General features: G+C 69.5%; 61 protein-coding genes and 1 tRNA gene (2 of these 62 only partly in view). 41 read left to right on the top strand and 21 right to left on the bottom strand.

Annotated elements, in window-relative coordinates; translation table 11 throughout:
• Positions 1-1805, top strand: the 3' portion of a protein-coding gene (locus ACLJQE_RS38655; RefSeq protein ID WP_410644571.1) for a recombinase family protein. The gene continues 28 nt to the left of window position 1, outside the view; only the last 1805 of its 1833 coding nucleotides appear in the window; its start codon lies off the left edge, out of view; its stop codon occupies positions 1803-1805.
• 427 nt (positions 1806-2232) lie between these two features.
• A complete protein-coding gene (locus tag ACLJQE_RS38650) occupies positions 2233-2652 on the top strand; it encodes a helix-turn-helix domain-containing protein (protein ID WP_410644570.1) in 420 nt (139 codons plus the stop codon).
• A gap of 5 nt (positions 2653-2657) precedes the next feature.
• On the opposite strand, the gene ACLJQE_RS38645 is transcribed toward ACLJQE_RS38650, so the two are convergent.
• From ACLJQE_RS38645 to ACLJQE_RS38635, 3 genes are all read right to left on the bottom strand, one after another.
• Positions 2658-3134 carry a hypothetical protein gene (locus ACLJQE_RS38645; RefSeq protein WP_410644569.1) on the bottom strand — a complete coding sequence of 159 codons (477 nt, stop codon included), beginning with the start codon at positions 3132-3134 and terminating at the stop codon, positions 2658-2660.
• Between the two features lie 92 nt (positions 3135-3226).
• Entirely contained in the window at positions 3227-4186 is a 960-nt protein-coding gene (locus ACLJQE_RS38640; protein ID WP_410644568.1) for an NAD(P)-dependent oxidoreductase, read from the bottom strand.
• Positions 4183-5043, bottom strand: coding sequence for a GntR family transcriptional regulator (locus ACLJQE_RS38635; RefSeq protein ID WP_410644567.1), 861 nt, complete (start codon positions 5041-5043; stop codon positions 4183-4185). Before ACLJQE_RS38635 ends, ACLJQE_RS38640 begins: the two co-directional genes overlap by 4 nt.
• A 157-nt stretch (positions 5044-5200) precedes the next feature.
• Here ACLJQE_RS38635 and ACLJQE_RS38630 point away from each other — a divergent pair, with 157 nt between their 5' ends.
• The 10 genes from ACLJQE_RS38630 to ACLJQE_RS38585 all read left to right on the top strand — a co-directional run bounded on the left by ACLJQE_RS38630 (position 5201) and on the right by ACLJQE_RS38585 (position 13230).
• Positions 5201-5530 (top strand): hypothetical protein, encoded by a 330-nt coding sequence (locus ACLJQE_RS38630; protein WP_410644566.1) that lies wholly within the window; start codon positions 5201-5203, stop codon positions 5528-5530.
• Positions 5531-5664: 134 nt separating this feature from the next.
• Complete coding sequence (locus ACLJQE_RS38625; RefSeq protein WP_410644565.1) at positions 5665-5895, top strand: hypothetical protein; 231 nt, start codon at positions 5665-5667, stop codon at positions 5893-5895.
• A 1-nt stretch (position 5896) separates the two neighbouring features.
• Positions 5897-6214, top strand: a complete 318-nt coding sequence (locus ACLJQE_RS38620; RefSeq protein WP_410644564.1) for a hypothetical protein — start codon at positions 5897-5899, stop codon at positions 6212-6214.
• Positions 6214-6417, top strand: coding sequence for a hypothetical protein (locus tag ACLJQE_RS38615; RefSeq protein WP_410644563.1), 204 nt, complete (start codon positions 6214-6216; stop codon positions 6415-6417). Before ACLJQE_RS38620 ends, ACLJQE_RS38615 begins: the two co-directional genes overlap by 1 nt.
• Positions 6417-7310, top strand: a complete 894-nt coding sequence (locus tag ACLJQE_RS38610; RefSeq protein WP_410644562.1) for a hypothetical protein — start codon at positions 6417-6419, stop codon at positions 7308-7310. The genes ACLJQE_RS38615 and ACLJQE_RS38610 overlap by 1 nt, the downstream gene beginning before the upstream one ends.
• Positions 7310-9592, top strand: a complete 2283-nt coding sequence (locus ACLJQE_RS38605) for an FtsK/SpoIIIE domain-containing protein (RefSeq protein WP_410644561.1) — start codon at positions 7310-7312, stop codon at positions 9590-9592. Before ACLJQE_RS38610 ends, ACLJQE_RS38605 begins: the two co-directional genes overlap by 1 nt.
• Positions 9593-9826: 234 nt before the next feature.
• Positions 9827-10186 (top strand): hypothetical protein, encoded by a 360-nt coding sequence (locus ACLJQE_RS38600; protein ID WP_410644560.1) that lies wholly within the window; start codon positions 9827-9829, stop codon positions 10184-10186.
• A 35-nt stretch (positions 10187-10221) separates the two neighbouring features.
• Complete coding sequence (locus tag ACLJQE_RS38595) at positions 10222-11370, top strand: DUF3631 domain-containing protein (RefSeq protein WP_410644559.1); 1149 nt, start codon at positions 10222-10224, stop codon at positions 11368-11370.
• Positions 11371-11656: 286 nt separating this feature from the next.
• Entirely contained in the window at positions 11657-11845 is a 189-nt protein-coding gene (locus tag ACLJQE_RS38590) for a helix-turn-helix transcriptional regulator (protein ID WP_410644558.1), read from the top strand.
• A complete protein-coding gene (locus ACLJQE_RS38585) occupies positions 11845-13230 on the top strand; it encodes a tyrosine-type recombinase/integrase (RefSeq protein WP_410644557.1) in 1386 nt (461 codons plus the stop codon). Before ACLJQE_RS38590 ends, ACLJQE_RS38585 begins: the two co-directional genes overlap by 1 nt.
• A 138-nt stretch (positions 13231-13368) precedes the next feature.
• On the opposite strand, the gene ACLJQE_RS38580 is transcribed toward ACLJQE_RS38585, so the two are convergent.
• Positions 13369-13442 (bottom strand) — tRNA-Leu (locus ACLJQE_RS38580).
• A gap of 187 nt (positions 13443-13629) precedes the next feature.
• Here ACLJQE_RS38580 and ACLJQE_RS38575 point away from each other — a divergent pair.
• Positions 13630-14244, top strand: a complete 615-nt coding sequence (locus ACLJQE_RS38575; protein WP_247021332.1) for an ANTAR domain-containing response regulator — start codon at positions 13630-13632, stop codon at positions 14242-14244.
• Between the two features lie 34 nt (positions 14245-14278).
• Positions 14279-14800 (top strand): hypothetical protein, encoded by a 522-nt coding sequence (locus ACLJQE_RS38570; protein ID WP_410644555.1) that lies wholly within the window; start codon positions 14279-14281, stop codon positions 14798-14800.
• A 44-nt stretch (positions 14801-14844) separates the two neighbouring features.
• Here ACLJQE_RS38570 and ACLJQE_RS38565 read toward each other — a convergent pair whose 3' ends face one another.
• From ACLJQE_RS38565 to ACLJQE_RS38545, 5 genes are all read right to left on the bottom strand, one after another.
• Positions 14845-15558: an ABC transporter ATP-binding protein gene (locus ACLJQE_RS38565; RefSeq protein ID WP_410644553.1), complete on the bottom strand. Its 714-nt coding sequence runs from the start codon at positions 15556-15558 to the stop codon at positions 14845-14847.
• Positions 15548-16321 (bottom strand): ABC transporter ATP-binding protein, encoded by a 774-nt coding sequence (locus ACLJQE_RS38560; RefSeq protein WP_410644551.1) that lies wholly within the window; start codon positions 16319-16321, stop codon positions 15548-15550. Before ACLJQE_RS38560 ends, ACLJQE_RS38565 begins: the two co-directional genes overlap by 11 nt.
• A complete protein-coding gene (locus ACLJQE_RS38555) occupies positions 16318-17445 on the bottom strand; it encodes a branched-chain amino acid ABC transporter permease (RefSeq protein ID WP_410644550.1) in 1128 nt (375 codons plus the stop codon). Before ACLJQE_RS38555 ends, ACLJQE_RS38560 begins: the two co-directional genes overlap by 4 nt.
• A complete protein-coding gene (locus ACLJQE_RS38550) occupies positions 17442-18413 on the bottom strand; it encodes a branched-chain amino acid ABC transporter permease (RefSeq protein ID WP_410644549.1) in 972 nt (323 codons plus the stop codon). The genes ACLJQE_RS38555 and ACLJQE_RS38550 overlap by 4 nt, the downstream gene beginning before the upstream one ends.
• 110 nt (positions 18414-18523) lie before the next feature.
• The gene (locus ACLJQE_RS38545; RefSeq protein ID WP_410644547.1) at positions 18524-19681 is read right to left on the bottom strand and encodes a branched-chain amino acid ABC transporter substrate-binding protein; all 1158 of its coding nucleotides are present in this window, start codon (positions 19679-19681) and stop codon (positions 18524-18526) included.
• A gap of 549 nt (positions 19682-20230) precedes the next feature.
• Here ACLJQE_RS38545 and ACLJQE_RS38540 point away from each other — a divergent pair.
• Complete coding sequence (locus ACLJQE_RS38540) at positions 20231-21001, top strand: alpha/beta hydrolase family protein (protein WP_410644546.1); 771 nt, start codon at positions 20231-20233, stop codon at positions 20999-21001.
• On the opposite strand, the gene ACLJQE_RS38535 is transcribed toward ACLJQE_RS38540, so the two are convergent.
• Positions 20967-21938 carry a LysR family transcriptional regulator gene (locus tag ACLJQE_RS38535; RefSeq protein WP_410644545.1) on the bottom strand — a complete coding sequence of 324 codons (972 nt, stop codon included), beginning with the start codon at positions 21936-21938 and terminating at the stop codon, positions 20967-20969. The two genes, ACLJQE_RS38540 and ACLJQE_RS38535, sit on opposite strands and share 35 nt — an antisense overlap.
• 5 nt (positions 21939-21943) lie before the next feature.
• Positions 21944-22384, bottom strand: a complete 441-nt coding sequence (locus ACLJQE_RS38530; protein ID WP_410644543.1) for a hotdog fold thioesterase — start codon at positions 22382-22384, stop codon at positions 21944-21946.
• Between the two features lie 62 nt (positions 22385-22446).
• Between ACLJQE_RS38530 and polA the strand changes: the two genes are divergently transcribed.
• The 3 genes from polA (at position 22447) to ACLJQE_RS38515 (ending at position 27558) form a co-directional block, all read left to right on the top strand.
• Positions 22447-25188, top strand: a complete 2742-nt coding sequence (gene polA / locus ACLJQE_RS38525) for a DNA polymerase I (protein ID WP_410644542.1) — start codon at positions 22447-22449, stop codon at positions 25186-25188.
• A gap of 126 nt (positions 25189-25314) precedes the next feature.
• Positions 25315-25854, top strand: a complete 540-nt coding sequence (locus ACLJQE_RS38520) for an EF-hand domain-containing protein (RefSeq protein ID WP_410644627.1) — start codon at positions 25315-25317, stop codon at positions 25852-25854.
• A 102-nt stretch (positions 25855-25956) separates the two neighbouring features.
• Complete coding sequence (locus tag ACLJQE_RS38515) at positions 25957-27558, top strand: trypsin-like peptidase domain-containing protein (protein WP_410644540.1); 1602 nt, start codon at positions 25957-25959, stop codon at positions 27556-27558.
• A gap of 211 nt (positions 27559-27769) precedes the next feature.
• On the opposite strand, the gene ACLJQE_RS38510 is transcribed toward ACLJQE_RS38515, so the two are convergent.
• The 6 genes from ACLJQE_RS38510 to ACLJQE_RS38485 form a co-directional block, all read right to left on the bottom strand.
• Positions 27770-28342, bottom strand: coding sequence for a TetR/AcrR family transcriptional regulator (locus ACLJQE_RS38510; protein ID WP_410644539.1), 573 nt, complete (start codon positions 28340-28342; stop codon positions 27770-27772).
• Positions 28339-30234: a YhgE/Pip family protein gene (locus ACLJQE_RS38505; protein WP_410644538.1), complete on the bottom strand. Its 1896-nt coding sequence runs from the start codon at positions 30232-30234 to the stop codon at positions 28339-28341. Before ACLJQE_RS38505 ends, ACLJQE_RS38510 begins: the two co-directional genes overlap by 4 nt.
• Positions 30231-30941, bottom strand: a complete 711-nt coding sequence (locus ACLJQE_RS38500; protein ID WP_410644537.1) for an ABC transporter ATP-binding protein — start codon at positions 30939-30941, stop codon at positions 30231-30233. The genes ACLJQE_RS38505 and ACLJQE_RS38500 overlap by 4 nt, the downstream gene beginning before the upstream one ends.
• 260 nt (positions 30942-31201) lie before the next feature.
• On the bottom strand, positions 31202-32122 hold the full coding sequence (locus ACLJQE_RS38495) for a GNAT family N-acetyltransferase (RefSeq protein ID WP_410644536.1): 921 nt from the start codon (positions 32120-32122) through the stop codon (positions 31202-31204).
• 22 nt (positions 32123-32144) lie between these two features.
• Positions 32145-33062 carry a GNAT family N-acetyltransferase gene (locus ACLJQE_RS38490; RefSeq protein WP_410644535.1) on the bottom strand — a complete coding sequence of 306 codons (918 nt, stop codon included), beginning with the start codon at positions 33060-33062 and terminating at the stop codon, positions 32145-32147.
• Positions 33059-33910, bottom strand: coding sequence for a class I SAM-dependent methyltransferase (locus ACLJQE_RS38485; protein ID WP_410644533.1), 852 nt, complete (start codon positions 33908-33910; stop codon positions 33059-33061). Before ACLJQE_RS38485 ends, ACLJQE_RS38490 begins: the two co-directional genes overlap by 4 nt.
• Before the next feature lie 328 nt (positions 33911-34238).
• Here ACLJQE_RS38485 and rpsA point away from each other — a divergent pair, with 328 nt between their 5' ends.
• Positions 34239-35738, top strand: coding sequence for a 30S ribosomal protein S1 (gene rpsA / locus ACLJQE_RS38480; protein ID WP_410644532.1), 1500 nt, complete (start codon positions 34239-34241; stop codon positions 35736-35738).
• 68 nt (positions 35739-35806) lie between these two features.
• Here the strand turns inward: rpsA and ACLJQE_RS38475 are convergent, their stop codons facing one another.
• Complete coding sequence (locus ACLJQE_RS38475; RefSeq protein ID WP_410644626.1) at positions 35807-36421, bottom strand: TetR/AcrR family transcriptional regulator; 615 nt, start codon at positions 36419-36421, stop codon at positions 35807-35809.
• 263 nt (positions 36422-36684) lie between these two features.
• Here ACLJQE_RS38475 and ACLJQE_RS38470 point away from each other — a divergent pair, with 263 nt between their 5' ends.
• The 9 genes from ACLJQE_RS38470 (at position 36685) to ACLJQE_RS38430 (ending at position 43371) form a co-directional block, all read left to right on the top strand.
• Positions 36685-36921 carry an OsmC family protein gene (locus tag ACLJQE_RS38470; RefSeq protein WP_410644530.1) on the top strand — a complete coding sequence of 79 codons (237 nt, stop codon included), beginning with the start codon at positions 36685-36687 and terminating at the stop codon, positions 36919-36921.
• Between the two features lie 13 nt (positions 36922-36934).
• Positions 36935-38425 carry a recombinase family protein gene (locus tag ACLJQE_RS38465; protein ID WP_410644528.1) on the top strand — a complete coding sequence of 497 codons (1491 nt, stop codon included), beginning with the start codon at positions 36935-36937 and terminating at the stop codon, positions 38423-38425.
• A complete protein-coding gene (locus ACLJQE_RS38460; RefSeq protein ID WP_410644527.1) occupies positions 38422-38841 on the top strand; it encodes a hypothetical protein in 420 nt (139 codons plus the stop codon). Before ACLJQE_RS38465 ends, ACLJQE_RS38460 begins: the two co-directional genes overlap by 4 nt.
• 160 nt (positions 38842-39001) lie before the next feature.
• A complete protein-coding gene (locus ACLJQE_RS38455) occupies positions 39002-39259 on the top strand; it encodes a hypothetical protein (protein WP_410644526.1) in 258 nt (85 codons plus the stop codon).
• Positions 39259-39447 (top strand): hypothetical protein, encoded by a 189-nt coding sequence (locus tag ACLJQE_RS38450; protein WP_410644524.1) that lies wholly within the window; start codon positions 39259-39261, stop codon positions 39445-39447. Before ACLJQE_RS38455 ends, ACLJQE_RS38450 begins: the two co-directional genes overlap by 1 nt.
• Positions 39444-39830 carry a hypothetical protein gene (locus ACLJQE_RS38445; RefSeq protein ID WP_410644522.1) on the top strand — a complete coding sequence of 129 codons (387 nt, stop codon included), beginning with the start codon at positions 39444-39446 and terminating at the stop codon, positions 39828-39830. Before ACLJQE_RS38450 ends, ACLJQE_RS38445 begins: the two co-directional genes overlap by 4 nt.
• Positions 39827-41536: a phage/plasmid primase, P4 family gene (locus ACLJQE_RS38440; protein WP_410644521.1), complete on the top strand. Its 1710-nt coding sequence runs from the start codon at positions 39827-39829 to the stop codon at positions 41534-41536. The genes ACLJQE_RS38445 and ACLJQE_RS38440 overlap by 4 nt, the downstream gene beginning before the upstream one ends.
• A 485-nt stretch (positions 41537-42021) precedes the next feature.
• Positions 42022-42546: a hypothetical protein gene (locus ACLJQE_RS38435; RefSeq protein ID WP_410644520.1), complete on the top strand. Its 525-nt coding sequence runs from the start codon at positions 42022-42024 to the stop codon at positions 42544-42546.
• A gap of 261 nt (positions 42547-42807) precedes the next feature.
• Complete coding sequence (locus tag ACLJQE_RS38430) at positions 42808-43371, top strand: hypothetical protein (RefSeq protein ID WP_410644519.1); 564 nt, start codon at positions 42808-42810, stop codon at positions 43369-43371.
• On the opposite strand, the gene ACLJQE_RS38425 is transcribed toward ACLJQE_RS38430, so the two are convergent.
• Positions 43366-43965, bottom strand: a complete 600-nt coding sequence (locus ACLJQE_RS38425) for a hypothetical protein (protein ID WP_410644518.1) — start codon at positions 43963-43965, stop codon at positions 43366-43368. The genes ACLJQE_RS38430 and ACLJQE_RS38425 overlap by 6 nt on opposite strands.
• A gap of 40 nt (positions 43966-44005) precedes the next feature.
• Here ACLJQE_RS38425 and ACLJQE_RS38420 point away from each other — a divergent pair, with 40 nt between their 5' ends.
• A complete protein-coding gene (locus ACLJQE_RS38420; protein ID WP_410644517.1) occupies positions 44006-45019 on the top strand; it encodes a hypothetical protein in 1014 nt (337 codons plus the stop codon).
• Positions 45020-45074: 55 nt separating this feature from the next.
• On the opposite strand, the gene ACLJQE_RS38415 is transcribed toward ACLJQE_RS38420, so the two are convergent.
• A complete protein-coding gene (locus ACLJQE_RS38415) occupies positions 45075-45278 on the bottom strand; it encodes a hypothetical protein (RefSeq protein ID WP_410644516.1) in 204 nt (67 codons plus the stop codon).
• 211 nt (positions 45279-45489) lie between these two features.
• On the opposite strand from ACLJQE_RS38415, the gene ACLJQE_RS38410 reads away from it, so the two are divergent.
• Positions 45490-46083, top strand: coding sequence for a galactosyltransferase-related protein (locus tag ACLJQE_RS38410; RefSeq protein WP_410644514.1), 594 nt, complete (start codon positions 45490-45492; stop codon positions 46081-46083).
• 76 nt (positions 46084-46159) lie between these two features.
• Here the strand turns inward: ACLJQE_RS38410 and ACLJQE_RS38405 are convergent, their stop codons facing one another.
• Positions 46160-46363, bottom strand: a complete 204-nt coding sequence (locus ACLJQE_RS38405; protein ID WP_410644513.1) for a hypothetical protein — start codon at positions 46361-46363, stop codon at positions 46160-46162.
• Positions 46364-46434: 71 nt separating this feature from the next.
• On the opposite strand from ACLJQE_RS38405, the gene ACLJQE_RS38400 reads away from it, so the two are divergent.
• From ACLJQE_RS38400 to ACLJQE_RS38350, 11 genes are all read left to right on the top strand, one after another.
• The gene (locus ACLJQE_RS38400; protein ID WP_410644512.1) at positions 46435-47940 is read left to right on the top strand and encodes a hypothetical protein; all 1506 of its coding nucleotides are present in this window, start codon (positions 46435-46437) and stop codon (positions 47938-47940) included.
• Complete coding sequence (locus ACLJQE_RS38395) at positions 47940-49460, top strand: hypothetical protein (RefSeq protein WP_410644511.1); 1521 nt, start codon at positions 47940-47942, stop codon at positions 49458-49460. Before ACLJQE_RS38400 ends, ACLJQE_RS38395 begins: the two co-directional genes overlap by 1 nt.
• On the top strand, positions 49444-50595 hold the full coding sequence (locus ACLJQE_RS38390) for a hypothetical protein (RefSeq protein ID WP_410644510.1): 1152 nt from the start codon (positions 49444-49446) through the stop codon (positions 50593-50595). The genes ACLJQE_RS38395 and ACLJQE_RS38390 overlap by 17 nt, the downstream gene beginning before the upstream one ends.
• Before the next feature lie 35 nt (positions 50596-50630).
• A complete protein-coding gene (locus ACLJQE_RS38385) occupies positions 50631-51173 on the top strand; it encodes a phage scaffolding protein (RefSeq protein ID WP_410644509.1) in 543 nt (180 codons plus the stop codon).
• A 109-nt stretch (positions 51174-51282) separates the two neighbouring features.
• Complete coding sequence (locus tag ACLJQE_RS38380) at positions 51283-52215, top strand: phage major capsid protein (RefSeq protein ID WP_410644508.1); 933 nt, start codon at positions 51283-51285, stop codon at positions 52213-52215.
• A 65-nt stretch (positions 52216-52280) separates the two neighbouring features.
• Positions 52281-52709: a hypothetical protein gene (locus ACLJQE_RS38375; protein WP_410644507.1), complete on the top strand. Its 429-nt coding sequence runs from the start codon at positions 52281-52283 to the stop codon at positions 52707-52709.
• Entirely contained in the window at positions 52709-53053 is a 345-nt protein-coding gene (locus ACLJQE_RS38370) for a hypothetical protein (protein WP_410644505.1), read from the top strand. The genes ACLJQE_RS38375 and ACLJQE_RS38370 overlap by 1 nt, the downstream gene beginning before the upstream one ends.
• 3 nt (positions 53054-53056) lie before the next feature.
• Entirely contained in the window at positions 53057-53380 is a 324-nt protein-coding gene (locus tag ACLJQE_RS38365; RefSeq protein WP_410644503.1) for an HK97 gp10 family phage protein, read from the top strand.
• On the top strand, positions 53380-53841 hold the full coding sequence (locus tag ACLJQE_RS38360) for a hypothetical protein (protein ID WP_410644501.1): 462 nt from the start codon (positions 53380-53382) through the stop codon (positions 53839-53841). The genes ACLJQE_RS38365 and ACLJQE_RS38360 overlap by 1 nt, the downstream gene beginning before the upstream one ends.
• A gap of 58 nt (positions 53842-53899) precedes the next feature.
• On the top strand, positions 53900-54508 hold the full coding sequence (locus ACLJQE_RS38355) for a hypothetical protein (protein ID WP_410644499.1): 609 nt from the start codon (positions 53900-53902) through the stop codon (positions 54506-54508).
• A 91-nt stretch (positions 54509-54599) separates the two neighbouring features.
• Positions 54600-54933: the 5' portion of a hypothetical protein gene (locus ACLJQE_RS38350; protein ID WP_410644497.1), read on the top strand. The gene runs 74 nt beyond the window's last position; 334 of the gene's 408 nt are visible here — the first part of the coding sequence; the start codon lies at positions 54600-54602; its stop codon lies off the right edge, out of view.

The following is a 54933-nucleotide window of genomic DNA, read 5'->3' as shown; positions in this document are numbered from 1 at the left end:
TTCGCGTCGCTTTCCTGGGACGAACCTCCACAGAGGAGCAACAGGATCCTCGGCAGTCGATCCTGCGCCAACTGGGGAACAGCAAGACGGCCTTGCCCGAATCCTGGGTCATCGTCGCGCACTTCTACGACGTCGAGTCCGGCCGGATGGAACTCGACCGTCGCGGTCGCGGCGATCACTATGAGCGCTTCGACATCCCCATCGCCCGCGACGGCGGCATCGCGGACCTCCTCGCCGAGGCTGCGAGACGGGACCGCCGGTTCGACGTCGTCATCTGCGAGAGCATCGCGCGAGTCGCACGCCGGGCCTACGAGGGGCTCTCGGTCGAGCGAGACCTTGAGAAATACGAGGTCTCGCTGTTCGCGGCGAACGAGACCATCAGCGTCTCGGGCAGCCGGGCCCAGCGGATCCTGCAGCGTCGGATCAACCAGTCCGTCGCTGAGTACGAAGTTCTGAACACCCTTGAGCAGTCCTGGGGCGGTACCTGCACTCATGTCCGCGAAGGCTGGAACATCGGCAAGCCCTGCTACGGCTACAAGGCCAAGATCTTCCGGCATCCTAATCCGGCGAAAGCCGCGAAGGGGATCACCAAAACCCGTCTCGAGCCCGACGGTGCTCGGGGTGAGACTGTGACGCAGATCGCAGCCTGGACGTACTACGACGGCTTGGGTGGCGACGCGGTCGCCAAGCTCCTCAACCAGGACTTGACGAAGCACCCGCCACCCGTCCCGCCGGGACCGGAGCGAGCCCGCGGGGCATGGAGCCGGTCCAGCGTCTACGACATCCTCCGCAATCCCAAGTACACCGGTTACCAGGTCTACAACCGGCGCGCCACGCGGTCGCGCCGAGGCAAGGTCAACGACCCGGTGAAGTGGGTCTGGTCGCTCGAACCGGCCCACGAGCCGCTGATCCCGAAGTGGATGTACGACGAGCTCGTCGCCCGCAGGCAGACTAAGAAGGGATCCAGAGCCGGCGGCGACCGCAACGTCCACCCGCAGACCAAGCGTTCCTACTTGTTCCGCGGGATGGTGTTCTGCTCCTGCGGGCGCCGGATGATCGGCGTTCCCCGGCACGGCAGGTCCTACTACCTGTGCCGACCGAGCAACACGAACCGAGGACGCCCGGACAAGTACCTCGGCCACGAGAAGGCGCTGTATTTCCGCGAGGACGCTGTCCTCGACGCCGTCTCTCGGTTCTTCGCCGACCGCGTCTTCAGTCTGGACCGTCGGGCGGTGCTCGAGAGCGAGCTGGCGGGCGTCGACGACCAGGCGGCGCGCGATCGGGAGGCAGATGCCCAGAGGCTTGACAAGGTGCTAAGCGAGCTCACGAAGAAGCAGAACTCGATCCTGCAGCAGGCGGCCGACGGCGACCCTGACGACCCGTTCACGAAGGCGCTGCGAGGGCGTTACAACGACCTGGAGAAGCAACGGACGGATGTGGCGAGTGCACTTGCGGATCTCGGTCGGTCCGGCGGAGCTGACCCTGGCGTGCCGACTGTCGAGGAGAGGGACCTGATTGACGCGCTCCCGTACCTCGCGCTGAACCTGGCGCAGGCGCCGGAGGATCTGCTGCGGACGCTGTTCGAGGTCACGCAGCTGGCCATCCGGATTGACGCCGACGGTGATCGTGCGACACTGGAGATCACACTTCCCGAAGACCAGCTGCCGGTGATCGCCGGCACAGCGGAAAGGATCACCGAGGAGATGTCCTCACAAGGAGCGCCCGCGGGGCGTGCTTGTGAGGTTGCTGTCTGTGCCCCCGGAGAGATTCGAACTCTCACTGGACGGGTTTTGAACGGATCTTGAAAGTTGGCTCGTGCCTGCGACCGTTCAGGTGTCTAGCGCAGGCCGGGGGGAGCGTGGGGGGTGGCACTGCCTGACGCGTTGCTAATGCGGCACTCGACTGGACGAGAGGCGTCAGTCGGGTTCGGCTTCCGACGTGCCTGTGACGTCCCGACTTTATCGCCCGCCACGGTGGTTGACACCGCTACTCAGCGTGTCGCTCACGCTAGGGACCGCTCTGGCGAGTAGGCTCCGACCATAAGTCTTATCTACGCCGACGGAGCCTACTCGCCAGAGCGGTCCCTACTGTATTTTCCCTGGTCAGGGCCTTGCTGGCAACTAAGCCTTGTGTTCAGATAGCGACGAACGTAGCATCTATGTTACGTTGTACTGAGTGAGTCTGAGCGGGCTCCAGAGCGGCGAGAGTTGGCCGGGAACAGGAGGACAGTCCATGGGTGCTGCACCGACGACTTTCTGGGACGACCTGGCCGAGGACCTGAAGGACCCGGAGTTCCTGCGAACCTACGTGGTTGAGAGTCTTCGAATCGAGACCATCAATCGTCTGGTTAACGAGCTGGACAAGGCGCGCGACGAGCTGGATATGTCAAAGGCTGCCTTGGCGCGGGCGATCAGTGCTGAGCCTGCGGTCGTGCGCCGGTTGCTTTCCGCGGGCCATCGGAACCCTACGATTGGTACCGTGGCTGAGGTGGCTGCAGCTCTTGGAATGCGCGTCACTCTTGAGCCGTTACCTCCCGAGGAAATCGCCCAAGTGACGGAGCCGCTCCACAGGGGTGTAAGTGACAATCCTGCGGAGTTGGCTAAGTCGATGCATGAGAAGCGAAATTCTGCACGGGAGCTGTGCGCTAGCTAGCTCAATCAGGCAAGCGACCGAGGATTGCGGCTCTTGTACTCCTCGCCAAGTGCTCGAATTTCGGCGTAGTCGGCTGGTGAGAGCGTAGTTTGGAAGGGCTTGTCTCGGCCGTCGATCACTACTAAGAGCGGCTTGTCCATGCCTTCGGCCTCGTAGTCGAGCAGGCAGTATAGGCGGTAGTGACGACGGCCGCGACCGTCCTTTCTTGCTTCGTACCATCCTGTCATGTCGCCCTTCATTGCTTCCCAGTAGCCTCCGCCGGAGAAGCGCTTGGGTGGCGATGCGGCGACGTTTGCCAAAACGGCCTTCAAGGTCGCACGAACGGGCGTGGGGCAAGTCGAATTCAAGAAGTCGCGGCCTGGGGCTGACTCGTTCTCGTCGTCGTCGCGATGGCGCTTGAAGTAGACGACGTCGTGAAAGTCATCTGGACTGGGGCCGGTTCGCGGTATCGCCGTCTTCTTGGGCTTCTGCCTTGCGTTCACTCCCTAATGATACTGGCCAGCAGCCCGAACATGTCCGAACGACGCGCTGCGTGGGTGGCGAAGAATTGATCCAGATGAAGTCGCTGTCAGGTTCAAACAACGTCACGTTCGGGTGAGATCAATTTTCTATCGGCTGCGTTCGTCGGAGTCTGACCAGTCATAAAGGTTCTGACCTGCTCGACGGCGACGGCGTAGCAGAGCGCGTTGGTTCCTGGCACTGTGCGGGCGGAATGTGGGCTGATGATGGCACCCTGGCAAGACCAAAGCGGGTGGTCCTCGGGAAGGGGCTCCGGCTCTGTAACGTCGAGCGCAGCGCGCAAACGCCCCGATTGCACTTCAGTCGCTAGCGCCTCTGTGTCTACGATCTTGCCGCGCCCGGCATTGATGAGCAGTGCGCCGTCATCCATGGCCGCAAGGAAGTCTCTGTCGACCAAGTTTCGGGTCTTGTCGTTCAGTGGAGCGGTGATCACCACGATGTGGTGCCCTTTAATAAGGCCCGAGATCTCAGACGCTGCGTGGACTCCGCCTCGGCTCGTGTTGGCAACGAGAGTGGACTCCGTGCCGAAGGCTGCGAACAGCCGTGCGACGGCTGAGCCAATGCTGCCCGCTCCGACAATAAGGGCCCGCTTGCCGTGAAGCGTGTCAGCGTCGAACTTGCGATGTGCCCACGTGTGCTCGTCTTGGAACCGCACCAGCGCCGGCCACTGGCGGTACTGGGTCAGCGCGGCGGACAGCACCCATTCGGAGACCGGTCCGGCGTGTGCTCCCCGTGCGCCGGCGAGGACGACGCCGTCCGGGACATCGTTCGCCCACTCGTCCGTGCCAGCCGCCGTGAGCTGGACCATCCGGAGGTTGGTCATCTGCGCCATCAACGGCATGGGGCGGTTGGTGCCTCGGTAGGGCGGTACGAAGATCTCAGCCTGACGCTGACGCTCGTCCAGGGTCGTGGTCGTGGGGTCGTAGGGGATGACATCAACCGAGTCGAGCTGGCTGAACAGTTCCTGACCAACCAGGTCGTCCGTCTCGTTGCTCACGAGGATGCGCGTTGTCACTGCTGCTCTGCGTCCTTGCTCAGCAGGGAGCTGACGAGGCCCCTTGCCTGGTCCTGGAGGGGCTTGCTGGATGCAGAGTTGTCGATGACGACGTGGGGAGCGGGCGGCCGTAACTCGAGGTCGATGCCAGCGATGTAGTCGTCCCAGTTGGCGAGCTTCGTGGCATCGCGCGCGGCGCCGCGATGGCGGACGTACGTGTGCATCGTGTCCGCGTCGCAGTAGACCCAGGCGAAGGAGACCTTGGCGCCCATCGCCGCGCAGGTCGCCTGGATTCGTTCCGCCCACGCCGGGTCGGAGAACTCCTTGACGAATGGCGCGGTCACGATCGCGCTGTTGCCGCACTGGACGTTCTCCGTCATCGCGCTGATCAGCGCCTCGTACTCGCGCGGCCGGATCTTGTTGACGTACAAGTCGGACTCGCGGTCGTTGGGCGAGAGCCCGAGCAGTTCCAGGGCAGCTTCGACCACGGGTCGGGTCAAGGTGTCCTTGTCGAGCATTGGCCAGCCGGTCTCACGGGCGACGATGCGGCCAAGTTCCGTCTTGCCGCTGCCGGCGTAGCCGCCGACCACCAGGACTTGGGGTGAGCTCGGCTTGGGGCGCGCCTCTGCGGTCACGTGCGGCGCATTCACGACACGGCCGGCGCGCGGCTTGCTGGTGATGAGCCCCTCCTTGATCAGCACGTCCATCGCTTCGTTGATTGTGAACGCGCTGACGTTCCACTCGCCAGCGAGCTCGCGAGTCGACGGCAGCGGCTGACCGTCGCGGAGACGGCCGGACTCGATGTCGTTCCGGATGTTGCGGGCAACTTGCTGGTGCAGCGGTTCGGACCGCTGAACTCCAGAGCGCGGCCGAGACATCAGAGCAGCTCCTTCGGTTCGCCGTGAGACCAACCATCTGGATGGTCAACGGATCAGACCATACCAGATGACTGGCGCTATTCGTGCTGCTCACAGCTTCGGCGCTACTCCATTCGAGTCAATCAGTTGACTGGTAAAAAAACCAACTGTTAGGTTCATGGTGTTCCACAACACACCACCCGAAGGGAACATCATGAAGTCCGCACACATCACCGACCGAGTTGTCCGGACCGCCGCTGACGGCTTTGCCGCCGGTCAGGGCTACTGCCCGGATGGCCTGGACGAGTCGGCGATTGACGCGCTGATCGCTGAGGTCGACCAGGACTTGGCTGCCGCGACAACGGTGGCGCAGACGCGTACTCGCCACACCTTCACCGACGCGCAGCACGCCCACCGGACGCGCCGGCGGACGGACCGCGCCACGTTGCGGGTGCTGCCGGTGCGCCTGGATGCCGCTACGTCGGCACCGGAGGGCGAGGCCGCATGACCGTTCGACTCGGCTTTCCCGCCACTCTCGCCGCATTTGGCCCCGACACGGCGGCTCATCCCGCCAAGAACGCGCACGCCGCGTCGGGTCTCCCGATCAACCACCACGCAGGTAGCTACTCGGAGAGGTCTCCCATGGTAAGCACCCTGACTCCCCGCGCGATCGAGCGTTTGGCGATCCGCCGGTTCACCGACACCGGCCGATCGTGGGCCAAGGCTCCGGCTGCCACGCGCAGTACCTGGCTCGCCGAGGTCGAGCCGGTCATCCGCGCCGAACACGGCATCGCGCTGGACGCGGTGTGGCACGGCGGTGGCTGGCAGGCACCCGGCCAGTCCGACCTCTTCGACGTCTCGGAGGTGGCCTGAGATGTCCACGCAGATGGTGATGATCCTCGGTGGTCTCGCGCTGGTTGGCGTGTTCTCTGTGTGGCGCTCCGGCCGCAAGTCCGCGATCCGGGCCCAGAAAGGCGTTCGCGAGGTCACCCGCATGACGGGCAACACGATCCGCCTGGTCCTGGCCACGGCGATCATCGCGTTCGTCCAGTGGCTGGTGATCGTGAAGATCCAGAACACCACCGCCACCTGGATCGCGCTGGTCGTCCCGGCGCTGCTGGCCGCCGCCACGATCGTGCGGCTGATGGCCATCACCGAAATCGTCCACACCACCCGTGGGGGTCGTCGCTGATGTTCGGCAAGAAGAAGTCCGAAGAGGACGCCATCGACGCCGCCGTGGTCCACGTGCTGCTGTCCGGCATGCGACCCGAGCACCGTCAGGGCGTGCTCTCGCAGCTCAACGACAACGACCGCCGCCAGGTCCTCAACGCGGAACTGGAAGGCCGCAAGGACCAGTGGGAACGCAAGAACGGCACGGAATGGGGGCAGAGCTGATGAGTACGGAAACCCTGGCTCCGCAGGACGCGAAGCACCAGCCGCTCACGGAGGCGGCCAAGCTCGCCCAGGACGCCGCCACCGCCGCGCAGGTCCGGCGGCTGGCCAACCACCCGGACGTGGTGGCGCTGCGGGTGGAGAAGGTCCGCACCCAGATCGACGCGGTGATCTGGCTCGGGATCTTCCTCGGCCTGGCCTTCACCATGGTCAACGTCCAGTCCTTCGCCGCCGCCGGCGCGGCCACCTGGTCACTCGGCTGGCTGGCCGGGTGGCTGCTGGACCCCATGGTGTCGCTCGTGCTCGTGGCGGTGCTGCGGGCGGAGCAGGTGACCGCCCGGTACCAGGTCGACACCGGCCGGTGGGCGCATCGGACGAAGTGGTTCGCGTTCCTGGCCACCTACGTCATGAACACCTGGGAGTCCTGGACGCACTTCGACGTGGCCGGGGTCGTGCTGCACTCGGTGCCGCCGGTGCTGGTGTTCCTCGCGGCGGAGACCGCGCCAGTGCTGCGGGACAAGCTCACCGAAGCCGTCATGGCCGCCGCCGGCACGGCGTTCACGGGAGAGCAGCCGGCCGCCGTGCCCGCCGCACCGGCGGAGGACAGCGCGGGGGAGACACCCGCTCCGGCTACCCGGCCGCGTCGCCGTCCGGCCCGCAAGCCGGCCGCGAAGCCCGCTCGGAAGCTGCGCGGGGACTACCTCACCGACGCCCGCGCCGCGTGGGCACCGGGCATCGAGATCACCCCCGCGTGGGTCCGGTCGGTCTGCCCGGAGATCTCGCGCGGTACCAGCAAGAACGTCGCTGACGACCTGATCGCCGAAACCACCGCCCCGGCTGCCCTGCCGGTGCCCGCCGACCAGTCCGTGACCGTCGACCAGGAGGAGGCCGCCTGATGTCCACCACCGCCGACCACACCCCCGAGTCCGTGAACGGACCCGACCCCGAAGGGCCCCACGTCGTGAACAGCACGCCCGACCCGTCCACGAACACCCCGGCCGACGCTCCCGTGAACGCCACTGGCGACGACGCAGTGAACACCGACCCGGCCGCCACCGACACGGCCACGACGCGAGCCGGGAACGTCGTCCCGATCCGCCCGGACACCGCCCGCACGCCTGAGGAGATCCCGGAGCAGGACCGGCCCGCCGCCGACGACGACGCGGAGCCGGGCACGGTCGTGCGGCTGGTCGACCCGCCCGCGACGAAGGCGACGTGGTGGGAGGCCGCCGGCAACGCCACCGCCCGGCCGCTGGTCGCGCGCTGGCTGACCTCGGCGGAGGAGTTCAAGTCGCGGGCCCGGTTCCTGGTCCGCTACGCCGCCCACACCACCGCGTTCCACGCGCTGCGGGTGCCGGTCTACGTGCCGACCGCGTTCCTGCGCTCGTTCGGCGCGACCGGCCGCCTGGTCGCCCGGCTGCGCGCGTGGGTGTACGACGCGGAGTCCCACCCGGTCCGCATGAACGCCCGCGACCGCGCCGACGCGGAGCTATACATGAAGCTGCGGGAGATCCGCAACGAGACCGTGCGCCGCCGCATGGGCCCGGTGATGGTCGGCGTGGTCGTGCTGCTGGCCATCGTCTACCTGTGCATCACGTTCGTCACGCCGTTCTGGAACTGGACGGCGTTGGTGGTCGCGATGACGCTCGTGGGCTGGTGGGGTGCCCCGGCGGACAAGCCGGTCGCCGGCCGCGCCGTGGATTCGGTCAAGACCCCGAAGCTGACGTCGTCGATGATCGAGGACGCGCTCTGCTCTCTCGGCATCGGTGGCCTGAACCAGGCCTACGCCAAGGGCAAGCGCATCGAGTTCCCGAACCCGATCGCCCGCGACGGCGACGGCTGGCGCGCGGACGTCGACCTCCCGTTGGGTGTCACGGCCGGCGACATCATCGCCAAGCGCGACGAGCTGTCCTCCGCGTTGCGCCGTCAGATCGGGTGCGTGTGGCCGGAAGGGGACGCGAAGGTCCACGAAGGACGGTTGGTGCTGTGGGTCGGAGACATCGACATGTCCAAGGCCAAGCAGAAGCCGTGGCCGCTGGCCAAGCCGGGCGCGACGGTCGACCTGTTCACCGCGCAGCCGTTCGGCACCGACCAGCGCGGCCGGTGGGTGCCCATCACGCTGATGTTCGCGTCCATGGTGATCGGCGCGGTCCCGCGCATGGGCAAGACCGTGACCTTGCGGGAACTGCTGCTGATCGCCGCCCTCGACCCCCGCGCGGTGCTCTACGCCTACGACCTCAAGGGCACCGGCGACCTTTCGCCGCTGGGGCAGTGCGCGCAGGCCTACGGCGTGGGCGATGACCCGGAGGACATCGAACGCATGGTGGTGGAGATGCGGGAGCTGCGCGAGGAGATGCGCCGCCGCACCAAGGTGATCCGCAACCTGCCGGAGTCGGTCTGTCCGGACAACAAGGTCACGCCGGAGCTGGCCGCGCGCAAGGACTTGCGGCTCGCGCCGATCGTGGTCGGGGTGGACGAGTGCCAGGTGTGGTTCGAGCACCCCGAGCACGGCGAGGAGCTGGAGGAGATCTGCACCGACCTGGTCAAGCGCGGCCCTGCCTTGGGGATCACGCTGATCCTGGCCACGCAGCGCCCGGACGCGAAGTCGCTGCCCACGGGCATCTCCGCCAACGCCATCCTCCGGTTCTGCCTCAAGGTGATGGGGCAGCAGGCGAACGACATGGTTCTCGGCACCAGCCAGTACAAGTCCGGGGTGCGCGCCACGATGTTCGCCCGCTCCGACCGGGGCATCGGCTACCTCGCCGGTGAGGGTGACGACGCGCAGATCGTGCGCAGCGTCTACAAGGACGCCACCGACGCCAAGAAGATCGCCGCCGGCGCCCGCGCACGTCGGGAAGCGCTGGGCAACATCACCGGCTACGCCGCCGGTGAGGCCGTCGACGTCGAGGCCGCGCGGCTGGACCCGCTGGCCGACACCATCGCCGTGTTCCAGCGCGGTGAGGACAAGCTCTGGTCCGACGCGATCGTGACTCGCCTGGCCGAGCTGCGGCCCGGCCAGTACCGGGGCTGGACCGCGCAGAACCTCGCCACCGCGCTCAAGCCCTACGGCGTCAAGCCCAAGCAGGTGTGGAGCACCGACCCCGACACCGGCAAGGGCGCCAACCGCAATGGCTACACCCGCGACGCCCTCACCACCGCCAAGAACAACCGAGCGTAACCAGACGTCGAGGCTAGGGGCGGTGCGCGTCCTAGACCGGACCGCCCCTAGACCTAGACCCCTCCTCTAGACACCCACAGCAGTCGTGACCAGCGCACTAGTGCTCTAGACCCACTGTGCTCCGACCTGCGGAAACACCCAGAAAACCAGGCTAGCGCCCTCGCCAACCGGCCCTAGCTCTGGCTGAACACGCCCACATACCGTCACCCCGTGTGACCGACATGAGGACCCGCCTTGACCACGCACACCACCGCCGCCGGCCCGGCCACCCGGGTCACCATCCCCTTCACCGAGTACCGCGCCCTCACCCTCGACGCCGCCGCCTGGCGACTGCTGGCCACCAGCCCGCACGTCGCCGAACTCCTCGCCGAATGGATCGAGTGGGACCGCCGCCGCACGGCCCGCGAGACGTCCAACGCGGTGTCGACCGCCGCCGACTGGCGCACCCTCGCCGCCGCACCGACCTACGCCGAACTCGAACGCCGCCGCGCCGTCGTTACCCGGCCCGCCTTGACGCCGCGCCAGATCCGCGCACAGGCGGCCGCGTCCTGGGCCCGGGTTGACGCCTGGATCGCCACGCGAGAGGTCGCCTGATGACCACCACGACACCGAACGACGGGGGAGCACCGATGGGCACTTACGACCTCGAACCGTCCACTCTGGACGGGGTTGCCCTGCTCGACTCGCTACGGGCCGCCCTCATCCGGTACGTAGCTCTGCCCAACTCGGAGACCGCCGACGCCATCGCCCTCTGGATCGCCGCAACCCACGCACAACCCGCGTGGGCGCACGCGCCCCGGCTGGTGATCCGCGCGCCGGAGAAGCGCTGCGGGAAATCCCGGCTGCTCGACATCGTGGAAGCCACCTGCCACAACCCGTTCATCACCGTCAACAGCAGCCCGGCCGCCGTCTACCGGTCGGTCTCCGAAGACCCGCCCACCCTTCTCGTGGACGAGGCAGACACCATCTTCGGCCCGAAGGCCGACGGGAACGAGGACCTGCGCGGGCTGCTCAACGCCGGACACCAGCGCAACCGGCCGGCCAAGCGCTACGACGCCACCAACCAGCGCGTCGAGTCCATCCCCACGTTCGCCATGGCCGCCCTCGCCGGGATCGGGACCATGCCCGACACCATCGAGGACCGTGCCGTCATCGCCCGGATGCGCCGCCGCGCCCCCGGCGAGACCGTGGCCCCGTACCGGCACCGCCGGGACCGGCCCGCCCTGCGCGTGCTCGCCGACAACCTGCACGCGTGGCTGCGCGCCGACCTGTCCACATTGGAGACCGCCGAACCGGAGATGCCCGTGGAAGACCGCGCCGCCGACACCTGGGAACCCCTGGTCGCCGTCGCCGACCACGCCGGCGGCACCTGGGGCGACCGCTCCCGTACCGCCGTGCTCGCCCTCACCGCCGCCGCCGACGAGGACAACGACAGCAACGACCGTCAGCGCCTGCTCACCGACTGCCGCACCGCGTTCGGCGACGAACTCGCGCTGCCGACCGCCGAACTGCTGCATCGCCTACGCGCGCTGGACGAGTCGCCGTGGCGCGAGTACGGCGCGACCGGGCTCACCGCCATGAAGCTCGGCAGTCTGCTCAAGGAGTACGGCATCCGCTCGGACACCATGCGGTTCCCCGGTGCCGGGCAGGCCAAGGGCTACCGCCGGGCCGACTTCACCGACTCGTGGGAGCGCTACTGCTCCGATTCGCCGGCCAACGGTGACGGCGAAGAGACCGCCGGGGGCGCGATCCCGCTGCGCCGGGCGCGGTCGGCCTGACACCGCCGGGCGGGGTAGCCGTACCAGCCGTACCAGCCTCGTTTTCGCAGGTCAGCCCTGGTACGGCTTCCCCGCCTGGTACGGCTCAAGCCGTACCACCACAACTGCCCTGGTACGGCTCAAGCCGTACCACGAAACCAAGCCGTACCGCACCTGACCAGGCAAAACGAGGCTGGTACGGCTGGTACGGCTTACCCCCTCAGCATCGACAACCGACCACGCCAAAACGAGGAGAGCCCATGCGCATCACCGCCACCGACAGCACGACCCGAAGGGCTCACCACCGATGGCCACGCCACGCCGACACCTCACCATCGCCGAACTCTGCGAAGAACTGGCAGTAGCCCGCTCGACCTTCTACGAGTGGCGCGCCAAGAAGCGCGCGCCACGCTGCATCAAGCTCCCGAACGGGGAGATCCGCATCCGCCGGGCCGACCTTGAAACCTGGCTCGACAACTGTGAGGAGGCCGCCTGATGGACACGACCTACGACGTCAAGATCTGGAAGATCGAGACCCGCGTGAGGAAGACGAAGACGAACTACCGCGTCGTGTGGTTCGTCGCCGGCACGCGGTTCAGCGACCTCTTCGACACGTTCGCGCTCGCGGACAGCTTCCGCTCGGACCTGGTTGCCGCGTCGCGTCGTGGCGAGGCATTCGACCGCACGCAGGGTTTGCCGGTCTCCAAGCTTCGCCAGGAGAACGAAATGCCGTGGTTCGACTTCGCGTGCAAGTACATCGACATGAAGTGGCCACGGGCCGCCGGGAAGTCACGAGCCGGGAACGCTGACGCCCTCGCCAGTGTGACGCCGGCGCTGCTGGCGACGACCAGGGGAGCGCCGGACGGAAAGACGCTCCGTCGCGCGCTCACCGGGTGGGCGTTCAACACCAAACGGCGCGACGACCCGAAACCCCCGGAAGTGGAGCGGGCGTTGAAGTGGCTGGCGTCGAACACCGCGCCAGTGTCCCGACTCAACGACAAGGCCCTTCTCCGGGAAGTGCTGGAAGTGATGTCACTCAAGCTCGACGGAAAACAGGCCGCCGCGAAGACTGTCAACCGCAAGCGCGCCGTTCTGTTCAACGCGCTGGAGTACGCCCACGAACTGAAGCTGTTGGCCGCAAATCGACTTTCCGAGGTGAAGTGGACAGCCCCGAAGTCGGTGCGGGCGATCGATAAGCGCGTGGTCATCAACCCGAGGCAGGCGAGGAGTCTACTGTCCGAAGTGGAGGCACAACGGATCGAGGGGCAGCCGCGCCGGTCGTCTGGTCCGATGCTGGTCGCGTTCTTCGCTGTCATGTACTACGCGGCTCTCCGGCCGGAAGAGGCGGCCATGCTGCGCAAGTCGGACTTGCAGCTCCCCGAGGAGGGGTGGGGCGAGCTGCTGTTGTCGGAGACAGCGCCAATCACCGGCGCGGCCTGGACGGACAGCGGAGAACGTCGCGACCGCCGACAGCTCAAGCAGCGGGGAAAGGGCGAAGTCCGCGCAGTGCCGTCCCCGCCGCCGTTGACAGCGATTCTGCATACGCATTTGAGCACGCTCGGTACGGCGGCTGACGGCCGGCTGTTCCGGAACCTGACCGGGGGAGATCTCGCCGAGTCCACGATCGGCCGGGTATGGGACAAGGCCCGGAAAGGCGCGCTCTCAGAGGACGAGTACGCGTCGCCGTTGGCAAAGCGTCCCTACGATCTCCGGCACGCGTGTGTGTCCACCTGGCTGGCCGCTGGGGTGCCGTCTACACAGTGCGCGGAGTGGGCCGGCCACTCGGTGGCCGTCCTGCACCAGATCTACGCCAAGGTGATCGCCGGCCTTGAGTCGGCCGCCCACGACCGCATCGAGAAGGCCCTCGGCTGGGAGAGCTGACGGCCGGTAGCTGGGGGGCGCATGGGGGGTGGAGGGCCGTAGACGGCCGGACAGACCCGGACACCGCCGGACCAGACGAGAACGGCCCCTGACCTAATAACGCCTGGTCAGGGGCCGTTCTGTGCTGGTGGGCCACTGTGCCCCCGGAGAGATTCGAACTCTCACTGGACGGGTTTTGAATCCGTTGCCTCTGCCAGTTGGGCTACGGGGGCGTGACGTGGTGACTCTACGGGATCACCGGACCCCGCCCGCCTCCGGGGGCGGCCTCGGCGATGCCGGTGTCGCGCCCGCCACTACGTGGTGAACGCCATCTCTTCTTCTGGATCGTTCCCGGTAGGCTTCAGGTTCGCGGAACGCCGCGAGACGTCAACGCCACGCCGAGTCTTCAGGAGGACCCCGGTGACCGATCAGGCTACCGAGGCCAACGGTGCCGCCACCGTGCCGCAGCGTCGGGTGCTCGTCGCGGAGGACGAGGCGCTCATCCGGCTGGACCTTGTCGAAATGCTGCGTGAAGAGGGCTATGAAGTCGTCGGGGAGGCTGGGGATGGCGAGCAGGCCATTGCGCTGGCCACCGATCTCAAGCCCGATCTCGTGATCCTCGACGTCAAGATGCCCAAGCTGGACGGGATCGAGGCCGCGGCCAAGATCACCGGGGACCGGATTGCCCCCGTTGTCATCCTCACGGCCTTCAGCCAGCGGGATCTGGTGGAACGCGCGCGGGACGCCGGGACCATGGCCTACCTCGTCAAGCCCTTCGCCAAGCGGGACCTCGTGCCCGCGATCGAGCTCGCCGTCAGCCGGTTCTCCGAGCTGCAGGCGCTCGAGGCCGAGGTTGCCGGGCTCACCGACCGGCTCGAGACGCGGAAGGTCATCGACCGCGCCAAGGGCCTGCTCATGAGCCGCCAAGGGCTGACCGAGCCCGATGCCTTCCGGTGGATCCAGCGCACCGCCATGGATCGCCGGACCACCATGAAGGCCGTTGCCGAGGCCGTTGTCGAGAGCATCGGGAGCTAGCCGAACCCGACGGCCGGCGGGCAGAATCACCCAGGTGAAACTGCTGCCGGCCGTCGTCGCCCTCGTGTTGCTGGCAGGGTGCGAAGCAGCCCCGAGCACTCCCGCGCCCACGACCTACGAGCTGCCGCCGCGTCAGGTCCGGCCCGACGAGACCGCCCTCAAGCTGCCGCCCGCCAAGAACGGCGACACCGCGTTCACCCTTCTCGGCCTCGCCGCCGGGCTGCCCAGCATCACCGGCAGCCACACCGAGTTCCCCGCCAAGGGCCAGTTCGTCCGGCTGCGGCTCGTCATCACGAACACCGGGACCTCGAGCGTCCTGTTCGACACGAAGAGGCAGCTGCTGGTCGACGACCAGGGCACCGCGCGCCCACCCGAAGAGCAGGCCATGCTGATCAAGCGCCAGCCCGGCCAGTTCGACCTCGGGCACGGCGTGCGCGTCGAGTTCGACCTCTACTGGGACATCCCCCAGGGCCGGAAACCGGTCACCGTCAGGGTCTTCGGCGGTCCCACCATCACGGACATGAAGAACCTCAACGGCACCGACATCAAGCTGTGAGAAGGGGCCCGGCGCCGAAGCGCCGGGCCCTCAAAAAAACGATCTCAGACCCCGAGGTCGCCACCGAGGTAGGCGGCCCGCACCTTCGGGTCGTTGAGCAGTTCGGCCCCGGGAGCGCTCTGGACCACGCGGCCGGTTTCGAGCACGTACGCCCGGTCCGACAGCTTGAGCGCCTGCTGGGCGTTCTGCTCCACCAGCAGCACCGTCGTGCCGCGCTTGTTGATCTCCCGGATGATGTCGAAGATCTGCGCGATCAGCATCGGCGCCAGGCCCATCGACGGCTCGTCGAGCAGCAGCACCTTCGGCTTCGTCATCAGCGCCCGGCCGATGGCGATCATCTGCTGCTCACCACCGGACATGGTGCCGCCGAACTGCGTCTTCCGCTCGGCGAGCCGCGGGAACAGCTCGTAGACCTCGGCGAGGTCGGCCTGGAGGTCGTCCTTGCGGGTGTAGGCACCCATCAGGAGGTTCTCCTGCACCGTCATGCCGGGGAACACGCCCCGGCCCTCCGGTGACTGGCCGATCCCGAGCAGCACGCGCTTGTGCCCCGGGGTCTTCGAGATGTCCTGGCCGTTGAACAGGATCCGGCCGCTGGTGAGCGGCCGCAGCCCGGAGATCGTCTTGAGCGTCGTGGTCTTGCCGGCGCCGTTGGCGCCGATGAGGGAGACGATCTCACCCTCGTCGACCTGGATGCTCATGCCCTTGAGGGCCGCGATCTTGCCGTAGTGGACGTTGATGTCCTCGACCTCAAGAAGCATCTTCGGACACCCCCAGGTACGCCTCGATCACCTTCTGGTTGTTCTGCACCTCGTGCGGCAGCCCTTCTGCGATCTTCTGGCCGAAGTCGAGCACGGCCAGCCGGTCGCTGATGTGCATGACCAGGCCCATGTCGTGCTCGATCAGCAGCACCGTGCGGCCGTCGTCCCGGATCTTGCGGATCAGCGCCTGGAGGGCGTTCTTCTCCGCCGGGTTCATGCCCGCGGCCGGCTCGTCGAGCAGCAGCAGCTTCGGATCGGTGGCCAGTGCCCGCGCGATCTCCAGCCGGCGCTGGTCGCCGTAGGAGAGGTTCTTCGCGACGTTGTTCTCCACCCGGCCGATGCCGACGAAGTCGAGCAGTTCCCGGCCTCGCTCGCGGCCCTGCTTCTCTTCCTTGCGGTGCCACGGCAGGCCGAGCGTCGCGCCGATCGCGCCGGTCTTGTGGTGCGCGTCGACGCCCACCATGACGTTCTCCAGCGCCGTCATGTTGTGGAACAGCCGGATGTTCTGGAACGTCCGGGCGACGCCGCGCTTGGTGACCTTGAAGCGCTTCATCCCGTCGATGCGGTCGCCGTCGAAGCGGACCTGGCCTTCGGTCGGCTGGTAGACGCCGGTGACCACGTTGAACACGGTGGTCTTGCCCGCGCCGTTCGGCCCGATCAGGGCGAAGATCTCGCCCTCGTTGATGGTCAGGTTGACCTCGCGCAACGCCGTGACGCCGCCGAAGCGCATGGTCACGTTGTCGAATTCGAGCAGCGCGCTCACTTCTTCACCTCCGCCGAAGCCTCGGAGTCCGGGCCGGCCACTTCCGCGCCCATGGCGCCCATGCCGCCGGTTCCTTCCCGTAGTTCGGCCTTGCGCTGCCGCGACGGCAGCAGACCCTCCGGCCGCAGCGCCATCATCAGCACCAGCACGGCGCCGAAGATGAGGACGCGGTAGTCGTTGAACTGCCGGAACCGCTCCGGCAGCCAGGCGATCACGAACGCACCGAGGATGACGCCCGGAAGGTTGCCCGAGCCCCCCAGCACCACCGCGGCCAGGATGGTCGCGGACAGGATGAACGGGAAGTTGTTCGGCTCGATGAACACGGCCTTGCTCGCGTAGATCGTGCCGGCGAACCCGCCGATCATGGCGCCGATGGCGAAGGCGAGCAGCTTGAACTTGAACGTCGGCACGCCCATCAGCTCGGCCGCGTCCTCGTCCTCGCGGATCGCCGCCCACGCCCGCCCGACCCGGCTCTTGGTGAGCCGCACCGAGAAGACGACGACGAGCACGATGGCGACCACCATCAGGTAGTAGTACGGCGCCGGGTCGAGGAAGAACTCCATACCGAACAGCGGCTCGGGGTGCGGGACGTTCGTGATGCCGCGCGCGCCACCGATGGCGTCGGTGTTGTTCGCGGTGATCCGGACGATCTCCCCGAAGCCCAGTGTCACGATCGCGAGGTAGTCACCCCGTAGCCGCAGCGTCGGCGCGCCGAGGATGACCCCGGAGACCGAGGCCAGGAAGATGCCGAGCACCACCGTCGGCCAGTACGACCAGCCGTACGAAGTGCCGATCGACGCCCAGGTGTAGGCACCGATCGCGAAGAACGCGACGAAGCCGAGGTCCAGCAAGCCGGCGTGGCCGACCACGATGTTGAGGCCGATGGCCAGCAGGATGTACGTGCCGACCGGGAAGATCAGCACCGTCGTCCAGTCCGAATACGGGGACATGAACGCCCCGATCCAGGGGGCGGGCAGGATCAGGACCATGACGATCAGGGCGAGGTAGACGCCGTAGCGCTGCCAGTGCGGCGCGTCGGCCCACCAGTCGCGCATCCCGTCGATGGGGTGGAAACCCTTGCGCGCCGGGGTTTCGTTGTTGTCAGACACTCCGTCGCCTTTCATGCGCGTGCCCGCTGCAGGGATTCACCGAGGATGCCGGTGGGCCGGAGCATGAGCACGAGGACGAGGACCACGAACGCGGTGACGTCCTTCCACTCGGAGCCGAGGAAGATCGAGCTCCAGTTCTCGACCAGGCCCAGCACGATGCCGCCGAGGAGGGCGCCGCGCAGGTTGCCGATGCCGCCGAGCACCGCCGCGGTGAAGGCCTTGATCCCGAGGAGGAAGCCCACCCGGTAGTCGGTGTTCTCGTACTCCATGACGTAGAGCGCGGCGGCGACGCCGGCCATCGCCCCGCCCAGCAGGAACGTGATCCGCACGATGCGGTCGATGCTGACACCCATGAGCACGGCGGCTTCGGGGTCCTGGGCGGTCGCCCGGATACCGCGGCCGATGCGGGTGCGGCTGACCAGCTGGTCGAGCACGACCATCACGACGACCGCGGCGATGACGACGAAGACGTGGTCGGTGCGCACGACGCCGTTGCCGATCCTGAACAGCTCGTCGTGCGGCACGAACCGGGGGGCGTTCTGCTGGACCTTGCCCGCCTTGTCCGACAGCCACGGGATGATCGCGAGGCCGAACAGTTCCTGCAGGAACAGGGAGGCGCCGATCGCGGAGATCAGCGCGGCGAGCCGGGTGGCGCCCTTCTTGCGCAGCGGCCGGTAGGCCAGCTGCTCCAGCACGATGGCGGAGCCGCCGGACACGGCCGCCGAAGCCACCGCGATGAGCAGGAGGATGCCGATCATCCCGACCACGCCGACCGCGATCGGGGCGGTGCCGCCGGAGATGGCGATGAGGATGAACAGGGACGTCATCGTCCCGATCATGAAGATTTCGGAGTGCGCGAAGTTGATCAGCCTCAGCACGCCGTAGACCATCGTGTAGCCGAGGGCGATGAGGGCGTAGATGGAGCCGGCTACCAGGCCGCCGATGGTGCTGCCCAGAAACTGGCTCTGCAGATCTTGGAACATGACGTAGTTGCCTTACCTGACGGGGCGAGGATGGTCGCCACATTGGCGGGGAGCGGAGGTGCTGTGGTCGTCCACAGCGCCCCCGCTCCCGTTAGGTGTGTCTAGCTCCGTCAGCCGGTGATCTTGGCTTCGGTCGAAGCGCCGAGGTTCTTGATGACCCCGCCGACGACCTGGTACACGTAGATCGCGTTGGTCTGCGGCTCGCCGTTTTCCTTGAACTTGATCTGCTTCGACGCGCCCTTGAAGTCTTCCGTCTTCAGGTAGTCGTTGATCTTCTCACCGGTGGTGTTGCCGGCCTTGACCGCGTTGATGATGGCGGTCGCGGCGTCGTAGCCCTCGGTGGCGTAGATCGCCGGGTCGACGTTGAACTTCGCCTTGTACTTGGTGGCGAACTCGTTGGCGGCGCCGGCGTCCGGGATGTTGCACGGGCAGCCGATGACGGCGCCTTCGGCCGCGGCGGCACCGGCACCGGAGACCAGCTGCGGGTCGAGCGAACCGTCACCGGTGGCGAAGATGGCCTTCACGCCGCCGTCGCGGAGCTGCTTGAGCAGACGGCCACCCTGGGCGTAGTACCCACCGAAGGCGATGACGTCCGGGTTGGCGGCCTTGACCTTCTGGACCGTCGAGGAGTAGTCCGACGCGTCCTTGGCGAACTTGTCGCGCTCGGTCGTGATGCCCTTTTCCTTGAAGGTCTTCTCGAAGGCGTCCGCCAGGCCGACGCTGTACTCCTGGTCGTCCGAGATGACGTACGCGTTCTTCGGCGACTTCGCCGTGATGAGGAAGTTCGCGATGGCCGGGCCCTGGTCGTTGTCGTTCGCGACGACGCGGTGCCAGTACTTCCAGCCGTTCGCGGCGAGGCCCGGGTTGGTCGCCGAGGGCGACACGCTCGGGATCTTGCCCTGCTCGAGGACACCGCCGACGGCCTTCGACTCACCGGAGAACGCGGGGCCGATGAGGGCGGTGATCTTGTCCGTCCCGATCGCGGTCTGGACCAGCGAGGTGGCCTGCTCCGGCTTGCCCTGGCTGTCGTAGTTCTTCAGCTCGAGCTTCACCTTGGGGTTCGTGGCGTTGTACTCGTCGATGGCGAGCTTGGCGCCGTTGTTGGGCGGGATCACGATCCCGGAGTTCTCCCCGGTCAGGTCGCCCATGAACCCGATCTTCAGCGTGCTTCCGTCACCACTGTTGCTGGACGAGCCGCCGCCACCGGCGCAGCCCGCCAGCGCGAGCGACGTCGCCGCTGCGAGGGCGAGAACCCGTCCAAAACGCACTCCTGACACCGACTACCTCCCATGACCAACCAGCCGCCGGTAGGCGTTGCCCCCGACACAGGGGCTAGGTTAGGGCAGGAAGATATCCCTCTCGCCCGTCTTGTGCACAGGCGGCCTCACTACTCTGTGTCCACATCGTGACGATCGCAACCGACGCGAATTGCACGAAAAGCCGAATGATGTTTCCCTGTGGCCCGCCCCTGGTCACGCAGCGCTGCTAAGTATCGGCGCTCGTTATGCGAATGGGTGACAGCCGTGTTTCACCGGTATGTCATCGCCCATTTCGGCCACCGGACCGTGGCCGGTTTCCCATGACTCGCTGTTCACCCTGACGGGACCGCGGGGGTGCTGGGCACCGCCGTAGGGATGCACCTTACGTCCGGTTCGGGCGGCTGGACGGACCACCCCCCGCGGCAGGTCTGCCCGAAAGGCCGCCCGCCGCGGCCCGGTCGTCACAACCATCGGTTGTCGTGGCCGCCGGAACGGCTGTTGGACCCGCACCCCTCCCCGGCGGTTCGCTGGAGGCAGCCGAGAGACAGGGAGAGACGGATGGGCGAGATGATCGAGGGCGTCGCGGCGGGGGTGCCGTTCGTGGCGGTGCCGCCGGTGGACCCCGGCGTGCCGGCGGCGCTGGTGGCGGGCTGGCACCTGATGGACGCGCCGGCCGGTGAACGCGCGATGGCGGAAGCCGTCCCGATGGCGGCCCTCCAGGCGTGGCGCGTGTACTTCGGGCTCCCGCTCTCCGGGGCGCGGCTGCCCGAGGGCGGCCACGACGAGGTCTTCCGGCGCGCGAGCGAGGACGCCGTGCTGAACGTCTTCGAGCCGGTGACCAGGCAGGCGGCGGACGAGTTCCCGGCCGCGCTGGCCGAACTGCGCGACCGGCTGCCGGGCGCGACCGGGCCGCTCGGGGTGTTCGGCGGCTCGGCCGGGGCGATCGTGGCGCTGGAGGTGCTGGCGCGCGGCGACGCCGGGATCGCGGCCGCGGCGGTGGCCAGCCCGGTCGTCCAGCTCGCACCGGTGATCGCCGCCAACGAGCGGCGGTTCGGCGTGACCTACTCGTGGACCGAGCGGTCCCGCGCGGTCGCGGCGCGCCACGACTACCTGGACCGGGCCGCCGAGCTGTCCGCGCCGCTGCTGCTGGTCACCGGGGCGGCCGACGACATCGCCGTGCGTGAGCCGGCGGAGGCACTGCGCGCGAAGCTGGGGACCGAGCTGGTGACGGTCGACGGGATGGCGCACGAGTTCCCGCCGGGGACGGCGGCCGCGGCCGGGGTCGACGCCGCGTTCACCGAGTGGTTCGCGCGGCGGCTGCGAGGCTGACGTCGGCCTCCGGCAGCCAGGCGTGCTCCGGGTCGTAGGCGCACCAGTCCTCTTCGCGGCTGGTGCGCCCGGCGACGGCCAGCAGCCGCCGCAACGCCGGGTGCGCCTTGCCCCGCCGCCAGACCAGCGACCACGGGAACAACGGGGACGGCTCGAACGGCAGCACCTTCAGGTTGAGGTCCGGTGCCAGCTCCATGTCGGCGCCGGCCAGGGTGACGCGCCGCTTGCCGTACCGCGTCTGCTCGAGCGTGTGCCGCAGGTCGTAGCTGACGCCGGAGTCGTCGATCGGCACGCGGAACTCCGCGCACAGTTCCTTCAGGTAGGACAGCCATTCGGCCGGGCCGCCGAGCCCGGGCAGCCAGATCCCGTCGGCGCGCAGCTCGTCGAGGCGCAGCACGTCCTGCCCGGCCAGCGGGTGTTCCGGGGCGAGCAGCGCGACCAGTGGCTCGAGCCGGACCGGCCGGTGTTCCAGCTCTTCCGGCAGCGGCCGCCCGCAGCCGGCCACCCGGCCGAAGGCGGCGTCGAGCTCCCCGGACAGCAGCGGGTCGATCGCGTTGGCGAACCCGCGGCCGGCGACCCGGTCGATGCGCAGCCCCGGTTCGTGGGCGGCCAGCCGGCGCAGCAGGAACATGGGGGAGAGCCGGGGGTCGACGAGGTCGAGGCGCAGCGGCCGGTCCTCGGCGCCCATCGCGGCCACCGCGGCGTCGGCCACCCGCACCAGTTCGCGCGCGTGCGGGAGGAACCGTTCGCCGTCGGCGGTCAGCTCGACCGAGCGGGGGGTGCGCAGGAACAACGGCGTCGCGAGGGTGTCTTCGAGCTTCCGGATCCGCTTCGACAACGCCTGCTGGGTGAGGAACAACGTCTGGGCGGCCCGCCCGAAGTGGCGCTGCTCGGCGGTCACCACGAACGCCCGGACCTGGGCGACGTCGAGGTCCACGGGCCTCAGGCGCCCGGCGGGCGGTCCCGGACCACGCAGGTGAGCCGGGCGGTGCAGGTGCGGTGACCCTCGTCGTCGGTCAGCACGATCTCCGCGGTGATCGTGCCGCGGCCGACGTGCAGCGGCGTCGCCACGCCGGTCACCTTGCCCGTGCGGACGGCCCGGTGGTGGGTGCACGACAGCTCCAGGCCCATCGCCGCCCGGCCCGGGCCCGCGTTGAGCGCGGCGACCGTGGAGCCGAGCGCCTCGGCGAGCACGGCGTTCGCGCCGCCGTGCAGCAGCCCGTACGGCTGGAGGTTGCCCTCGACCGGGATCGTCCCGACGACGCGCTCCGCCGTGGCCTCGATCAGCTGCATGCCGACTTTGTCGTTCAGCTGCTGGTCCGAAGCTGCCGGGTCGATGCCCGCCAGCCGGTCCACGTCGATGTGGGCGGCACCGTCCGTCACGCAACGCTCCTCTTCCTATGCGACACGTAAGAGTGTCGGACCCTCAGCCTAGACTCGGCCTCGTGAGCCCGAGTGAGAAGACGACCGTTGCCAACGCCACAGGAACCACCGCCACCGCCGAGCGGCCGAAGCTGCTGCTGATCGACGGTCATTCCATGGCCTACCGCGCGTTCTTCGCCCTGCCCGCGGAGAACTTCAAGACGAAGACCGGCCAGGTCACGAACGCGGTGTTCGGCTTCACCTCGATGCTCATCAACCTCCTGCGCGACGAAGCGCCGACCCACCTGGCGGTGGCGTTCGACCTCTCGCGCAAGACGTTCCGCTCGGAGACGTACGCCGACTACAAGGCGAACCGCAGCTCGACGCCGGACGAGTTCCGCGGCCAGGTGGACCTGGTCAAGGAAGTCCTCGACGTGCTCGGCATCCCGTCGCTGGTCAAGGAGAACTTCGAGGCCGACGACATCATCGCCACGCTCACGACGCAGGCGACGGCCGACGGCTTCGACGTTCTCATCTGTACCGGCGACCGCGACGCGCTGCAGCTGGTCACCGAGCAGGTCACCGTGCTGTACCCGAAGCGCGGTGTCTCGGAGATGACCCGGTTCACGCCGGACGCCGTCGAGGAGAAGTACGGGCTCACCCCGCGGCAGTACCCGGACTTCGCCGCGCTGCGCGGCGACCCGTCGGACAACCTGCCGAGCATCCCGGGCGTCGGCGAGAAGACCGCGGCCAAGTGGATCCGGCAGTTCGGCTCGCTCGGCGACCTCATCGACCGCGTCGACGAGGTCAAGGGCAAGGTCGGGGACGCGCTGCGGGCGCACCTGAGCGAGGTCCAGCTCAACCGCCAGCTGACCGAGCTGATCCGGGACGTCGAGCTGGAAGTCGCGCCGTCCGGGCTGGAGCTGCGCCCGTGGGATCGCGAGGCGGTGCACGCGCTGTTCGACGAGCTGGAGTTCCGCGTCCTGCGCGACAGGCTGTTCGCGACGCTGCAGAGCGCCGAGCCGGAGGCCGACGAAGGCTTCGAGGTCTCGGGGGCCGCGCTCGCCCCGGGGGCGCTGGGTGCGTGGCTGACCGCGCACGCCGGCGCGGGCGAGCCGGTGGCCCTGTCCTTCCGCGCCGTGGGCACGTCGGTCCGGTCCGACCTGCGCGCGATCGCCTTCGCGACGGCCGACGGCGAAGGCGCGTACGTCGATGTCACGGCGATGGACCAAGCCGACGACGCGGCACTCGCCGCGTGGCTCGCCGACCCGGCGACCCGCAAGATCGGCCACGACCTCAAGGTGCCGCTGCACGCGATCCGCGCCCGCGGCTGGGCCGTCGCCGGGCTCACCACGGACACCGCGCTGGCGGCGTACCTGGTGCGGCCCGGGCAGCGCACGTTCGAGCTCGACGATCTCGCGCTGCGCTACCTGCACCGCGAGCTGCGCTCGGAGACCGACGGCGGCGACGGGCAGCTGTCGCTGCTCGACGGCGGCGCGGAAGGCCTGGAGCAGAAGGAGATCCAGGACGAGCTGGTCAAGGCCCGGGCGATCTTCGAGCTGGCCGGTGCGCTCGAGAAGGAGCTGGAGCAGATCGGCGGCGCGAAGCTGCTCGCCGAGCTGGAGCTGCCGCTGCTGGGAGTCATCACCGAGCTGGAGATCGCCGGCGTCGCCGTCGACCTCGAGCAGCTGACTTCGCTGGAAGCGCACTACCTTTCGCGGGTCACGCAGGCCGCCGAAGAGGCGTACGCGGTGATCGGCAAGCAGATCAACCTCGGCTCGCCGAAGCAGCTGCAGGTCGTGCTGTTCGACGAGCTCGGCATGCCGAAGACCAAGCGCACCAAGACCGGCTACACCACCGACGCCGAGGCGCTGCAGGGCCTGTTCGAGAAGACCGAGCACCCGTTCCTGCAGCACATGCTGGAGCACCGGGACGCGACGAAGCTGCGCACCACGGTCGAGGGCCTGATCAAGTCGGTCGCCGACGACGGCCGCATCCACACCACGCTGCTGCAGACGATCGCGGCCACCGGGCGGCTGTCTTCGACCGAGCCGAACCTGCAGAACATCCCGGTCCGCACCGAGGAAGGCCGCCGCATCCGTGACGCCTTCGTCGTCGGCGAAGGCTTCACCGAGCTGATGACCGCGGACTACAGCCAGATCGAAATGCGGATCATGGCGCACCTGTCGCAGGACGAAGGGCTCATCGAGGCGTTCAACAGCGGCGAGGACCTGCACACGTTCGTCGCGTCGCGGGCGTTCTCGATGCCGCCGGAGGAGATCACGCCGGAGCTGCGCTACCGCGTCAAGGCGATGTCGTACGGGCTGGCGTACGGGCTGTCGGCGTACGGGCTTTCGCAGCAGCTGCGGATTTCCACCGAGGAAGCCAAGGAGCAGATGGAGGCGTACTTCGCCCGCTTCGGCGGCGTGCGCGACTACCTCCACTCGGTGGTCGGCGAAGCGGCGAAGTGCGGGTACACGGAGACGATCTTCGGCCGCCGCCGCTACCTGCCGGACCTCAACAGCGACAACCGCCAGCGCCGCGAGATGGCCGAGCGGATGGCGCTCAACGCCCCGATCCAGGGCAGCGCGGCGGACATCATCAAGGTCGCGATGCTCAACGTCCACCGCGCGCTGGTCGAGGCGAAGCTGAAGAGCCGGATCCTGCTGCAGGTCCACGACGAACTGGTGCTGGAAGTCGCGGACGGCGAGCAGGAGCGGCTGGAGAAGCTGGTGCGCGAGGGCATGGGCTCGGCGTACGCACTGGCGGTGCCGCTCGAGGTGTCGGTCGGCTACGGCCGGTCGTGGAACGAAGCCGCGCACTGACCGTGACCTCCGGGGCTTCGCCACCCGGATCCCCTCAAGCAGGTCGCTGAGCGTCACGACCCGGATCACCGGGTCGTGGCGCGGGAGCACTCGGGCGGACGGCGCCGGGCGTCGCACGGTGCGGCGATGCTGGGCGACATGGCCAGTGACTTCCAGCGGCGCAAGATCTCCGGCGTCTTCGGTGCCATGGACGCCGACGGCGACGGGTTCCTGACGGAGACCGACTTCCGGGCACTCACCGCGCGGTGGCTCGGCCTCCGCGGCACGGACGCGGGCACGCCGGCCGGGCAGCAGCTCGCCGCCGTGATGATGGGCTGGTGGGGCACCCTCGACGACGCCGCGGGCGGTGGCGGCAAGGTCAGCCTCGACCAGGTGCTCCAGGTCGTCGACGCACTGCCGTCGATGCCGGACGCCGTCACCGGCACGGCGGAGGCGATGTTCGAGGCGGTGGACGAAAACGGCGACGGCGTCATCTCCGCCGCGGAGTACGACCGCCTCATCGCGGCGTGGAACGGCGTCGGCGCACCGTCCGACGACGTCTTCGCCCTCCTCGACTCCGACGGCGACGGCGGCCTGTCCCGCGACGAGTTCACCCGGCACTGGTTCGAGTTCTGGGCGGGCGACGACCCGGCCGCACCCGGCAGTCGCGTGTTCGGCCGCTTCTGAACGCGCGTTGTGCCGAACGGAGGACTCCGTTCGGGTGAGCTATTACCGCTGGGTAGGGAGGTCGGCGGCGGCGCGTGGCGATCACGGCGTAGGGTCCGCCGAATGGGGTTCGAGCGTGAGCGACGACGCTGGCGGGTCCGGTTGCACGACGAACTCGGCCGGGTGTGCGGCGCGGGGACGGTACTGGACGAGTACCACGTGCTCACGAGCGCGCACGTCGTCGAGACCGCCGGCGGCCCGCGATCCGCGTTGAGCGTCGACTTCGTCGGCCTGGCCGAGGCGATGCCCGGGACCGCGACCGTCGTCGAAGGCTGCTGGGTGCCGTCGGACGGCGGCGGGCACGGCGATCTCGCCCTCCTCCGCTTGGAGCGCCCCGAATCCCGCGTGTTCCGCGCCCCGCTGCACCGCATGCCGCTTGGCGAGCACCAGCTCGTCCGCGCGTTCGGGTTCCCGCCGGGCTCGGTCGGCCGGTGGACGCTCGCCCGGCTCGGCGGCCCGGAGCAGACCGGCGGCGAGTGGGTCCGCCTCTTCCGCACGGCCGAAGCCGAACCGCTCGGCCCCGGCTTCGGTGGCACGGCGGTGATCGACGAGGCGACCGGCCACGTCGTCGGCATGGTCGTCGGCAAGGACACCGGCACGTGGATGGTGCCCGTCGAGACCATGCTCGGCCACCTGCCGCAGCTGAGCATCTGGACGTCCGGCAGCCCGGCCGTCGACGCGAGCTTCTCGCGTCCGGTCGGCGAGGCCGTCGACGTCTCGTTCGTGCAGCGCGTCGCCGACTGGTTCGCGAAGGCCGAGCCGGGGACGGTCTGGGTCGTCGACACCGGTGAGGCCGGTTCGCCCGTCGCCGCGGCTTTGCGGTTCGGGATCGTGCTCGCCGACCGGGAACGTTCTCTCGGCGTGCCCGGCCTGCCGCCGGCGCTCGGCGAGACGCCGCCGCCGGGCAGCGTCGACCTGGCGGTCGACGCGACCGGCCGCACGGCGGACGCCGTCCGCCACCGCATCGCCGACCGGCTCACCACCGGCGTCGCGGGCCGCACGCTGGTCGTCGACGCGATCGACGATTCGGCGGAACCCGACCGGCTCGTCGGCGAGGTGCTCGCCCCGCTCGCCGGCCGCGCGTCCGAGCTGGGGTTGCGCCTGCTGCTCGGCTTCCGCGAGGAGTCTTCGCCGGGGGTCGCGGCGGTGCGGGCGAGCACGGGCCAGGCCCGCCCGGCCCCGGACGACCTGGCCGGCCGGCTGGAGGTGCTCACCCAGGCGGTGGCGGAGCTGGCGGAGATCGAGGCGTACCAGCTCCGCGTGGCGACCCGCTTCACGGGCGTCGCGATGTTGCCGGCCCGGGCGCAGAGGCTGCGTGGCGCGCTGAAGCAGCTTCGGTCGGCGGAGGTGGACGGCGACGCGGAGTGGGTGGAGCGCCACATCGACGGCCACGAGCACGCGGTGGCCCCGGCGGTCGAGGACGGCCGCCGTCAGCGGGCGGTGCTCGACGGGCTGGTCGCCCGCCGTGAAGAGCTGCGCACCCGCTTGGCGGGTGACGTCGAGCTGGCCCGCGAGTACGGGCTGGTGGGCGACCCGGAGATCGAGCAGGCGTACATCCCGGCGAAGAGGCTGCTGATCGACGGCCCGTGCGAGCTGACGGCCGCGGCAACAGCGGTCGACACGTACGCGGCGGCGGTCCGGGCCCGCATCGAGGACCGCGGCTGACCCTGCGGCCCGCCGGACCCCAGGCCCCAAGCGCCCCAATGTGGCCTTCGGTGCGTTCAACGCACCCAAGGTGGCCTTCGGTGCGTTCAACGCACCCAAGGTGGCCTTCGGTGCGTTCAACGCAACCAAGGCCACATTGGGGCGCTTCGGCGGGCGGGCGCGGAGCGGAGCGGAGCGGAGCGGAGCGGCGCGGAGCGGAGCAGGCTTGGCGTCAGCGGCGGCCCAGGCCGCGGATGAGGACCATCACCGCGTCCCGCACCTCGGCCCGGGTCCGGTGCGGTCCGAACACCTGCCAGTCCAGCGCGACCACCAGCATCGTGCCGAACAACCCCGCCGCCGCCGTCGGGATCTCCACGCCGTCGGGCAGCCTTCCCGCCGCCTCCAGCCGCGACAACTGCTGCTTCACGATCGAGATGATCTCCTCGCGCAGCAGCGACAGCGTCCCGTGCCACTGGCCCGGCGTCCGCCACAGCTCGCTGACCAGGATCTGGGAGAACCCCGGATACCGCGCGATGAACTCCAGCGTCGTGTCGACCTGCGCCTCGATCACGTCCAGTGGATCGGCTTCGGTCACCGCCGAGCGCAACCGCCCGGCCAGCATGTCCACGCCGTACCGCAGCAACGCGTCGACCAAGCCGTCCTTCGACCCGAAGTTGTAGTACACCGTGCCCTTCGCGACGCCCGCCGCCGCCGCGATTTCGTCGACCGTCAGGCCCACCAGGCCCCGGCTCTTCGAGAGCTCCAAAGTCGCCTCGAAGAGCTTCTGCTTCGTCGCGCTGCTCACAGGCTCAGCTCGGGCTTGAGCGCGGACACCGTCCAAACGCGACGCTTGCGCGCGGCCAATGTGGACACCAGGATCCCGCCCACCAGGTACGCCAGCAGCACGCCGATGTCACCGAGGATCTGGACGGTCGCGCCGCTGTAGAACAGGTGGCGGAAACCGTCGATCGCGTACCCCATCGGCAGGACCACGTGCAGCGGGTACAGCGCGTCCGGGATCGTCTGCCACGGGAACGTGCCGCCCGCGCTCACCAGCTGCAGGACCAGCAGCACCAGGCCGAGGAACTTGCCCACCGCGCCGAAGAACGCGTTGAGCGCGTGCACCACCGAGGTGAACGTCAGCGACACCAGCACGGCGAACCCGATCGCCGCCGGCGGGTGGGCGATGTGGATGCCGACCAGCCACGTCACCGCGCCGAACAGGACGACCACCTGCGCGACACCGAGCAGCGCCGAAGACAGCCAGCCGCCGACCGCGACCCGGAACGGCGACGCACCCGCGGTCAGCGCGCGCGTCGAGAGCGGGCGCAGGATCAGGAACAGCACGAACGCGCCGATCCAGGTGGCCAGCGAGATGAAGAACGGCGCGAGGCCGGCGCCGTACGTCCCCGCCGACGCCTCGCCGTTGGCGTTCACCGCCACCGGATCCGCGATCGTGCTGGCCGTCGCCGAGCGGGTCGGGTCGTCGGGGTTCGGGATCTGCTTGAGCCCGGCCGCGAGCCCGTCACGCAGCTTCACCGCGCCGTCCGCGAGCTGGTTCGTGCCCGTGACGGCGGTCTTCTCGCCGTCGTTGAGCTGCGAAGCGCCGTCCTTCAGCTGGTTCGCGCCGTCGGACGCCTGCGCGATGCCGCTCGCCAGCTGCGGGGACGCCGCGGCGAGCTTGGCCGCGCCGTCGGACACCTGGCGGGCGCCGTCGGCCAGCTTCGCGAGGTCGCCGTTGGCCTGCTGGATCTTGCTGTTCGCCTGGTCGACGGGGGAGCGCAGCTGGTCGGCCCGCTCGACGATCGCCTGGACCTGGGTCTCCGGCACGCCGGCGTCACGCAGGTCGGTCACGAGCTGGGTGCGGTAAGAGTCGAGCTTCCCCTGGATGTCGGACGACGCCGTCGCGGCGATCGAAGCGGCGTCGGCGACCTTCTGGTCCCCGGCGGCCACCTGCGAAGCACCGTTCGCGAGCTGCTGCGTCTGCGAAGGCAGGGACGCCGTGGCGCTCTTGAGCGTGCCCAGGCCGGTCGCCAGCGTCGACGAGCCGTCGGCGAGCTTCGCCGCGCCGTCGGCCAGCTGCTGCTGGCCCGACTTGAGCTGCGTGGCGCCGTCGGCGAGCTGCGAGGCCCCGGTCGAGGCTTCCTGGATCTTGGCGTAGATCGTGGAGAAGCCGACCAGGAACCGGTCCGCGGCCTCGCTGCCGACCTTCTCCGCGATCGTCTTGCGGACCTGCTCGGCGACCTGCTTCGCGATCGTGCCCGAGAGGTAGTTGTTGGCGTCGTTGGTGGTCAGCGTGATGGTCGCCTGCTGCGGCTGGAAGTTGCCGACCGACAGCAGCGCGGCGGAGAAGCCGCTCGGGATGCCGATCGCGAACGAGTACTTGTCGTCGCGGACGCCGTCGCGGGCTTCCTGCTCGGAGACCTCGTGCCACTGGAAGGTGCCGGACTTGACGAGCTCGTCGGTCACTTCGCGGCCGACGTTGCGTTGCTGGCCGCCGGCCTCCTTCGCGCCGGTGTCGCTGGTGAAGACCGCGGCGGGCAGCTTGTCGAGCCGGCCGTACGGGTCGTAGTTCGCGTAGAGGTAGAAGGACGCGTAGAGCAGCGGCACCAGCACGAGCGCCACCAGCGCGAGCTTCGGCAGGGTGCCGGTGGAGAGGCGGCGCAGCTCGTTGCGCGCGATCCGGAAGGCGTTCATTCGGGGACTCCGTCAGTGCTCTCGGTGAGCTCTTCGGTGGGTTCGGGGGGAGCTTCGGGGGGAGCTTCGGGGGGAGCGCAGTGTTGTGGCGCGGGTTGTTCGGCCGCGCCGATCTGCGCCGGGGTGAAGGGCAGCGCGGACGGCGGGGTCGTCGCGGTCAGGACGACGACGGCGAGGCCGCGCCCGGCCAGTTCGCGCGCCGGCCCGGCCCAGCTCTCGACGTCGCTGGTGTGCCGGTCCGGGGTGTCGAGGACGAGCAGGCGGACGCCCTTGCGCTCGGCGGCCAGTTCGGTGAGCAGCCGCGTGCGCAGAGCGGGGGAGAGGTTCTCGAAGCGCGTGCCGGCGAACGGCGCGGCGTCGTGGGCGGCGAGCCACCGGGCGACGTCCTCCTTGCCCGCCGGGCGGTGGGCCAGCGCGAGCTCCTCGCCGGCGACCACGCGCAGCGGCAGCGCGTCGTCCGGTTCGCTGACACCCGGGGCGTCGACGACGGCGACGAGCTCGGTCAGCGGAGCGTCGACGCCCTCGGCGTGCACCGTGCCGGTGGTCGGCTTGAGCCGCCCGGCCAGCGCGAGGCCGAACGCGGTGACACCGACGCCGGGTTCGCCGTGCACGATCGCCAGGTCGCCCTCGCCGACGGTCAGTGAGGTGGGCGGCAACAAGGTGCCGTGGTGTCCCTCGAGGGACACCCGATCGGCTCGGACCTGCACGGTTTCTCCCGCTTTGCGAACTTTTGAACTGACCGGTCAGTTCAAAAACTAGTCTTGGCGGGAGTTGGCGGCAAGATCACCGGACGCACGTCACACTTGTGGGTGGTTCACCGGAAGGGCGCGCGGCGGCGGCACGGCCGACTGTCGCATCCCGGCGACGGCAGCGCAGCCCGGCAGTGCCCGATGGGGGTGTTTGGGGACCGCGGTGGCCGGAAGCCGCCTCCCCGGACGAGGGTGCCGCCGGGGCGGGCGGCTCGGGCTCACCGGAGCGCCGCCGCCGGGCGTACCTCCCAGGTCGTCCACAGCGGGCGGTAACCCTGGCGGTGCCAGAACACCGAAGACAGCGGGTTGGTCGGGTTGTAGTACAGGTACGTGCGGGTCGCGCCGCCGCGGTGCAGCTCGCGGTGCACGTGGGCCATCAGTGCCCGGCCGAACCCGCCGCCGCGCTCGCCGGGGGCGGTCACGACGTTGTTCACGTACCCCCAGCGTCCCGGCGGGAGCAGCTCGCCCGCTTCGCTGCCCGGGACCGCGTCCAGCCACGCGCAGTGCGCGAACGCGCGCAGCTCGCCGTCCGCCTCGGCCAGCCAGACGGCGGGCTCGTCGGCGGCGAGTGCGTCCCGCAGGGACGGCGCCAGCAGTGCGGCCGTGTTGCCCCGGCGCGGTGCCGCGACGAGCCCGGTGTAGTCGAACGTCGCCGTCGCCAGCTCGAGTGCCGCGTCGAAGTCGCCGGGGCCGGCGCGCCGGACCGCCACCTCCGGGGCGGCCTCGGGCGGGGGCGCGGTGCGCACGCCGACCGCGGAAAGCGGCACGAGACCGTGGTCGAGGAAGGCGCGGATCGCCTCGGCGTCCCGGCTGGGCCAGACGACCAGGCACGCCGAGTCGTCGCCGGTCTCTTCCGTCTCGAGCCGGCCCTTGAGCGCGCGCAGCAGGAGGTCCATGCCCTCGGTGCCGGTGTCGCCGACGTACGGGAACAGCTGCCAGGTGTCGGCGGCCGACCACAGCATCGGGACGTCGCCGGGCGCCAGCCGCTGCCGCTGCAGCACGCCGGTGACCTGGGTGCCGTCCGCGGTCGCCGCGTCCAGGCGCTCGCCGTCGGCGGGTGGCGCGGCCGGCGGCAGCAGTGCGTCGACGGCGGCGAAGCGGGCCCGGTGCGCCGCGCGCAGAGGCTCGGAGATGTCCATGGTTTCCCCTCGGATCGCGCGGTCAGGACCAGGCGGGACGCCGGAGCCACATGGTCCACAGTGGACGATAGCCCTGCCGGTGCCAGAACACCGGCGAAAGCGGGTTCGCCGGGTGGTAGAACAGGAACGTCCCGCGCACGCCGTACCCGAGCAGCTCACGGTGCGCCACCGCCATCAGCGCCCGGCCGACCCCGCCGCCGCGGGCCGCGGGGGCGACCGACACCGTGTCGACGTACCCCCAGCGGCCCGGGAGCAGCCTGCCGTGGATGGAGTTGCCCGGCGTGGCCGAGACCAGCGAGCAGGAGGCCAGGCCGGCCGGCACGCCGCCGTCCTCCTCCGCGAGCCAGACCAGCCCGCTGAAGCGCAGGGCACGGGCGACCTCCGCGCGCAGCAACGCCCGGGCCCCCGGCCGCGGCACCGCGGCGCCGACCAGCGAGGTGTAGCGCCACTCGGCCAGCCGCAGCTCGGTCAGCGCGTCGACGTCGCCATCCCCGGCCCGGCGGACGGTGACCGGCGCCGTCCCGGGGCCGCCGGGTGCGTCCGCGGCCCGCACGGCCAGGCACGTCATCGGCGCGAACCCGTGCGCCAGCAGCACCGCGGACGCCTCGGCGTCGCGGCTCGGCCAGGTCAGCGAGCAGGCCGAATCCGGACCCGACGGCCGCCCGCGCAGCCGGTCGCGCCACGCGCCCAGCAGCGCGGCGAGGCCCGCCGCCCCACTGTCGCCCGGCACCGCGGTCAGGTCGTGGATGTCCGAGGGGCCCCAGAGCGCCGGCCAGGAATCCGGCGCGTGCACGACGTGCGTCAGCAGGCCGCCTGCCTTGCGCCCGCCGACCGTCAACACCAGCGGCTCGTTCGACGGCGACGGCGGGGCCGCGATCGGCGGGAGCAGCGGGTCGAGCGCGGCGAACCGCGCGTTCTGCTGCGCCTCGAGCGTGGTCACGAGCGGTGCGTGCGGAAGATCGCGGTGCCCGGGAACAGCTTGCCGCGCAGCGGGCTCCACTGGCCCCACACCCGCGTGTGCCCCGCCGGCCACTCGGGCTCGACCAGGTCGGTCAGGGTGAACCCGGCCGCGGCCAGCGCGCGCACGTAGTCGCCGAGGGTGCGGTGGTACTCGACGTAGGTGGCGGTGCCCTCGTCGTCGACCTCGACGTACGGCGTGCGGTCGAAGTACGGCTGGGTGACGGTGAGCCCCTGCGGGCCGGGGTCGTCGGGGAAGATCCACCGCATCGGGTGCGTCACCGAGAACACCCACGGCGCGCCCGGCCGCAGCACCCGGTGCACCTCGGCGAAGACCGCGTCCACCGACGCGACGAACGGGATCGCGCCGAAGGCCGAGCAGGCCGCGTCGAAGCTGCCCGGCGCCAGCGGCAGGTGCTCGGCGTTGGCCTGCACGAGCGGGACGGCCAGGCCGGTGCGCGTGTTGCCGTCGCGGGCGTGGCGGAGCATGCCGGCGGACAGGTCGGTCGCGACGGCGTGGGCGCCCTCGGCGGCCAGCCAGCGCGCGCACGCGGCCTGCCCGCAGCCGACCTCCAGCACCCGCTTGCCCCGGACGTCGCCGAGCAGCCGCGCCTCCGCTTCCCGGACGCCCTCCGGGCACCAGACGAAGTCGGCGTCGCCGAGGAACCCGCCGTGCTCGGCCTGGTAGTCGTCGGCGTCGGCGTCCCACCAGGCGAGGTTCGCGGCCGCGGCCTCCGGCCCGCCGACCGCGCGGTAGGCGACCGCCGCGGTGCCCAGCCGGTGCTCGGCGGCGTCGTGGCGCCCCGGCGCGGGGGCCTGCTCCGCTGGCATGATGGTGTCTCCGGTCCCGGTGGCCCGCCCGCGTTCACCGCGCGCTCCACCTGCGTCCTCGTGCGTGCGTTTGCTTCCGCGAGGACCTTAGCGAGCCAGGGGGACCCTGATTGTGCCGCCTAGCGGCTGCCGCGTAGGATAAGTGTTAGCGCAGTGGGTTCGCGCTGCCTTCCGCTCAGCTTCTGGTTGGGACTCGGGTCGCGCACCGTATGCGGGGTCATGCCGCGGTCGTTCACTGGTGGACGTTTGCTTGCAGGGTCGCCGCATGCTCCCCATCGCGCCGACAACTGCCAACCCTCGATTCCCATCCACCGGAGCAACCCGCCTAATGACCACCGACACCGCCACCGCCCCGACCGCCCCCACCGGGGCCCCGCAGGTCGCCATCAACGACATCGGGTCGGAGGAAGATTTCCTCGCGGCTATCGACAAGACGATCAAGTACTTCAACGATGGCGACATCGTCGAAGGCACGATCGTCAAGGTCGACCGCGACGAGGTCCTGCTCGACATCGGCTACAAGACCGAGGGTGTCATCCCCTCGCGTGAGCTCTCCATCAAGCACGATGTCGACCCGGCTGAGGTTGTCACCGTCGGCGATGAGGTCGAAGCCCTGGTCCTCCAGAAGGAGGACAAGGAAGGCCGTCTGATCCTGTCCAAGAAGCGCGCGCAGTACGAGCGCGCCTGGGGCACGATCGAGGAGCTCAAGGAGAAGGACGAGCCCGTCAAGGGCACCGTCATCGAGGTCGTCAAGGGCGGCCTCATCCTGGACATCGGCCTGCGCGGCTTCCTCCCCGCGTCCCTGGTCGAGATGCGCCGCGTGCGCGACCTGCAGCCGTACGTCGGCCGCGAGCTCGAGGCGAAGATCATCGAGCTGGACAAGAACCGCAACAACGTGGTCCTGTCCCGCCGCGCCTACCTCGAGCAGACCCAGTCCGAGGTGCGCAGCGAGTTCCTCAACGCGCTCGCCAAGGGCCAGGTCCGCAAGGGCGTCGTGTCGTCCATCGTCAACTTCGGTGCCTTCGTGGACCTGGGTGGCGTCGACGGCCTGGTGCACGTTTCCGAGCTGTCCTGGAAGCACATCGACCACCCGTCCGAGGTCGTCGAGGTCGGCCAGGAGGTCACGGTCGAGGTCCTGGACGTCGACATGGACCGCGAGCGCGTCTCGCTGTCGCTGAAGGCGACCCAGGAAGACCCGTGGCGCCAGTTCGCCCGCACCCACGCGATCGGCCAGATCGTGCCGGGCAAGGTCACCAAGCTGGTTCCGTTCGGTGCGTTCGTGCGCGTCGAAGAGGGCATCGAGGGCCTGGTCCACATCTCCGAGCTGGCCGAGCGCCACGTGGAGATCCCGGAGCAGGTCGTCCAGGTCAACGGCGACGTCATGGTCAAGGTCATCGACATCGACCTCGAGCGCCGTCGCATCTCGCTGTCGCTGAAGCAGGCGAACGAGGGCGTCACGCCGGACACCGAGTTCGACCCGACCCAGTACGGCATGGCCGCCGAGTACGACGCCGAGGGCAACTACATCTACCCCGAAGGCTTCGACCCGGACACCCAGGAGTGGCAGGAAGGCTTCGACAAGCAGCGTGAGGAGTGGGAGCGCCAGTACGCCGAGGCGCACACTCGTTACGAGGCCCACATGAAGCAGGTCGTGAAGGCCGTCGAGGCGGACGCCGAAGCGGCGGCCGACGCGGCGACCGGCATCGAGGGTGGCGCGGAAAGCTACACCTCGGGCTCGGCCCCGGCCGACTCCAAGAGCAGCGGTGGCACCCTCGCCTCCGACGAGCAGCTCGCGGCGCTCCGCGAAAAGCTCTCCGGTGGTGCGTGAGCACCAGCTCGCTGAGCTGAACGAGAACCCCCGGCCCCTCGTGGGCCGGGGGTTCTCGGTTGTCCGGGTCAGGGGTTGCGCAGGCCGAGGCCGGTCATCATGGCGGTGACGCCGTCGCGGTACATCTGTTCGTTCGCCTCGTCGGTCGGCGGGATGAACCAGTCGGGCAGTGGCCGCCGCGAGGCCATCATCAGTTCCGCGCCGACCAGGCCGTGCATGGCCGTCCACAGCCGGTAGGCCGCCGACCGGGCGTCCGCCCCGGGTGGGGAGACCCGCTGGACGCGGGCGATGAACAGGGTGAACGTCGTCCGCAGCACCGCCGACCGCAGCGCCGGGTCCGGGTCGAACCCGGGCACCGGGCGCTCGAACATCAACGCGTAGCGGGTCGGGCTCTCGCGGGCGAAGTGCCGGTACTCCAGCGCGAGGTGCAGCAGGTCCGCGACGCCGTCCTGGCTCGACGGCGGCAGGCCTTCCAGCAGCTCCCGCAACGAGTCGAAGGTGCGTTCGTACAGGGCGTCGAGCAGGCCCGCGCGGCCGCCGAAGCGGGCGTAGACCGAGAGCGTCGACGCGCCGGCCGCCTCGGCCACGCCGCGCACGGTCAGCCCGGGAACCCCGCGGTCCACGAGCACCGACAGCGCCGCGTCGAGGTAGCGCTCCCGGCCGCCCTGGTCGGCCGGGCGCATCGGCAAGTGCCTGGTAGCCACGCGCACCCCCTTTGCGGCAGCCGGGCGCGGACGGCGACCCGGTGACCCACCCGCAGCAGAAGATACGATATCCGCAGCGTCTTGGGAATGCGCCGGATGTCCGGATCGGCGGCGTCCCGTCTCGTGGGCGTCGTCGAAAGGACTTCAAGGCCGATGGACCACCCCGCGCCCGGCACCGTCGTCGTCACCGCGAGTGGCGACGGCACCTACACACAGCAGGTCACGACGGCGTCCCTCTGCGGATGTACGCCGACCGCAAGGGCATCCCGCTGACCCGGGCGACCGTCCGGCTGCGGCACGACCGCATCCACGCCCAGGACTGCGAACGGTGCGAAACCGAGCGCGGCCTGCTCAGCCGGATCAGCCGTGAGATCGAGCTCGAAGGCGACCTCGACGACGATCAGCGCGCCCGGCTCATGCTGATCGCCGACAAGTGCCCGGTGCACCGCACGCTGTCGTCGGAGATAGCTTGGGAGTGATAACTTAGCACACATGGCTCTCACCAGGCAAAACTTCGGTCGTGAGTACCTCCGGATCTCCAAAGACCCCTTCGGCCGGAGCACGAGCACCGATGAGCAGCACGACGAGAACGTCACCGGCGCCGAGCGGTTCGGCATCACGCTCGGGGAGCCGTACTGCGACTCCGACCGCTCGGCCAGCCGGTACGCCCAGCGGGACCGCGAGGACTTCGCGCAGCTGATCGCCGACCTCGAAGCCGACCAGTTCGGCGGCGACCACCTCGTCCTCTGGGAGTCCAGCCGGGGCAGCCGCAAGGTTGGCGAGTGGGCCACCATGCTCGACCTGCTCGAAGAGCGCGGCATCAAGGTGCTGGTCTCCACCCACGGCCGCGTGTACGACCCGGCCAACCCTCGTGACCGGCGTTCCCTGCTGGAGGACGCTGTCGATTCCGAGTACGAGAGCGCGAAGACTTCGACCCGCGGCCGCCGCACCGCGGCCGCGCAGGCGGCGAAGGGGAAGCCGCACGGCCGCCTCGGCTTCGGCTGGACGCGACTGTACGACCCGAAGACCCGCGAGCTGGTCGAGCAGCTGCACCACCCTGACGAGGCCCCGCTGATCGAGGAGCTGTTCAAGCGCCTCGACGCGGGCGTCTCGTTCCGCGCGATCGCAGCTGACTGGGAGGCCCGGGACATCGTCAACGACTCCGGCACGCCGTTCAGCCAGCAGCACCTCCGGCGGCTGGCGATCAACCCGGCCTACGCCGGGCTGCGCGAGCACAACCCGAACCGGAGAGGGAAGCGGCCCGACGCCGGCCCCGCGACCTTGGTGGACGCGACGTGGACCGGCATCGTCAGCAAGGCGCTCTACTACCGCGTCTTCAAGAAGATCACCGACCCCGAGCGGCACACCTCGCGCGACGGCCGAGCCCGGCACCTGCTCTCGCGCATCGCGCGCTGCGACCCTTGCGGCGCCTTCCTGATCATCATCCGAGCCCAGAAGCCGAAGCCGCTCTACTCGTGCCAGAAGCACGGCTGCGCGTCGATCGGCGAGGCCGTGTTGGATGAATGGGCGACGGACGTGATCGTGGGTTGGCTGATGCGTGACGACGTCGCCACCTGGCTGCGGCGCTCTGGCGAGGCCGAGGACGAGGCGCTGGCAAAGATCGCTGACAAGCTGGCCGAGGCACGCGCTGAGCTGGCGAAGCTGCGGGCCGCGCTCAAGTCGGGCGCGATGTCGGTGGAGACGGGGATGATCGTCGAGCCTGGTCTTGTCGAGCGCGTGAAAAACCTTGAGCAGGACGAGAGGGATGCCACCACCCCCAGCGTGCTGCGGCCGCTGGTCGGACTTGGGGAGCGGACGATGGCGGCGTGGCGGGACGAGACGCCGATCGAGGCCAAGCGGGAAGTCGCACGGACGCTGTTCGTGCCGGAGATCCTCGGCGAGCTGCGGCTCAAGCCGAATCCGATCCGATACCAGGTGGCGCCGGTCGAGGACCGGGTGACGACGCGGAAGGTGGATGCGTGAGCGAGCCGGAGGATGCACCTTACAACCCGCGTGCAGGGCGGGAGTACGACGCTGAAGTCAAAATCATTTGTGACGATGCTGCCGAAACGCCTAAGCGCAACTGCCTGCACAAGCACCCGATCACCTTTACGTTTCGCCGCATCGTCGATGAGGGGGAGTGGGTCCTGCTCGGGGCCAGGGATACGGCGAACCCTGATGACCTGGTCCGTCGAGGCGGTGATCGAGCGGTCGGTGGCATGTACGCCATGTCCGAAGCTTGGCGCCTCTGGTGTCCTGGGTGCACTCGCGACGCCAGGTTCGGCAGGAGCCAGCTGAGCGAGATGCTCGACGCGCTGGCTGCGGTAGGGAAACGAGAGTTTCCCTTGGCGCTGCTGGAATTGCAGCACAACACGCGACCAAGGTCGCGGCGTCGTTGATCGAGATCGTGTAAAGTCTCAAAGACGTTAGACGCTCCGTCGGAAGCGTGATCCGACCGCAGGCCGTGCGCGTGAAATCAGGCAGGGTGCCTCCGAGCGCTCCTCCCACCTCATGCCCAGGAGGGCTACGGGCGGGTACTTCGAGCTGTCCGGAGTCCCCATGTCCCGTCCTCTCGCGGTCTCTGCCGAGGCAAGGCAAGCGCGTGGCAGGCTGGCTGCCTCTACGCGCGACCACGGCCCCGATCACCCCATCACCTGCGCCGCCCGGCGCGAGTTTCGATCCGAAAAGTACCTCGCGAGCGTCCGCGCCGTCGTTGACGCCGCTCCGCCGATCGACCAGCTCAAGCCGGAACAGCGCGACCGGCTCGCCAGCCTGCTCCGCCCGGTCGTCCGCGCCGCCGAGGGTGGTGCGGCCTGATGACCAACGAAGAGAACGCCGCCCCGGGTGAAGGCCGGGACGGCGTCGAGCGGTTCTCTACCAGCAATGGTGGTCAGCTCCACTCTACGCCACTACGGGTGGTAGGAGGAGTCCTCGACCAGGCGATCGAGCAGTCGATCGCCCGCCATCCCGCCGGCAAGCGGCGCCAGGCAGGTGACCGTCGATGAACACGAACACCGAAGCCTGCATCGGCTGCCGCTGCGAAGCCGAAACCGGGCCCCTGCCCGGCTGGCACCACGACTGTGTCCGCAGCCTGCCCACCCGGCTCACCCTCGCCGAGGATTACCGGACCTTGGTCGAGCTGCGCGGCGAGGGGTTCGAGCGGCCCCTCAAGGCCCACGAACTGGCGGACTTCGCCCTCCAGGACACCCGCATGGAGCGTGAGCGCACCTTCAGCGAGACCTGGGCCGAGATCGAGCCCACCGACGACTTCGGCATGAAGCGGCGCTACTGCGCCACCGACCCCAACCACAACTTCCCCGAGGTCATCACGCTCCAGGGCTGGATGACCACCGACGGCGCGATCGCTCGCAAGTGGGTGACGGCATGACCACGCCGCAGGAGTGGCGCGCCGCCACGGCCAGCCTGCCCATCGACTCGTGGGCAACGCTCGGCAAGCCCAATGCCCTCGCCGACCTCGCCGACCGGCTGCACCTGATCACCGAGCAGGACGACGGCAAGAGCGGCGCCCGCTGGCTGCTGGAGCACCTCGCCTACGCCGGAGTCGACGCCGAGCACTGGGAGAAGCTGCTCGCCCTGCACCCCTACGCCCGGCGGATGCCCAGCCTGTCGCCCGCACAGATCCTCCAGATGCTGCTGCGCGACGTCGAGAGCGGCCGGTCCCTCGACGAGCTGGGCCTCGCCGAACGCATCGTCGTCCAGCGCGGGCCGGATCTCGCGTGGTCCAAGGCGCTCGGCGGCTGGATCTCCTGGGACGGCGCCCGCTGGCGTACCGACGACGGCGACCACCGCGCACAGGGTGCGTCCGTGCGCACCGTGCGTAGCCTCGCCCACGAGGTCGCCGCCGCCGAGGCCCGCGCCAAGGCCGCCAGCGAGGAGGAAGCCGAAGGCGCCGAGAAGTGGGCGGCCGCCGTGCGCCGGTTCCAGCACGAATCACGCAAGGGCCGGGTCATCAACAGCGCGCTGAACCTCTCCCGCTCCGAAGGCCTGGCCGTCCACCCCGAGCTGTTCGACGCCCGGCCCGAGCTGCTGACCGTGGCCAACGGCACCATCGAGCTGGACACCAAGGCCACCCTGCGCGAGCACCGCCGCGTGGACCGGCTCACCCGCGTGGCCGCCGCCAGCTACGACCCCGACGCCTACTCGGCCGAGTGGGAGAAGTTCGTGGAGCACGTGATCCCCGACCCGGAAACGCGGGCCTACGCGCAGAAGCTGGCCGGGTACTCCCTGCTGGGGCGCAACACCAAGCGGCTGATGGTCTTCATGATGGGCCCGACCAGCTCCGGCAAGTCCACCTTCGTCGAGGTCATCGGGGCCGTGCTCGGCGACCACGCCAGCACGTTCAACCTCTCGCTGTTCGCCGCCAAGGAGAGCGACGCGCCCCGCCCCGACGTCGTCGACGCGCTGCCCACGCGCTTCCTGCACACCTCCGAGGCGTCCGACCGCTGGCAGCTCTCGGCCGACCAGATCAAGCGGCTGATCGGCGACGAGACCCAGAGCGCGCGCGGGATGCGATCCGACCAGTTCCTCAAGCGCAAGCCCGCGTTCACGCCGTGGATTGCGACCAACGAGCCGCCGACCATCAACGGCGCCGACAAGCCGCTGTGGCGGCGGCTGGTGGTCGTGCCCTGCGGCGAGAGCGTCGAGCAGTCCAAAGAGGACACCAGCCTGGCCCAGCGGTTCGGCGTTGAGCAGCGAGACGCCGTGCTCGCCTGGCTCATCGACGGCTGGGACGCCTTCCAGGAAGAAGGGCTGGAGATGCCCGACGCCGTCGTCAAAGCCACCCTGGCGCTGCGTGACGGCCTCTCCGTCCTCGACACGTGGATGGCCGAGGAGGCCGAGCAGGACGCCGCGTACACCGCCACCCCCGCCGACCTGTGGGACGCCTTCAGCAACTGGTGCCACCGCTCCGGCGTCTCCCCCGCCGACCGGGGGAACATGGTGGCCTTCGGCAAGAAGCTGTCCGGGAAGGGCATCGGCACCGGCTGGGGCACAGGCAAGCCCCGCCGCCGGGTCCGCACCGGCATCCGCCTCACCGAGGACGCGGCACGGAGCCTGATCAAGGCCGACGACTGAGCACATCCGCCCAGTAGCCCCGCACGCCACACGTGCGGGGCTGTCGGCGTCTCGGGGGTGCACGGCAGGGTGCACGGGTGCACGGATGGTGCACGGATGGGACCGGCTACCCGTGCACCCCTGAAACCGCAGGTCAGAGGCACAATTTGGGGGCAGGGTGCACGGGTGCACAGGTATTTTCCAGTTGGCGGCCATAGGGGGTCTTGATCCACACTCTCTACGGGGGCTACTAACTCGCCGAAACCCGTGCACCCGTGCACCTGGGCCGCCGCACCTGTGCTGACCTGCGGCGATGGGGTGCACGGATGGAGCTTTGGAAGCGTGCATTACCCGTGCACCACCCGTGCACCCGTCCGGCGACGACGGTCTACCCCAGGCCGCGATGTGTGCCGGCCGCCGCTGACACTGGCACCTTGACGTAACCGTCTATCTGCGAAAGCCAGTTACTCTGATCATGAGGAATCAGCCCTGGTCAGGGAGGCCCCGTGTACGAAATCGTTGAGCTGCTCAATCACGTCGTCGCCCGTCAGGCGGTGACCTCTCGGCCGGGAGCGATCGGCACGAAGTCCGGTTTCGGCTCGGCGCCGCCGCTGGACCTGGACGCGCTGGAGCTGCGGGACGAGTTCCTGGCGGCGTTCGGCTCGGAGTACGTCGAGCTGGAGGCGGCGGTCATGAGCCGGATCGAGCGGCCGGCGCGTGTGCCGCTCGGGCTGTGCGCGTGCGGGACGCTGGTCTCCTGCGAGTTCGACCGGGTGGCCGCGGAGTGCCCTGCCTGCGGCGACTGGCTGTCCCGTGCGGAGGCTGTGCACGCGGCGCGGGAGTGGCTGGAGTCGACGTGGCTCACGCCTGCCGAGATCGAGCAGGAGACGCGCAGCTGGGGGACGCCGGTGCGGGCTGGGCGAGTGCGGACGTGGCGCTGGCGCGGCTGGATCGCCCCGGACGGCGCCGGGCGCTACCTCTTGGCGGACGTGCTCCGGCTCATCGACCGCCAGGCCGCCGAGGCTGCATAACCAGCTATCGTCCGACAGTGGTTGACAGGGCCCTGTCGAGTACGTAGCGTCACAAACCAGGGCGGAGCTACGCCTGAATCCCCGTGACCGGACTGCTCGGACCGGAGGGGAGGCACGGTAGCTCCGCCCTTTCGTCTTCCCGGCCCCGCCGACACGCACGACTCCCAAGATGCGGCGCGAGGTTCCGGGACCCACTCCGGTTGAGCGCAGGTGCCGCCGTGCGCCTGCGCTCCCGGTCTTCAGCCGCAGGGGGTGAACGCGATGCCGAACGGCGGCAACCACCACCAAGCCAGCGGCGCCGTCGCCGAGACCGCTGAGCGCCAGGTGCGCGCCTTCGAGTTGAGCCGGGACGGCCACAGCCTCCGCGCGGTCGCAGCGATCATGTCAGCCGAGGGCTCCTCGATCTCGCACGAGACGGTGCGCAAGCTGATCTCGGCCGAGGCGATCGAGCGCGTTGCCGGACCCGCCGAGGAATACCGGGCTGTGCTGCTCGCTCAGCTGGAAGACGCTCGGCGGGTCGTGCTGGCGAAGCTGGAACTGTTGCCAGCGCCCGTTACCGCGGGCAAGGACGGCGAGGTCGTCTACGACCCGGAAACCCACGAGCCCGTGCGCGACCACTCGGCACACCTCGCTGCCGTGGACCGGCTGCTGCGCATCAACGAGCGGGTGGCCAAGCTGACCGGCGCTGACTCGCCGGTGAAGGTCGAAGGCAATCTCAACGCCGTCGTCACCGAAGTGCCGGCCGACGTCGCCGAGCTGCTGCGGCAGGCGCGGGAACGGAACGCCGCTAAGAGGAGCGAGCTGGATACCAGGGACAGTTCATAGGCGTCGAGGTTGCTCCATGCCGGTGCGCTCCCAGAGTCGTCCGTCTGCGTCGCTGAACGAGAAGGTCACGGTCGCTGTGTCGGGGAGCTGTGTCAGTTGGTTCGGCGTTTTCCTGTAAAGGAAGATCCCTGCGTTGGCCTCGTGTGGGTCGACGACTTCGGCGATGAGGCTCGGCAGGGGTATATCAGGCGCTGCGGTAGTGGCCGACTTGTGCATCCATCGGCCTCCCTGAAGCTCTGCGCCGATTCGAGCTTCGATCTTTACGATGGTGACGTCTCCGATGAAGCCGCCGCTTCGGTTCACGACCTTGATTGTCGCAGCGCCTCCGTTCTGCGTGGTGTATTCAACGCGGATCAAGCGCGCTTGGATCGCCTCGTTGTCTGACTTCTCAGCGGCGGCGATCGCCCACCCACGCTGTGCGATCCACACCGCGACAGCGGCGGCGACGATCGAACCGATGCCCCCAACCCACTGGCCCCACGCGGACCACCAGTCGGCGCCCTGGTCCAGCACGACGCTCATGACGATCAACAGGATGAACGCGAGCGCGAGTACGGCGCCGAGGTAGCGCACATCGATCTTTCCAAATCGCATGCCGCGAAGTATCGCGCATCTGTTGTGACCAGGAGGGGCGATGCGGATCTTCATGTGGGTGGCTGACTACTCCGGCTGCGGCTTCTACCGCTGCCTACTACCCGGCTCCGAGCTGGCGAAGCGCGGCCACGACGTGATGGCCGACGGCCGCGTAGTGCCGAACGAGGTGAAGAACGGCGACTGCGACGTGGTCGTGGGCCAGCGGATCTGCAACGAGGGCGCGACGGTGACGTGGCAGAAGCTCGCGCGCGCCGGCCACGCCAAGCTCGTATTCGAGACCGACGACCTGCTGTCCGACGTGGATCCGTCCAACCGGCAGGCCGCGCGGTTCTACGACGCCGAGACGGTCGAGCGGTACCACCGCAACATGGCCGTGGCCGACGTGATCACCGTGACCACGGACCGGCTCGCTGACCACGCCCGGTCGATCAACACGACCGCCGAGATCGTCGTGCTGCCGAACCAGGTGCCGGGCTGGCTGCTCGACCACGAGAAGCCCGCGGCCCCGAACCCGGAGCTGGTGACGATCGGCTGGCGCGGCGGGGCATCGCACCAGCGGGACTTCGGTGAGCTGGCCCGGCCGCTGCGCCGGTTCCTCCAGCACCCAGACCACCGGGACCGGGCGGAGCTGCACTGCATGGGCGCCCCGTACCAGGAGCGCGTCCGCAGCAACCACAGCCGCACCCGGTGGACCGGCTGGCACGAGTCCGTCAGCGACTTCCTGCGCGCCGTGGACTTCGACCTGGCCGTGATCCCGCTGCGCCCGTCGATCTTCAACGAAGCGAAGTCCGACCTGGCGCTGGTGGAGATGTCCGCGCTCGGCATCCCGGCGATCGTCTCGGGCTTCCCCGGCTCGCCGTACCGCGTGCTCTCCGGCTACGGCCGCCCGATCGCGCACCTGGCCAGCAAGGGCAGCGACTGGACCGAGCACTTGCGCTACCTGGTGGACGACGCCGAGGCGCGCGAGCAGCTCGGCAAGGAGGCTCGCGAGTGGGCGGCTGGCCGAACGATCGAGGCGAACATCCACCGCTGGGAGAAGGCGTACAGCGAGTGATTCCGAGAGCGACGCCATGTCGGTCGGCCGCCGGTACCGCTGCGTCGTGCTGAGCTTACGCGGCCTCGTGTTCGGTCTTGGCCTTCGAGGATTCCGTGTTTTCGGCGTAGAGCCAGCGACCGTCCGCGAAGGCGGCGATGGCGTGCGCGTCCCGGGCCGCGCTGTCGTAGACGGACAGGATGCCGGTCTGGCCCACCCTGAAGACCTTCCCGGTTTCGTAGATGTACGTCTTCGCTGCGGTGCGCACGCTGATTGACATCGAGACTCCGTTTCGTCGGTGCCACGTAGATCGAGACGGCTGCGGCCGGTGTTACAGCCCGGCCGACGATCCCGCAGGCAATTCTGTCGCTCGCTACCGGGAACAGGGAGGTCGTATGGCTGTTGTGATGGCTCCGCTTGAGGTGCGTCGGCGCTCGGGCAGCCGGACCGCGGTCATCGTCCCTTTCGGACGCCCGGCCGGTGAGGCTGGCATGATCCGCGAAGGCGTGTGGCGCCGCTTACGCGCCGAGTGGGAGCGCAGCGGCTGCGACCTGATCGTGGCCGCCGACCCGGCGTTCGCAGCGCGCGGGAAGTTCTCCGTGTCGCGGGCGATCAACAACGCGGTGCGCGTCGCCCCGGCTGAGTACGACCGCTTCGTGTGCTTCGGCGCCGACATGGCGCCCTGCCCTGCGACGGTGGCGTGGGCAGACGCCGAGCTGGACGTCCAGCCGTGGACGCTGCTGTTCGACCGCGGCACCTCGGTCGGCGAGGCGGCGACCAAGGGCTGGGTAGTGGCCGGCCACTGGGGCAGCCCGCCCGAGCCGGAGCTGTTTGCGTCGCCGTGCGTCGGCCCGATCGCCTTCACGCGCAAGACGTTCGACCGCGTCGGCGGGTTCGACGAGCGGTATGAGGGGTGGGCTTACGAAGACGTCGACTTCTGGTATCGGCTCCAGCGCGACGTCCCGCGCACCGCGCCGCAGACTTACCCGGGCACGCCGCTGGTCCAGTTTTGGCACCCGCAGACGCACCATGACCTGTCGGCGGACAACCCGAACGTCCGACTGTTCTCGGAGACGTGGGGGTAGCGGCTCGCCACCGGAGGCGGCGAGAGCCCTCGGCCGAGGCCCGCGCACGGGCACGACGCGGAGGGCATCCAGCCGATCAGGCGATGCCAGGCGGTTCCGTGGTGTTCTTGTAGCTGCCGACCTCGTGGACGCTGACCCACGTCTTCGGGGCGAAGGTCGAAATCATCTCCGCGTTGCCGTTGCGTTCGGCGTAGATGTTCAAGTGTCCGTCGGTAACGACGTAGCCGTCAGCCTCTTCGAAGGTCAGATCGCCATCGGTTCTCTTGACTTCGATCGCCACAGTTCACTCCTCTGCTCGGCTGGTGCACGTACGTCGCCCGGACGGTGGTGACCGTTACAGGTGGTGAGCCAATGTTCGACCTCGACGCTCACCTGGCCGGGCTCGACGAGCGGCTGCTGGCGCTGCCGGAAGGCCGGCGCGCCCTGACCGAGCTGGACCCCCTGCTGTTCGCCCTGCTCTACCTGCCGCACCACCTGCGGGCCCAGGAGACCAGCGAGCAGATCACGTTCAGCGAAGCCCACTACGAGTGGTGCGAGCTGGCCCAGCGCTACGTCGCGCCGATCAGCGCCTTCGCGCCTGGCGACCTGAGGGACGCGATCATCGCGCCGCGTGGGCTCGGGAAGAGCACGTGGTGGTTCCTGATCTTCCCGATGTGGATGGCCGCGCACGGCCACCGGAGCTTCCTCGCAGCTTTCGCCAACAGCGACACGCAGGCGACGGACCACCTCGGCACGTTCAAGCGGGAGATCGAGACCAACGCACTCCTGCGTCACGACTTCCCGAAGCTCTGCGCTCCGGCCAGGCGTCCATCTGGCGTGTCCATCTCGGACTCGCAGCGGATGTACATCGCTGAGTCCGGCTTCGTGTTCACCGGACGCGGCATCGACTCCCAGGTGCTCGGCCTGAAGATCGGCTCCCGCCGCCCGGACCACATCATCCTCGACGACATCGAGGGGACCGAGGGCAACTACAGCGCCAACCAGAAGGTCTCGCGGCTCAAGACGCTGGTCTCCGGCATCCTGCCGATGAACAACAAGGCGTCGGTGACGATGGCCGGCACCGTCGCGATCCCGGGCGCGATCATCGACGACATCGCCGCGAAGCAGCGTGGCGAGCAGTATCCGGAATGGGTCGACGACGAGCGATTCACGCCGAGGTACTTCGACGTGATCCAGACCGACGAGCACGGCAACGAACGCTCGCTCTGGCCGGAACGCTGGTCAATGGGCTGGATCAACGAGGCCAGGAAGACGCGTGCCTTCCAGTCGCAGATGCGCAACGACCCGATGGCCGCGGACACCGCGTTCTGGACCGGCGAGGACTTCGTCTACCGCGCAGACCTGCCGATCGTGCGGCAGCTGCTGTCGATCGACCCGGCGGTGACGACGAAGGCGAAGAGCGACTTCACCGCGCTGGCCGTGATCGGCGCGACGCTGCCGGGCCCGGACCGCGTGTGCGTGGTGCGGTTCGCCCAGCAGGTGAAGATCCCGCCGGGGGAGAAGCTGCGCCTGCGCGTGCTGGAGATCCTGAACGAGTACCCGGACATCACCGGCGTGGTCGTGGAGACGAACCAGGGCGGCGACACCTGGCTGGCGATCCTGCACGACCTGCCGGTCAAGGTCCGCACCGTCCACCAGGACCGGCCGAAGGAAGTCCGCGCCGGGTCGCTGCTGGCGAAGTACCAGCGCGGCCGCGTCGTCCACGAGCGACGGCTGCACCAGCTCGAAGCCCAGATGCTGAAGTTCCCGCTCGATGCCCATGACGACCTCGTCGACGCCGTCGGCACCGGGGTCGAGGTGTTCCTGAAGACCGATGCCCCGCCGCAGCGGGCGAGCGCACGTGAGGGGGCGGCCTGATGTCGGATCTCGACGACGCGCTGAAGGCGATCGACGACGCCGCGCCCGGCTACGACAAGGCGAAGGCGTACAGCGACGGCCCGGTGGAGGAGGTGTTCACCTCTCGCCGTGTGCGTCGGTTGCTGCGTGACCAGGGCGTCGAGTTCGAGACCCTGCACGGGGACGTGGTCATCGACGCGGTCGCGGACAAGCTGACGGTGGAGGCGATCACCAGCGACACCGAGGCGCGCACGAAGCTGATCGCCGAGGTCGATGAGGCCAACAACATGGCCCAGGTCCGGCCGGCGGTGATGCGCCGGGCGCTCCAGCTCGGCGACAGCTACCTGTCCGCGTGGCCCGTGCTCGACGCCGCGGGCAACCCGGTCAAGGGCAAGGTGCTGATCTCGGTGCACTCGCCGAAGGCGATGCGCGTGCTCTACGACGAGGACGAGCCCGGCACGCCCCGGGTTGCGATCCAGAAGTGGGTCGTCAAGACGCCTGTCGGCGCCAAGCGCACGCGGGTGGACCTGCTCTACGACGACCGGATCGAGCACTACATCTCCCGGGGCGCGCGGTCCAGCAAGGCGGGCGACTTCCAGCCGTACGAGGCCGAGGGCCGCGACGCGGTGGAGGAGAACCCGTACGGCTTCCCGGTCTTCCACTTCCACGGCACCGGCCTGCCGGGCGAGTACGGCACACCGGAGCACAAGTGCTTCTACGGCACGCAGAACAAGCTCCTGAAGCTGGAGATCGGCGACATGGCGGGCGTCGACTTCAACACGCTCCCGCAGCGGCTCGGCCTGCGCGACGCCGGGAAGCCCGGCCCGTCGCCGGTGGACGACCTCGACGAGGACGAGTTCCTCGCCAGCCCGGACGGGCAGCGCACCAGCTCGACGACCGGCGACCGGAAGTCGAAGCTGTCCAGCGAGCCCGGCTCGTTCTGGGACCTGGAGGGCTACCGCGACGTCAAGCAGCTCGACCCGGGCAGCCCGGCTGTGTTCCTCGACCGCCGCGAGGCGTACCTGCGTGAGGGCTCGGTGGTGTCCAAGACGCCGCTGCACCTGTTCGACCGGACCGGGCAGATCCCCAGCGGGGAGAGCCTGAAGACGGCGAACGAGCCGCTGGACAATAAGGCCCGGCGCCGCCGGACGGCGTTCGATCCGACGTGGCGCGGCTTTTACGGCTTCATGCTGAAGATCCTCGGCCAGGAGGACGCCCCGGTGACGCTCACGTGGGCGCCGATCGAGTCGACCGACAAGACCACGAAGCTGAACCAGGCCAAGCAGGAACAGGAAGTCGGCGTGCCAGTCGGCCAGTCGCTGATGGGGCTGGGCTACAAGCCCGACGACGTGAAGCGGTGGCTCGACGACGGCGACGGCGGCCTGCCACAGCGGATCGCCATGGTCGCCCAGCTCGGCGCGGCGGTCGGTGACTTCGCCTCGGCGGTCGCGGCCGGCCTCATGGACCAGGCCACGGTCCAGCAGGTCATCGCGAAGCTGGTCGGCGACGTGACGGGCCCGGACGATGACGGCACCGGCTAGCGTCATCCCGGCCGTCATCGTCGAGCACGACGGCGAAGCCCTGGCCCTGGAGGACGCGGCGGCCCTGGCCGCTGCCGGACCGGTACGGGACGCACTGCGTTCGGCGTTGTCGTGGGCTCACGTGGCCTGGTCGAAGCGGTTCGGCAAGCCCGCGGGCCTGCGGTCCGGCGCGGACTTCGACGCCTACACCGCCGAACTGGCGGCCCGCATCCGGGCCGTGCGGATCGACCCCGCGCCCGTGCTGCTCGACTTTGCGCAGCGGGCCCGGGTGCTCGGCGTCTCGCAGGGCCTTATCGAGGCAGGCGCTCCACAGCGGAATCTCGAGAATCGGCTTCGCGAGGAGACGCGGCGCCACATCGACGAGGCGACGGCGGCGGCCCGGGCGAAGCTGGCGCAGGCGGCCGACCTCGTCGAGGCGCTGGAGCGCGGCAGCTTCAAGACGATCAACCGGCAGCTGGCCGTCGCCGACCAGGCCGGGAACATCGTCGAGCGGGCCGCGCGCACGGTCACCAACGACGAGCTGAACGAGGGCCTGGCCGCCGCTGCCGAGCACGTCGGCGGGCGCCTGGTGTGGATCGCGGAGCGGGACGCCTGCGTGGCGTGCCTGGCGCTGTCCGGCCAGGTCGTCGAGCCTGGTGACGCCTTCGACTGGCGCCTGACCTTCGGGGCGAAGGCGTATCAGCCGAAGGACTACAACGCCGCACGCGAGCCGGTCGACATCGAGCTGGAGCGCCCACCCCGGCATCCGTACTGCCGGTGCCGGGTCTCGCCCTGGCTCGGGCACGACGAGACCGCAGCCTGGCGCGTGACCCACGACTGGGCCGAGGCCATCAAGGATGCTCAGGCCAAGGGCGACCAGATGGCCGTCGACGCTGCCCGGCGGGCCGCTGCGGCGGCCGTGGACTCTGCTGCGTTCGACCTCCCGGCAGCGCTGCGGCGCGAGGCCGAGCGCTCGATCCTGCGCGGCGACGCGCTGCCGACCGAGTCGGAGAACGTCCGCTTGGCCGCCGCCGACCGGCTGCTGGGCCGCATCGGGTCCGGCAAGACCTCTCCCGCGCCCTCGGGGTGGCGGGTGCCTGCGTCGGTGAAGGCGCGGGCCGAACGGGCCGTGAAGCGCGGCCGGTTCACCAGGTAGCCCGCTGGCGGGCGCATTCGAGGAAGGACGCCGTGATGGCGGAGGAGACCACGACGAAGACCACCACCGAGGAGACCAAGCCCGGTCCGGGCACGGAGACCACGGAGGAGTGGAAGCCGCCGACGAAGGCCGAGTGGGAGGCGCGCGAGGCCGAGCTGTCTCGCGTCAACGCCGAGTCCGCCGGCCGTCGCGTGAAGCTCAAGGAGCTGGAGCAGAAGAACGAAACCGACGCCGAGAAGGCGAAGCGGGAGGCGCTGGAGGCCGCGACGGCGCTCTACAAGCCGACCGCGATCAAGGCGTCGGCGAAGTCGGCCCTGCTCGAAGCCGATGCCAAGACGGACCGCGTGGCCGCCTTGGCCGGACTCCTCGACGTGACCAAGCTGGATATCGACGACAAGGGCCAGATCACCGGACTCGACGCCGAGGTGAAGCGCGTCAAGGCTGAGTACCCCGAGTTCTTCAAGGCCGAGGGCGAAGGCGAGAAGCCGCGCCCCGGCAAGCTCACTCCCGGCGGCAAGACCACCGCCGCCACCGAGAAGACCGCGGGCGAGATCATCGCCGCCCGCTACGGCGGCTGATCCAGCTCGCCAGCCACGTTCCAGAGCAGCCCGTGAGGGCATCCAACCGCACCCGTGACGGGGATCGCGGTGCCTTTCCCTGCAATCCCAACAGAAACGGAGGGCCGTCATGGCCGTCGCTTTCACCGGGGCGGGCTGGATCCCGATCGAGACCAACCCCGATGTCATCCAGAAGGTCCAGCAGACCTCGGCCGTGGAGCGCTTCGGTCACCACGTGCCGATGGGCTCGAACACCAAGTACACGCCGCGTTCCGGCGGCGTCGTGCTCGGCCGCTGGGCGAAGTCCACCTCCGCCCCGGCGGACAGCTCGCCGAACGACTCGGTGCTGCTGGCCTCGGACAAGATCGGTGGCAAGGTCACCATCGCCGAGGAGGACATGTCCGACTCGCTGGCGTCCATCGTGGACGCCAAGAGCGTGGACGCGGGCACCTCGTACGCGAAGCTGTTCGACAACGTCTGCCTGGGCATCACGGCGGCGAAGGGGACCAGCGGGTGGCTGTTCGACTCGCTGTACTACATCCTCACGCAGAACGACACGGTCACCGGCTACACCGGCAACGCGAACCTGTCGATCGGCGCCACGGCCGCGACCTACGACAACTTGTCGGCGTCGCTGGGCGTGTACGAGCAGGGCGACTACTTCGACGAGGCCGAGACCGTCATCGTCGCTCACCCTGCGTTCAAGCAGATCCTGCGCGGGATCAAGGACAATTCGGGGTCGCCGATCCTGAACGAGTCGTCCAACGGCACCGCGGGCGGTGGCCAGGGCGGCACGCCGAAGCTGTTCGGCTACGACCTCCAGTGGTCGATGGGCTGCAAGACCAGCGCGGCCGGGTCGCAGGCGCCGACCGGCAAGCCGTTCATCGTGTACGGCAACCGGCAGTACCTCCAGGTCGGTGACCGCAACCCGCTGGCGGTCAACTTCCAGGACAGCGAGACCGGCATCGGCGTCGACACCGACGAGAACGTCCTGTACTTCCGCGCCCGCAAGGCGTTCGCGGTCGGTGCGCCGGGCGCGTTCTCGATGCAGGTCATCGGCTGACGGACGGCATGACGGGGCCGCGCAGCGTGCTGCCTGCGCGGCCCCGAGCCGGGAGGGAGCGGGCCATGCCGGACACCTGGGCGACCGTCGCCGACGTCAAGACCTACGCCAAGGCGACCGTCGACGAGGACGAGTTGCTCTCGGCGCAGGCCGTCATCGACACCTACGCCGGGCGCCTGCCGATGGACGCCGACCGGATCGGCGCCCGGGACAAGTACTGGCTGAAGCTCGCCGTGGCCTACCAGGCCGCCTGGCAGCCCGACCAGCCCGACCAGTTCGAGCGCCAGGACATCACCTCCACCGGCGGAGGCCAGTCGACGCAGGGCACCGAGACCTGGCTGACTCTGGCCCCGCACGCGGCGCAGGCGCTGCGGCGGGTGTCGTGGATCGGCTCCGGCTCGCTGCACGTCCGCGCGCCCGCCGAGACCGTCGACCGCCGCCGCGACGTCTACGGCGACGACGGTGACGACCCGGGCACCTGGCGGACGATCTGATGTGGGCGCGCGCGACGTGCCGGGCGTCGATCTACCGGGGCACCATGCCGTCGGACTTCGGCGACCCGGTGCCGGACAACACCACCCCGGCCGCCACCGGCGTGCTCGCCGCGATTGAGGAGCGCGACTCGCGAGTGTGGGACCCGGCGACGCAGACCGCGCGGGTGGTCCGCGTCGCCAAGGCGGCGATGCCGTCCACCACGGACATCCTCACCGGTGACCGAGTGCGGGACAACACGTACGGCGTGCTGTACCTGGTGCAGAACGTGACCCGCCCGCGCGTGGCCGGCCGCGTCCCGGACGTCCAGCTGGACCTCAAGCGGATCGGCGACGACGGGGGGTGAGCCGTGGCGGAGTACCACGAGGCCCCGGATTGGCGGCAGCAGATCGCCGCCGATGTGCGCGAGCTGTTCGGCCAGCTCGTCGGCGAAGTCCTCGACGACGCAAAGCGCCTGGTCCCGGTCGACACCGGGCACCTGCGTGAGTCGCTGTCGAGCGAGATCAACGGCGACACCGCGCGGATCGGGTCGGACCTGAACTACGCCCTGTATGTCGAGGAGGGCCACCGTGTGGCCTACCGCGGCCCGGACGGCGAGACGGTGTTCACCGGCGACACGGTGCCGCCGCAGCCGTACCTCCGCCCGGCGCTCTACCGCAAACGGGGTGCGTGATGACGGCCTCGTTCCTCTACGCCTCGGACGAGGCGGTGACGTTGGCGTGGCTGGCGCAGCTGGACGGCTTCTCCGCCGGGATGGTGGGGGAGACGCTGCCGCGCGACACCAGCACCTGGGCGGCGTCGGGGTTCGTGACGGTTGCGGTGGCCGGCGGCGACACCGTGCCGGAGTACCGGCTGGAGTCGCCGGTGATGGACGTACGCGGCTGGGCGACCACGCCGGGCATCGACGCGCCACCGTGGAACAAGGCGCGCAACCTCGCGCTGAGCGTGCAGGCGGCGACGTACCGGCGGGAGCCGTGGTTCGTGCCGCTGCCCGCGTGCAGTGAGAACGCCGTCGTGAAGACGGCCTACGTCCTCGGGAAGCCGAGGCGGGCGTACGGCGACTTCGGCGACTACGCCGTGTACGCCCTGGACCTGATGCTGCATTGGGTCCCGGTCGCCAAGAGCACCCCGTGAGGGGAACTGACACCTACCCCTCGGGGCCGACCGGTCCCTGTCCACAGTGGAGTGCCTTATGGCTGACACGAGCGGCCTGGTGCCCGGAAACCTCGTCATGGGTCCGGCCCGGCTGTACATCTGCAAGCTGGCGTTCGACCCGACGCTGAGCTACGAGCCCGCGCTGACCGACGTGAACCTGGCCCCGGCCGCGTCCGCCTGGTACGACACCGGCATCACGCTCGGCGGCACCAACACGAGCGTCAGCCCGACCTGGACGCCGCTGACCGGTGACCAGCTGGTCGACAAGCTCGGCGCTCGGATGACCGACCGCGACATCAAGGCGACGGTGAACTTCGCCGAGATGACCCGCGTGAACCTCAGCTACGCGTGGAACATGACCGCCGGGCCGACCGGCGCGGGCTACGCCGTGTCCGACCTCAACGCCGGGCAGACCGCGAACCGGGCGCCGTACCGGACGCTGCTGGTCGACGGCCTCGGCCCGGACATCACCGACGGCTCGCGGTCGCTGAAGCGCCGGGCGATCCTGCGCAAGGCGCTGCCCTCGGGTGACACGGCATTGAACTGGGAGAAGGCCAACCAGCAGGTGCTCGCGGCCGAGTTCCAGGCGTACTTCGTCTCGGAGTCGATCAGCCCGATCCGGATCATCGACGAAGTCGCCGCCTGACCCACCCCCGACGCAGCCCCGTTCCGTGCGCACCTGACGGCGTGCGGAGCGGGGCTGCCCCATCCCTTTGTCCTGTCAGGAGGACCGCATCATGGCCGCATCCGCGCCCCGCAAGACGACCACCCGCAAGACCACCACGACCCGCAAGCGCGTGGCCGCGAAGCCGTCGGCCGATCTCGGGATCGTGCTCGACGACGCCGCCGCGCAGGCGGAGGTCGAGGAACTAATCGCCGACCGTGAGCCGCTGTTCACCGTCGGCGGCGTCACGCACACGATCCCGAAGCGGGTCCCGCCGTCGTGGTCGGTGAAGGCGTACAACCTCGCTACCGAGCAGGGCGAGGCCGCGGCGCTGGCGTTTGCCGTGGAGAAGCTGCTCACCGGCGAAGCGTGGGACGCGCTGGGCGAGTGCGAGACGGTGACGCCGT

The organism is Amycolatopsis sp. lyj-346 (assembly GCF_046548975.1).
Taxonomy (GTDB): domain Bacteria; phylum Actinomycetota; class Actinomycetes; order Mycobacteriales; family Pseudonocardiaceae; genus Amycolatopsis.
This window is presented reverse-complemented; position numbering and strand designations above follow the sequence as displayed.

Excerpts from the sequence above, each read along its gene's own strand:
- ACLJQE_RS38495 (WP_410644536.1), bottom strand. The coding sequence starts at position 32,122 with ATGGACATCTCCGAGCCTCTGCGCGCGGCGCACCGGGCCCGCTTCGCC.
- ACLJQE_RS38455 (WP_410644526.1), top strand. The coding sequence starts at position 39,002 with ATGTCCCGTCCTCTCGCGGTCTCTGCCGAGGCAAGGCAAGCGCGTGGC.
- ACLJQE_RS38430 (WP_410644519.1), top strand. The coding sequence starts at position 42,808 with ATGCCGAACGGCGGCAACCACCACCAAGCCAGCGGCGCCGTCGCCGAG.
- ACLJQE_RS38620 (WP_410644564.1), top strand. The coding sequence starts at position 5,897 with ATGTCCACGCAGATGGTGATGATCCTCGGTGGTCTCGCGCTGGTTGGC.
- ACLJQE_RS38540 (WP_410644546.1), top strand. The coding sequence starts at position 20,231 with ATGGGCGAGATGATCGAGGGCGTCGCGGCGGGGGTGCCGTTCGTGGCG.
- ACLJQE_RS38410 (WP_410644514.1), top strand. The coding sequence starts at position 45,490 with ATGATCCGCGAAGGCGTGTGGCGCCGCTTACGCGCCGAGTGGGAGCGC.
- ACLJQE_RS38550 (WP_410644549.1), bottom strand. The coding sequence starts at position 18,413 with ATGTTCCAAGATCTGCAGAGCCAGTTTCTGGGCAGCACCATCGGCGGC.
- ACLJQE_RS38520 (WP_410644627.1), top strand. The coding sequence starts at position 25,315 with ATGCTGGGCGACATGGCCAGTGACTTCCAGCGGCGCAAGATCTCCGGC.
- ACLJQE_RS38355 (WP_410644499.1), top strand. The coding sequence starts at position 53,900 with ATGGCTGACACGAGCGGCCTGGTGCCCGGAAACCTCGTCATGGGTCCG.
- ACLJQE_RS38450 (WP_410644524.1), top strand. The coding sequence starts at position 39,259 with ATGACCAACGAAGAGAACGCCGCCCCGGGTGAAGGCCGGGACGGCGTC.
- ACLJQE_RS38630 (WP_410644566.1), top strand. The coding sequence starts at position 5,201 with ATGGTGTTCCACAACACACCACCCGAAGGGAACATCATGAAGTCCGCA.
- ACLJQE_RS38415 (WP_410644516.1), bottom strand. The coding sequence starts at position 45,278 with ATGTCAATCAGCGTGCGCACCGCAGCGAAGACGTACATCTACGAAACC.
- ACLJQE_RS38465 (WP_410644528.1), top strand. The coding sequence starts at position 36,935 with ATGGCTCTCACCAGGCAAAACTTCGGTCGTGAGTACCTCCGGATCTCC.
- ACLJQE_RS38470 (WP_410644530.1), top strand. The coding sequence starts at position 36,685 with ATGTACGCCGACCGCAAGGGCATCCCGCTGACCCGGGCGACCGTCCGG.
- ACLJQE_RS38400 (WP_410644512.1), top strand. The coding sequence starts at position 46,435 with ATGTTCGACCTCGACGCTCACCTGGCCGGGCTCGACGAGCGGCTGCTG.
- ACLJQE_RS38485 (WP_410644533.1), bottom strand. The coding sequence starts at position 33,910 with ATGCCAGCGGAGCAGGCCCCCGCGCCGGGGCGCCACGACGCCGCCGAG.
- ACLJQE_RS38440 (WP_410644521.1), top strand. The coding sequence starts at position 39,827 with ATGACCACGCCGCAGGAGTGGCGCGCCGCCACGGCCAGCCTGCCCATC.
- ACLJQE_RS38650 (WP_410644570.1), top strand. The coding sequence starts at position 2,233 with ATGGGTGCTGCACCGACGACTTTCTGGGACGACCTGGCCGAGGACCTG.
- ACLJQE_RS38425 (WP_410644518.1), bottom strand. The coding sequence starts at position 43,965 with ATGCGATTTGGAAAGATCGATGTGCGCTACCTCGGCGCCGTACTCGCG.
- ACLJQE_RS38515 (WP_410644540.1), top strand. The coding sequence starts at position 25,957 with ATGGGGTTCGAGCGTGAGCGACGACGCTGGCGGGTCCGGTTGCACGAC.
- ACLJQE_RS38610 (WP_410644562.1), top strand. The coding sequence starts at position 6,417 with ATGAGTACGGAAACCCTGGCTCCGCAGGACGCGAAGCACCAGCCGCTC.
- ACLJQE_RS38625 (WP_410644565.1), top strand. The coding sequence starts at position 5,665 with ATGGTAAGCACCCTGACTCCCCGCGCGATCGAGCGTTTGGCGATCCGC.
- rpsA (WP_410644532.1), top strand. The coding sequence starts at position 34,239 with ATGACCACCGACACCGCCACCGCCCCGACCGCCCCCACCGGGGCCCCG.
- ACLJQE_RS38375 (WP_410644507.1), top strand. The coding sequence starts at position 52,281 with ATGCCGGACACCTGGGCGACCGTCGCCGACGTCAAGACCTACGCCAAG.
- ACLJQE_RS38380 (WP_410644508.1), top strand. The coding sequence starts at position 51,283 with ATGGCCGTCGCTTTCACCGGGGCGGGCTGGATCCCGATCGAGACCAAC.
- ACLJQE_RS38555 (WP_410644550.1), bottom strand. The coding sequence starts at position 17,445 with ATGAAAGGCGACGGAGTGTCTGACAACAACGAAACCCCGGCGCGCAAG.
- ACLJQE_RS38370 (WP_410644505.1), top strand. The coding sequence starts at position 52,709 with ATGTGGGCGCGCGCGACGTGCCGGGCGTCGATCTACCGGGGCACCATG.
- ACLJQE_RS38360 (WP_410644501.1), top strand. The coding sequence starts at position 53,380 with ATGACGGCCTCGTTCCTCTACGCCTCGGACGAGGCGGTGACGTTGGCG.
- ACLJQE_RS38445 (WP_410644522.1), top strand. The coding sequence starts at position 39,444 with ATGAACACGAACACCGAAGCCTGCATCGGCTGCCGCTGCGAAGCCGAA.
- ACLJQE_RS38385 (WP_410644509.1), top strand. The coding sequence starts at position 50,631 with ATGGCGGAGGAGACCACGACGAAGACCACCACCGAGGAGACCAAGCCC.
- ACLJQE_RS38505 (WP_410644538.1), bottom strand. The coding sequence starts at position 30,234 with ATGAACGCCTTCCGGATCGCGCGCAACGAGCTGCGCCGCCTCTCCACC.
- ACLJQE_RS38590 (WP_410644558.1), top strand. The coding sequence starts at position 11,657 with ATGGCCACGCCACGCCGACACCTCACCATCGCCGAACTCTGCGAAGAA.
- ACLJQE_RS38475 (WP_410644626.1), bottom strand. The coding sequence starts at position 36,421 with ATGCGCCCGGCCGACCAGGGCGGCCGGGAGCGCTACCTCGACGCGGCG.
- ACLJQE_RS38595 (WP_410644559.1), top strand. The coding sequence starts at position 10,222 with ATGGGCACTTACGACCTCGAACCGTCCACTCTGGACGGGGTTGCCCTG.
- ACLJQE_RS38420 (WP_410644517.1), top strand. The coding sequence starts at position 44,006 with ATGCGGATCTTCATGTGGGTGGCTGACTACTCCGGCTGCGGCTTCTAC.
- ACLJQE_RS38395 (WP_410644511.1), top strand. The coding sequence starts at position 47,940 with ATGTCGGATCTCGACGACGCGCTGAAGGCGATCGACGACGCCGCGCCC.
- ACLJQE_RS38565 (WP_410644553.1), bottom strand. The coding sequence starts at position 15,558 with ATGCTTCTTGAGGTCGAGGACATCAACGTCCACTACGGCAAGATCGCG.
- ACLJQE_RS38390 (WP_410644510.1), top strand. The coding sequence starts at position 49,444 with ATGACGGCACCGGCTAGCGTCATCCCGGCCGTCATCGTCGAGCACGAC.
- ACLJQE_RS38605 (WP_410644561.1), top strand. The coding sequence starts at position 7,310 with ATGTCCACCACCGCCGACCACACCCCCGAGTCCGTGAACGGACCCGAC.
- ACLJQE_RS38615 (WP_410644563.1), top strand. The coding sequence starts at position 6,214 with ATGTTCGGCAAGAAGAAGTCCGAAGAGGACGCCATCGACGCCGCCGTG.
- ACLJQE_RS38585 (WP_410644557.1), top strand. The coding sequence starts at position 11,845 with ATGGACACGACCTACGACGTCAAGATCTGGAAGATCGAGACCCGCGTG.
- ACLJQE_RS38635 (WP_410644567.1), bottom strand. The coding sequence starts at position 5,043 with ATGTCTCGGCCGCGCTCTGGAGTTCAGCGGTCCGAACCGCTGCACCAG.